The sequence below is a fragment of the Photobacterium sp. J15 genome (assembly GCF_963870815.1).
GTDB classification, from domain to species: Bacteria; Pseudomonadota; Gammaproteobacteria; order Enterobacterales; family Vibrionaceae; genus Photobacterium; species Photobacterium marinum.
The window spans coordinates 2,362,649-2,420,319 of sequence record NZ_CAWMUI010000001.1 but is presented as its reverse complement, the minus strand read 5'-3'; the positions used below and the strand labels follow the sequence as shown (position 1 = coordinate 2,420,319).

At 45.5% G+C, this 57,671-nt stretch carries 47 protein-coding genes, 2 tRNA genes and 1 pseudogene (1 of these 50 cut by a window edge); 28 read left to right on the top strand and 22 right to left on the bottom strand.

Annotated elements, in window-relative coordinates; genetic code table 11:
- Positions 1-60, top strand: the 3' end of a protein-coding gene (locus AACQ93_RS10980) for an A24 family peptidase (RefSeq protein WP_064604953.1). 405 nt of this gene lie to the left of the window's left edge; the window shows 60 of its 465 coding nt (coding positions 406-465); its start codon lies off the left edge, out of view; its stop codon occupies positions 58-60.
- Between the two features lie 90 nt (positions 61-150).
- Here the strand turns inward: AACQ93_RS10980 and AACQ93_RS10975 are convergent, their stop codons facing one another.
- Both AACQ93_RS10975 and AACQ93_RS10970 read right to left on the bottom strand, forming a co-directional pair.
- Positions 151-3,075 carry a hypothetical protein gene (locus AACQ93_RS10975; RefSeq protein ID WP_064604951.1) on the bottom strand — a complete coding sequence of 975 codons (2,925 nt, stop codon included), beginning with the start codon at positions 3,073-3,075 and terminating at the stop codon, positions 151-153.
- A 415-nt stretch (positions 3,076-3,490) separates the two neighbouring features.
- Positions 3,491-4,348 carry a LysR family transcriptional regulator gene (locus AACQ93_RS10970; protein WP_064604949.1) on the bottom strand — a complete coding sequence of 286 codons (858 nt, stop codon included), beginning with the start codon at positions 4,346-4,348 and terminating at the stop codon, positions 3,491-3,493.
- A 412-nt stretch (positions 4,349-4,760) separates the two neighbouring features.
- Here AACQ93_RS10970 and AACQ93_RS10965 point away from each other — a divergent pair, with 412 nt between their 5' ends.
- The 6 genes from AACQ93_RS10965 to AACQ93_RS10940 all read left to right on the top strand — a co-directional run bounded on the left by AACQ93_RS10965 (position 4,761) and on the right by AACQ93_RS10940 (position 10,377).
- Positions 4,761-5,264, top strand: coding sequence for an O-acetyl-ADP-ribose deacetylase (locus AACQ93_RS10965; protein ID WP_064604946.1), 504 nt, complete (start codon positions 4,761-4,763; stop codon positions 5,262-5,264).
- Between the two features lie 226 nt (positions 5,265-5,490).
- Positions 5,491-5,976 carry a hypothetical protein gene (locus tag AACQ93_RS10960; RefSeq protein ID WP_007466958.1) on the top strand — a complete coding sequence of 162 codons (486 nt, stop codon included), beginning with the start codon at positions 5,491-5,493 and terminating at the stop codon, positions 5,974-5,976.
- Positions 5,977-6,190: 214 nt separating this feature from the next.
- Positions 6,191-7,255 carry an endonuclease/exonuclease/phosphatase family protein gene (locus AACQ93_RS10955; RefSeq protein WP_064604944.1) on the top strand — a complete coding sequence of 355 codons (1,065 nt, stop codon included), beginning with the start codon at positions 6,191-6,193 and terminating at the stop codon, positions 7,253-7,255.
- A gap of 119 nt (positions 7,256-7,374) precedes the next feature.
- Positions 7,375-8,508: a bifunctional 2-methylcitrate synthase/citrate synthase gene (gene prpC / locus AACQ93_RS10950; RefSeq protein ID WP_064604942.1), complete on the top strand. Its 1,134-nt coding sequence runs from the start codon at positions 7,375-7,377 to the stop codon at positions 8,506-8,508.
- A 10-nt stretch (positions 8,509-8,518) separates the two neighbouring features.
- Positions 8,519-9,118 carry an alpha-ketoglutarate-dependent dioxygenase AlkB family protein gene (locus AACQ93_RS10945; protein WP_064604940.1) on the top strand — a complete coding sequence of 200 codons (600 nt, stop codon included), beginning with the start codon at positions 8,519-8,521 and terminating at the stop codon, positions 9,116-9,118.
- A 131-nt stretch (positions 9,119-9,249) separates the two neighbouring features.
- A complete protein-coding gene (locus tag AACQ93_RS10940; RefSeq protein WP_064604937.1) occupies positions 9,250-10,377 on the top strand; it encodes a DUF3541 domain-containing protein in 1,128 nt (375 codons plus the stop codon).
- Positions 10,378-10,512: 135 nt separating this feature from the next.
- Here AACQ93_RS10940 and amrA read toward each other — a convergent pair whose 3' ends face one another.
- Both amrA and amrB read right to left on the bottom strand, forming a co-directional pair.
- On the bottom strand, positions 10,513-11,109 hold the full coding sequence (gene amrA, locus AACQ93_RS10935; RefSeq protein WP_064604929.1) for an AmmeMemoRadiSam system protein A: 597 nt from the start codon (positions 11,107-11,109) through the stop codon (positions 10,513-10,515).
- Entirely contained in the window at positions 11,078-11,866 is a 789-nt protein-coding gene (gene amrB, locus AACQ93_RS10930) for an AmmeMemoRadiSam system protein B (RefSeq protein WP_064604927.1), read from the bottom strand. The genes amrA and amrB overlap by 32 nt, the downstream gene beginning before the upstream one ends.
- Positions 11,867-11,936: 70 nt before the next feature.
- Between amrB and amrS the strand changes: the two genes are divergently transcribed.
- The 3 genes from amrS (at position 11,937) to AACQ93_RS10915 (ending at position 15,407) form a co-directional block, all read left to right on the top strand.
- On the top strand, positions 11,937-13,016 hold the full coding sequence (gene amrS / locus AACQ93_RS10925) for an AmmeMemoRadiSam system radical SAM enzyme (protein WP_007466941.1): 1,080 nt from the start codon (positions 11,937-11,939) through the stop codon (positions 13,014-13,016).
- A gap of 104 nt (positions 13,017-13,120) precedes the next feature.
- A complete protein-coding gene (locus AACQ93_RS10920; protein WP_007466939.1) occupies positions 13,121-13,429 on the top strand; it encodes a glutaredoxin domain-containing protein in 309 nt (102 codons plus the stop codon).
- A 313-nt stretch (positions 13,430-13,742) separates the two neighbouring features.
- Positions 13,743-15,407, top strand: a complete 1,665-nt coding sequence (locus AACQ93_RS10915) for a tetratricopeptide repeat-containing response regulator (protein ID WP_064604925.1) — start codon at positions 13,743-13,745, stop codon at positions 15,405-15,407.
- Positions 15,408-15,491: 84 nt separating this feature from the next.
- Here the strand turns inward: AACQ93_RS10915 and brnQ are convergent, their stop codons facing one another.
- Complete coding sequence (brnQ, locus tag AACQ93_RS10910) at positions 15,492-16,793, bottom strand: branched-chain amino acid transport system II carrier protein (protein ID WP_064604923.1); 1,302 nt, start codon at positions 16,791-16,793, stop codon at positions 15,492-15,494.
- 713 nt (positions 16,794-17,506) lie between these two features.
- On the opposite strand from brnQ, the gene gloA2 reads away from it, so the two are divergent.
- The 10 genes from gloA2 (at position 17,507) to AACQ93_RS10860 (ending at position 23,572) form a co-directional block, all read left to right on the top strand.
- Complete coding sequence (gloA2, locus tag AACQ93_RS10905) at positions 17,507-17,890, top strand: SMU1112c/YaeR family gloxylase I-like metalloprotein (RefSeq protein WP_064604921.1); 384 nt, start codon at positions 17,507-17,509, stop codon at positions 17,888-17,890.
- A 110-nt stretch (positions 17,891-18,000) separates the two neighbouring features.
- The gene (locus tag AACQ93_RS10900; RefSeq protein ID WP_198160124.1) at positions 18,001-18,939 is read left to right on the top strand and encodes a sugar kinase; all 939 of its coding nucleotides are present in this window, start codon (positions 18,001-18,003) and stop codon (positions 18,937-18,939) included.
- Positions 18,940-18,952: 13 nt separating this feature from the next.
- Positions 18,953-19,585: a bifunctional 4-hydroxy-2-oxoglutarate aldolase/2-dehydro-3-deoxy-phosphogluconate aldolase gene (locus AACQ93_RS10895; RefSeq protein WP_007466927.1), complete on the top strand. Its 633-nt coding sequence runs from the start codon at positions 18,953-18,955 to the stop codon at positions 19,583-19,585.
- Positions 19,586-19,963: 378 nt separating this feature from the next.
- A tRNA-Cys gene (locus AACQ93_RS10890) sits at positions 19,964-20,037 on the top strand.
- Between the two features lie 54 nt (positions 20,038-20,091).
- Positions 20,092-20,178, top strand: a tRNA-Leu gene (locus tag AACQ93_RS10885).
- 177 nt (positions 20,179-20,355) lie between these two features.
- Positions 20,356-21,096: a 5-oxoprolinase subunit PxpA gene (locus AACQ93_RS10880; RefSeq protein ID WP_064604919.1), complete on the top strand. Its 741-nt coding sequence runs from the start codon at positions 20,356-20,358 to the stop codon at positions 21,094-21,096.
- Positions 21,093-21,800 (top strand): 5-oxoprolinase subunit PxpB, encoded by a 708-nt coding sequence (pxpB, locus tag AACQ93_RS10875; protein ID WP_064604917.1) that lies wholly within the window; start codon positions 21,093-21,095, stop codon positions 21,798-21,800. Before AACQ93_RS10880 ends, pxpB begins: the two co-directional genes overlap by 4 nt.
- 11 nt (positions 21,801-21,811) lie before the next feature.
- The gene (locus AACQ93_RS10870; protein ID WP_064606649.1) at positions 21,812-22,714 is read left to right on the top strand and encodes a 5-oxoprolinase subunit C family protein; all 903 of its coding nucleotides are present in this window, start codon (positions 21,812-21,814) and stop codon (positions 22,712-22,714) included.
- A 32-nt stretch (positions 22,715-22,746) separates the two neighbouring features.
- Entirely contained in the window at positions 22,747-23,337 is a 591-nt protein-coding gene (locus AACQ93_RS10865) for a gamma-glutamylcyclotransferase family protein (RefSeq protein WP_064604915.1), read from the top strand.
- Complete coding sequence (locus AACQ93_RS10860) at positions 23,321-23,572, top strand: hypothetical protein (protein ID WP_064604913.1); 252 nt, start codon at positions 23,321-23,323, stop codon at positions 23,570-23,572. Before AACQ93_RS10865 ends, AACQ93_RS10860 begins: the two co-directional genes overlap by 17 nt.
- A gap of 42 nt (positions 23,573-23,614) precedes the next feature.
- Here the strand turns inward: AACQ93_RS10860 and AACQ93_RS10855 are convergent, their stop codons facing one another.
- Positions 23,615-24,361, bottom strand: a complete 747-nt coding sequence (locus AACQ93_RS10855) for a DUF3108 domain-containing protein (RefSeq protein ID WP_064604911.1) — start codon at positions 24,359-24,361, stop codon at positions 23,615-23,617.
- A gap of 131 nt (positions 24,362-24,492) precedes the next feature.
- Complete coding sequence (locus tag AACQ93_RS10850; protein WP_064604909.1) at positions 24,493-26,040, bottom strand: long-chain-fatty-acid--CoA ligase; 1,548 nt, start codon at positions 26,038-26,040, stop codon at positions 24,493-24,495.
- A 312-nt stretch (positions 26,041-26,352) separates the two neighbouring features.
- Between AACQ93_RS10850 and AACQ93_RS10845 the strand changes: the two genes are divergently transcribed.
- Together AACQ93_RS10845 and AACQ93_RS10840 are read left to right on the top strand one after the other, a co-directional pair.
- On the top strand, positions 26,353-26,568 hold the full coding sequence (locus AACQ93_RS10845) for a hypothetical protein (protein ID WP_007466911.1): 216 nt from the start codon (positions 26,353-26,355) through the stop codon (positions 26,566-26,568).
- Positions 26,569-26,793: 225 nt separating this feature from the next.
- A complete protein-coding gene (locus AACQ93_RS10840) occupies positions 26,794-27,267 on the top strand; it encodes a DUF2947 domain-containing protein (protein ID WP_007466909.1) in 474 nt (157 codons plus the stop codon).
- A 112-nt stretch (positions 27,268-27,379) separates the two neighbouring features.
- Here the strand turns inward: AACQ93_RS10840 and AACQ93_RS10835 are convergent, their stop codons facing one another.
- The 5 genes from AACQ93_RS10835 to AACQ93_RS10815 all read right to left on the bottom strand — a co-directional run bounded on the left by AACQ93_RS10835 (position 27,380) and on the right by AACQ93_RS10815 (position 34,296).
- Positions 27,380-28,498, bottom strand: coding sequence for a diguanylate cyclase domain-containing protein (locus tag AACQ93_RS10835; RefSeq protein ID WP_064604907.1), 1,119 nt, complete (start codon positions 28,496-28,498; stop codon positions 27,380-27,382).
- Positions 28,491-29,141 carry a YfiR family protein gene (locus AACQ93_RS10830; RefSeq protein WP_064604905.1) on the bottom strand — a complete coding sequence of 217 codons (651 nt, stop codon included), beginning with the start codon at positions 29,139-29,141 and terminating at the stop codon, positions 28,491-28,493. Before AACQ93_RS10830 ends, AACQ93_RS10835 begins: the two co-directional genes overlap by 8 nt.
- Positions 29,138-31,207 (bottom strand): TonB-dependent receptor plug domain-containing protein, encoded by a 2,070-nt coding sequence (locus tag AACQ93_RS10825; RefSeq protein WP_232323308.1) that lies wholly within the window; start codon positions 31,205-31,207, stop codon positions 29,138-29,140. Before AACQ93_RS10825 ends, AACQ93_RS10830 begins: the two co-directional genes overlap by 4 nt.
- 413 nt (positions 31,208-31,620) lie before the next feature.
- The gene (locus AACQ93_RS10820; protein ID WP_198160123.1) at positions 31,621-32,451 is read right to left on the bottom strand and encodes a pirin family protein; all 831 of its coding nucleotides are present in this window, start codon (positions 32,449-32,451) and stop codon (positions 31,621-31,623) included.
- A 222-nt stretch (positions 32,452-32,673) separates the two neighbouring features.
- Positions 32,674-34,296 (bottom strand): VRR-NUC domain-containing protein, encoded by a 1,623-nt coding sequence (locus tag AACQ93_RS10815; RefSeq protein ID WP_064604900.1) that lies wholly within the window; start codon positions 34,294-34,296, stop codon positions 32,674-32,676.
- Between the two features lie 160 nt (positions 34,297-34,456).
- Here AACQ93_RS10815 and AACQ93_RS10810 point away from each other — a divergent pair, with 160 nt between their 5' ends.
- Together AACQ93_RS10810 and ydiJ are read left to right on the top strand one after the other, a co-directional pair.
- Complete coding sequence (locus tag AACQ93_RS10810) at positions 34,457-35,947, top strand: bifunctional NUDIX hydrolase/phosphatase PAP2 family protein (protein WP_084419107.1); 1,491 nt, start codon at positions 34,457-34,459, stop codon at positions 35,945-35,947.
- A 132-nt stretch (positions 35,948-36,079) separates the two neighbouring features.
- Positions 36,080-39,153, top strand: a pseudogene (ydiJ, locus tag AACQ93_RS10805) (D-2-hydroxyglutarate dehydrogenase YdiJ).
- 34 nt (positions 39,154-39,187) lie between these two features.
- Here ydiJ and AACQ93_RS10800 read toward each other — a convergent pair.
- Positions 39,188-40,072 (bottom strand): LysR family transcriptional regulator, encoded by an 885-nt coding sequence (locus AACQ93_RS10800; protein ID WP_064604898.1) that lies wholly within the window; start codon positions 40,070-40,072, stop codon positions 39,188-39,190.
- A gap of 175 nt (positions 40,073-40,247) precedes the next feature.
- Between AACQ93_RS10800 and AACQ93_RS10795 the strand changes: the two genes are divergently transcribed.
- Complete coding sequence (locus tag AACQ93_RS10795; protein WP_064604896.1) at positions 40,248-40,931, top strand: cation transporter; 684 nt, start codon at positions 40,248-40,250, stop codon at positions 40,929-40,931.
- A 114-nt stretch (positions 40,932-41,045) separates the two neighbouring features.
- Here AACQ93_RS10795 and AACQ93_RS10790 read toward each other — a convergent pair whose 3' ends face one another.
- On the bottom strand, positions 41,046-41,528 hold the full coding sequence (locus AACQ93_RS10790; protein WP_064604894.1) for a LabA-like NYN domain-containing protein: 483 nt from the start codon (positions 41,526-41,528) through the stop codon (positions 41,046-41,048).
- Between the two features lie 183 nt (positions 41,529-41,711).
- Between AACQ93_RS10790 and AACQ93_RS10785 the strand changes: the two genes are divergently transcribed.
- Positions 41,712-42,458: a YggN family protein gene (locus tag AACQ93_RS10785; RefSeq protein WP_232323307.1), complete on the top strand. Its 747-nt coding sequence runs from the start codon at positions 41,712-41,714 to the stop codon at positions 42,456-42,458.
- A 141-nt stretch (positions 42,459-42,599) separates the two neighbouring features.
- Positions 42,600-42,755, top strand: a complete 156-nt coding sequence (locus AACQ93_RS10780; RefSeq protein WP_007466886.1) for a hypothetical protein — start codon at positions 42,600-42,602, stop codon at positions 42,753-42,755.
- 86 nt (positions 42,756-42,841) lie between these two features.
- Here AACQ93_RS10780 and AACQ93_RS10775 read toward each other — a convergent pair whose 3' ends face one another.
- The 4 genes from AACQ93_RS10775 to AACQ93_RS10760 all read right to left on the bottom strand — a co-directional run bounded on the left by AACQ93_RS10775 (position 42,842) and on the right by AACQ93_RS10760 (position 49,794).
- Positions 42,842-45,178: a YgiQ family radical SAM protein gene (locus AACQ93_RS10775; RefSeq protein WP_064604892.1), complete on the bottom strand. Its 2,337-nt coding sequence runs from the start codon at positions 45,176-45,178 to the stop codon at positions 42,842-42,844.
- Positions 45,179-45,535: 357 nt separating this feature from the next.
- Positions 45,536-47,080 carry a methyl-accepting chemotaxis protein gene (locus AACQ93_RS10770; RefSeq protein WP_064604890.1) on the bottom strand — a complete coding sequence of 515 codons (1,545 nt, stop codon included), beginning with the start codon at positions 47,078-47,080 and terminating at the stop codon, positions 45,536-45,538.
- Between the two features lie 188 nt (positions 47,081-47,268).
- The gene (gene dcuC / locus AACQ93_RS10765) at positions 47,269-48,621 is read right to left on the bottom strand and encodes an anaerobic C4-dicarboxylate transporter DcuC (RefSeq protein ID WP_064604888.1); all 1,353 of its coding nucleotides are present in this window, start codon (positions 48,619-48,621) and stop codon (positions 47,269-47,271) included.
- 297 nt (positions 48,622-48,918) lie between these two features.
- Complete coding sequence (locus AACQ93_RS10760) at positions 48,919-49,794, bottom strand: LysR family transcriptional regulator (protein WP_064604886.1); 876 nt, start codon at positions 49,792-49,794, stop codon at positions 48,919-48,921.
- 104 nt (positions 49,795-49,898) lie between these two features.
- Between AACQ93_RS10760 and AACQ93_RS10755 the strand changes: the two genes are divergently transcribed.
- Positions 49,899-51,101, top strand: coding sequence for an MFS transporter (locus AACQ93_RS10755; protein WP_064604884.1), 1,203 nt, complete (start codon positions 49,899-49,901; stop codon positions 51,099-51,101).
- 25 nt (positions 51,102-51,126) lie between these two features.
- On the opposite strand, the gene AACQ93_RS10750 is transcribed toward AACQ93_RS10755, so the two are convergent.
- From AACQ93_RS10750 to glpA, 4 genes are all read right to left on the bottom strand, one after another.
- Positions 51,127-53,013, bottom strand: coding sequence for a methyl-accepting chemotaxis protein (locus AACQ93_RS10750; RefSeq protein ID WP_007466868.1), 1,887 nt, complete (start codon positions 53,011-53,013; stop codon positions 51,127-51,129).
- Between the two features lie 395 nt (positions 53,014-53,408).
- Positions 53,409-54,620 (bottom strand): anaerobic glycerol-3-phosphate dehydrogenase subunit GlpC, encoded by a 1,212-nt coding sequence (gene glpC / locus AACQ93_RS10745; protein WP_007466866.1) that lies wholly within the window; start codon positions 54,618-54,620, stop codon positions 53,409-53,411.
- Positions 54,617-55,951, bottom strand: a complete 1,335-nt coding sequence (gene glpB, locus AACQ93_RS10740) for a glycerol-3-phosphate dehydrogenase subunit GlpB (protein ID WP_064604882.1) — start codon at positions 55,949-55,951, stop codon at positions 54,617-54,619. The genes glpC and glpB overlap by 4 nt, the downstream gene beginning before the upstream one ends.
- Positions 55,948-57,645, bottom strand: a complete 1,698-nt coding sequence (glpA, locus tag AACQ93_RS10735; RefSeq protein WP_064604881.1) for an anaerobic glycerol-3-phosphate dehydrogenase subunit A — start codon at positions 57,643-57,645, stop codon at positions 55,948-55,950. The genes glpB and glpA overlap by 4 nt, the downstream gene beginning before the upstream one ends.
- Positions 57,646-57,671: the final 26 nt, after the last annotated feature.

Here is a 57,671-nt window from a genome sequence, read left to right as displayed (position 1 = left end):
CTGTCTTGTGGCTTAGGTATTGTGCTCACGGTTTTGAGCTCACCAATGACTTTCGGTTAAAAAGCCACCTATAGGAATTGCTATCGATCATATTGATATTGAGAAACGATAAATTGCGAGAGATGTCCCCGTCGTACGGGGACATCTTTTTTACTTCAGAGTGAACATTAAGGTTTCGGTAAAATCTTCAGATTTAGCATTGCCTGCTTTATCGTTAAATGACATAGAGGCGATCCCCCACGTTCCCGGTGCTGAGCCTACTGGAAGAACAAAGTTGTAATGATATTCCTGCCATTGTTGAGGGTTACCGACAAAGAACAATGTGTTGCTGTTGTTATGGTCGACAAAGTAATTATGCTCGATCCCCTGTGGATCCCTTAGTTTGAACGAAACTTTGTTCAAGCCAGATTTATCATCACGAGCCCAGTATGTCAGTTCAACTGCTGTTTCACCATTCGGTGCTGCCGGAGATGTTGGTATAGCTTGGATCCCGATACAAGGTGTTCCCGCTGCTACTTTACTACATCCGTCTAAACCGATTTCCGGGCTTTGTGTATCTTCATCTCGGTTAATATTAGTTAGTGTAACTTTCGGTGATGATGGATGAACCGGGTTATTGTCTTCAAAATCCATACGACTGCGGTTCAGTGACTTATCCGTCATAAACAATGAAGCAACCCGGTACTCACCACTTCTGAAGTACTCCGTCGTTTTGATATCAACTTGGCAATATCCGCGATCATCATTAGTAGGATGGTATGTACCAAACTCATTCATGGAATACACGTCAGAGTTTGCATTTGCGAATCGGGCAAAGCAGGCTTCACCGCTCTCACTCATTCCAACATTTTCTCTGACGTCCCATGCGGCCGTCATGGTTTGTACTGTATGACCATCGATGTTTTCTTTTTCACCAAGGGTTAGTCTCAGTGAATCAGCTAGATACTGTGGTGCTGTTGTATCTTCTTCTGGATTGTTGATAAAAAGTTGCCAGCCATAATCGGTCGATCTCTGATAGCGCTGGTTACCATGAGGATCGGTAATTTGGATTTGTGCCGGAGACCACCAACCATCTTTAGCTGATGCTGGTAGTGTAAATGTTGCACGCAGTTTATCCGAAGGTGTACCACGACCATCGACTGGGTAGAAGTGAATGTCTTTATATGTATCGCCTTGACTGAAGATACGGGTATAAGCTGAGGATGCTCCCTCAAGACATTGCTCATTTTTATCCTGATCGCAGCTGCCGTCAGTGGTATGAAGCTGAAGATCAATGGTGATCTCTTTTTCTTCATCGGCGTAGCCATCTACAGTTACTTCTACTTTTTTGATCTTGCCTGGGTAGACATAGTCAGGGTAGAGGTTGAGAACTTCGAATGTCAGATCTTTACGGATTCGTTGCAGGTAGACGACACCACTCATTAGTCGGTCACGAATGAACTCATATTTTTTAGGCGCGCGCGAACGAAGCTTATCCGGGTTATTCAGGAAGAAGGAGACACTCTCGGCAAGATCTTCATTCGGGTTTTTAAGCTGGGCGTAACCTGAAACGAAATTTGTCGTTTTTCGTGCAGACCAGCCATCACTGCTATCGACGGTTATGTTGGTGATACTCGGGTTGTAAGCACTGCCATGAGTGTGGCTTGAGCCTTTTTCATGGATATCATGGCTATATGGGTCTTGTGACAGATAATCTTCAGCACGGGTATTATCCACTCTGTACCATTCAGATAACTTGAGCCACTCTAGTTTGAGTTCAGTGTTTAGCACATAGTGCCAGATGAAGTGCGTTTTTTCGTGGATCACTAGGCGCTGCATATGTTCAAGGTTGGCATTGTTGAATGCTTTTTCCATGAACTCAATGTAACCTGCTGATGGCCATGCTACAGCTGGCGCGTCAGGATACAGTAGGTGATCGTGTCCGTTACGACGGCGAAGCAGGTATTTCAAGCCTTTCTCAGGAGTGTTTTTATCCCGGATGATGTGAAGGCCGGATGGCATTTCTTCAAATTGATTGATGATCAGAAGAATTTCTTTTGGTGTGAATGGCTGCCAAGATGAAGCGCTTCGATCTGCGGCACCGGTTACTGGCAGGGTATTGTAAAGGCTGGCGAAGGTAGCATCTGGTGCGTCCTGTGAGCCTGTATCTATAGTCACACCAAAACGGTTTTCCAGAATGAAGTTAGCAGCTCCACGGTCTTTACCCGCATTGGTCAGATAGTTAACTGCTGCATGGTGAAGACGCTTTGAGAAAAAACGACCGCGTTGCTTGTCCATTGTTACGATTTGTGGGTTAGCGTAACTGAAGGTATCTTCGCTAATCGTAACCAGGTCGCGATTCTCAGAAATAGTAATATCCCCCGATATGTGGGAGGAAGTCAAAATCCACTTTACCTCTTTTAACCCTGAAGGTTCGCAAGGCAGGCTGCCAGTTGTTACTTGGCCCTGACGACAATGCTCCTGAGGTAGTTGACGCATTGTTTCTAGCAAGCGGTAAGCATGTGCTTGAGTCCATGGTAAATCAGAGTTATCGAGAACGATCTTATAATCCCGATACAAAGTTTGCGCTGCTGCAATATTCGGAACGGCTTGTTGTTCATCATTAATAACGATGTTCAATGGACTATTAACTGCTGACGCATATTCCAACCCACTTACGCTTTGGCCATCATCCTCCCAGACATAATGAAACTTGCCATCTAGCTCTGGTGTTATTTCTTCTGACATATCAATGTTTACGTCAGTTGAATTTAGGGAAGGGATAACTACAGGAAGTTCGTTCTGTTTGTAGCCGTTAGCGTGTATTTTTACTGTATATTTCTCGTTTTTATCTAGATCACTAAGGCTGAATGAGCCATCACTGGCAAGTCGTTGACTACGTAACTCGTGACTATTAGACACAGTAACCATGGCTGTTTCTGGGGTTGTCAGTCCATTTACTTTACCTGAAATGGTCTTTTGTTTGGTTGCCTGTGATGATACGGATGTCTGTGCTGAATTTTCCTCCGCACCGCCACATCCTGCTAGAGCGACCGAAATGGCCATACCCAGTATCAGATGTTTCTTCGAAAACATTGAATTTTTCCTTGGTAACAAATAAAAGATGAATCATCTCTGTTGATAGAACAGCTTTTAGAAAGGTGTTTTTCTCACTTTCAAGAAATAGAGTGAGTAAGAAATGTATTCCATAGCAGTATAAGTTTTTAATGAAATGGCGCGCAGTTACGTTTTTTAATTCAAGTATAAATAACTGTTATGAGAGGACAAAGTTCACCCGTTAAGGGCAACATGACGGAAACTTTAAATGAAGAGGAAAAACATTTACCAAGTATGCCACTTGGTGCCTATTGTTACGATAGTAAAATGACCATAAATTGTCGATGCCGGTTTAGTTCATTATTTCTTGCTTTCAACGAAGAATATCCCCTCCGTATTATAGGGAAGGGGATTGTAATTACTTATCTAATTAGAGAAGTTTGTAGAAATAATATCAACATTGATGAATTTCTTCCAAGTGATTGATTATTTCATTTAAACCCATGTTATTTAAAATACCGTGACTTTTTGAATTACACCAGATGTACGATTTTTCCTCTATGTTTGTATTTATAATCTGAAGATTTTCAGTTGTTGTAAAACACTTTGGGGAAATTAATATTGTGTCAGGTTTGTTTAACTCACCTATCATAAACTCTTTAGAGTAAGAGAATAGCCACTTCTTAATATTGTTAGTTTTGCCACCATAGCTATTAATTATGTTTTTCGCTTGTTCTTGGTTTAAATTGCTGAATGCAATCACCCTTTTAGGGTTTATATTACCAAATGTAAGCTCATTATGTTTGCATGCAATTTGATAATGAGAAGACTTGAACAATAGTTCCACACCATGGTTTTCAGGTGTATTTCCTATACCAAGTATCAGATCAAAGTCTTTAATGTTAAGTTCTGAATAAGAGTGAAAATGGAAAATTGAAAAGTTAGCACTCTTAATCTTACTTAGCTTTTTTAGAAACTCATCCCTTATTTCATAGCAGAATGCGTAGTGTATCGCTATTTTGTAGCAATGCTGCTCTTTTGAGTTATCTATCTCATTGTAGAAGTCTTCAATAAGATTCAACCCTAATATGGCATATTTAAATAAAATTTGTCCTTCTGCAGTTAACTCAAACTCTCCTTTTCTATTAAATAGCTTTCCATCTATTTGTGACTCGATCTTTTTTATATGCTGTGAAACTGCTGGTTGACTCATATGTAACTTTTCTGCTGCCGCAGAGAAGCTCTTTAAGTTTGAGACGTGGTAAAATGTTCTTATGTGTTTCAGCTTAATGAGTTTTTTATAATCTATCAATACTACAATTCCCTATCGAAATATTAGTAAGAATTGAAATTATTGGCATGTGTTTTTTGCCTATATGCCAATTTATTTCTTCTGTTTTCATTCAGAGAATTTGTTTTATAATTATAGGTGTACAGGTCTCTTTGTTTACTTGGTAACACTCCTTTTGAATTAGTGATAATATGACCATAAATAATGATATTTGGCAAATTAGAGTTTTTAATGCAACTTTGATTAATCATTTAGGGATATCAAATAAAAACAGCCACATATCATCAGTGATATTAATAATTCAAATCTATTATGAATAAATAGGAAACAATAAGTTTCATATTTATTCATTATCTCGGCGGTAATTTATTCAATTCAATAGACTGTAGAAAACAAACAATTGAAGCTACAAGTGAAAAATTACGGAGGCAATATGTACCAGTTATCAGCAATTCAGGGAGACATCACTTCTCTTGATGTTGATGCAATCGTGAATGCCGCTAATAACTCTCTGCTTGGTGGCGGAGGTGTAGACGGCGCAATTCATCGTGCAGCAGGGCCGGAACTGTTAGCTGAGTGCAGAACATTGGGTGGTTGTGAAACTGGGGAGGCGAAGTTAACGGAAGGATATCGCCTGCCTGCAAAATACGTCATTCATACCGTTGGTCCAGTTTGGCACGGTGGGAATCACAATGAAGAAGCGTTGTTAGCTAGCTGTTATCGCCAGTCGTTAATGTTGGCAAAAAAGGCTGGTGTTAAGACTGTCGCTTTCCCTTGTATCAGCACTGGCATATATCATTTCCCGAAACACCTGGCTGCTGAAATTGCAGTTTCGACTGTCAAAGAAGTGCTTTCAAATGATGACCAAATAGAGCAAATAACCTTTGTTTGCTTTGGTTCGGACGATTATCAAACCTATATTCGTTTGCTTGAATAACAAGTGGATCTGGCTCAAGTATCAATAGTGAGCTTGAGCCAGTTTTTTACCCTTATGTGGCAGAAGCCGTCTACAGTTATTGTGTAGTTCATCCTTATCTGTTATCACCGACTTGAGTGTAGATGAAACTACATTTTTAACCGCTACTCCGAAGCCAGAATCATTGACAGGATGTCTGCATTCATGACTTTGGATTACACCAATAATCAGCATCAGGGAGAGTGCAATGTGGGCGACATTGGATTTTGAAGCATCCGGATTATCCGACCAGTCTTACCCGATTGAAGTAGGTTACTCCTTACCCGACGGTAGTGGCCACAGTCTGTTAATTAACCCTCTTACCGCAAGCGATGTTTGGCAATACTGGGATGATTATGCCGAACAGGAAATTCATCAAATCTCCCGTCAGGAATTACAACAGAATGGTCAGCAGGTTGTTGATGTCTGCCGCCATCTCAATTCGGTATTAGGACAGTTCGAATACGTCTTCTGTGACAGCCAGTGGGATTTATTCTGGCTTGGTCGTTTGTACCATGCTGCCAGGATGCGCCCATCTTTCATGCTGACAGAAATCGGGCATTGGCTGATGCAGGAAAACGGTATTGAGCGTGCGCGATTCCAACTGGCTCTGGAAGAGCAGGGTCCGGTAAAACACCGGGCTATGCATGATGCACAGCAGATCCGCTTGGCAATTACACAGTTGATGGGTTAAGCATGACCCAGTTGGACCGTTGGTAATTATTGTATTCAGAACCGCTGGTATAACCTGACATTCAATACGCGAAATTTAACCCACAATTCATTATATTACGTGCATCTTGTCTGAATGATTATGTCTGGCGGTTTTCTTGAAATCTGAATTATTTGCCCCTTCTAATCAGGCCGAGCTATCTAATATAGTACGGTTTGCCGTCTTTAATGTGTCTATGTCTGCACCTGAAGCAGGCAAAATCCTCAAGCAGACCGCCAGTTCGGATGATGCCCGTTTAACCCGTCTTGCCGCAATAATCCGTCATGTTCGCCCTGATGTGCTGATGTTGTGTGAATTTGATCATCCTGGTGACGGTGGAGATGATGGCGCGCTGGAAAATTTCTGTCGTAATTATCTGGAAAACCCAGAACAAAAACAGGATGCTATTTTCTATCCTTATCGCTATTGCCCGCCAACCAATACCGGTTTGCTGAGCCCTTGTGATTTGGATGGTGATGGTGAGCTGACTTTACCCGGTGATGGGCTGGGTTTTGGCGAACATCACGGTCACTTTGGATTTGTCATTCTTTCTTGTTATCCGATTGCTGAATCACAGATCCGCAGTTGGCAGCATTTGTTGTGGAAAGACTTTCCGAACAACCTCATCCCTGAAGACTATTATTCAGAACAAGCCAGAACAGTGCTCCGGCTTTCATCCAAAAATCATGTTGTGGTTCCTGTCGAGGTTGACCAACAGACGGTTCATTTAGTCTGTTGTCATCCGACGCCGCCGGTTTTTGATGGTGATGAAAAGCGTAATGCCAGACGAAATCATGATGAGCTTAAATTGATTGCTGAGATCATTGATGGCGCTCCACATCTTGTTGATGATAAAGGTCAGCCTGGCGGTTTGGATAGCCAGGCAAAGTTTGTAGTGATGGGCGATCTTAATGCTGACATGCAAGATGGTGACGGTATGAAGTCCGCCATTCGTGAACTGCTACTGCACCGCAAAATCAACCGTCTTGTCAGTGCCGGACCACAAACGCCGAAAAGTCTGGGGGGACGTTTCCATATTCCCTGGCAACAGCGAAGAGGCCGGGCGACGGAATGGACTCATATCTCTGGCTTACGGCTGGATTATGTTCTGCCTTCCGACGATTTGCAGGTAGAGAATGCAGGCGTTTTCTGGCCGGATAAGAAAGACCCGCTGCGATCCCTGATCACCGATGAGAAAGGGCGTTGCCGCCCTCAAGCCGGTTCTGACCATCGCTTGGTGTGGGTAGATATCAAGTTTTAGTTCGAATTAAAGTTTAGCTAAATCCATCACGCTAACTTGATGACTTAATCAATTGGTTCTGTTGGAGATCCTGACCTATCTTTATCCCGAAGGGAAAACAAACGGATAGGGAGCCAGTGATGCCAGATAAACAGAAAGAACTCGGCGGTGAAGGGTTGCGTGGTCAGATAGCAGGAACAACGGGCTTGTGTACTGTCGGTAAAACGGGAACCGGACTGACTTACCGTGGCTATGATATTTCGGACTTGGCAAAGCATGCCGAGTTTGAGGAAGTGGCTTACCTGCTTCTTAAAGGAAAATTACCGACACGTACAGAGCTGGCAAGCTATAAAGAGAAGCTGATTTCTTACCGTGGTTTACCCATGGCATTAAAAGTCGTGCTTGAACAGATCCCGGCTGATGCGCATCCGATGGATGTACTACGCACAGGGTGTTCAATGCTCGGTAACCTGGAGCAGGAACATGGTTTCGGGGAGGAGTATGATAAAGCCGACCGCCTGTTGGCACTGCTGCCTGCCATCATTTGTTACTGGTATCGCTACAGTCATGACGGTGTGCGAATAGAAACCTATTGCGATCAGGACAGTATCGGAGGTTATTTCCTTAAAATGCTGACCGGTGAAACACCTTCAGAACTTCATAAGCAAGTGATGCATTGCTCTCTGATCTTGTATGCCGAACATGAATTCAATGCTTCGACTTTTGCCGCCAGGGTGTGTGCTTCGACCTTATCAGATCTCTACTCCTGTATCACCGCTGCTATCGGAACATTGCGCGGTCCGCTTCATGGTGGGGCCAATGAGGCCGCAATGGCGATGATAGAAAATTGGCAGAGTGCAGATGAAGCAGAGGCCGGGATCATGGCGATGCTGGCAAATAAAGATAAAATCATGGGCTTCGGACACGCCATTTACAGGGAATCTGATCCTAGAAATGCACTGATAAAAAAATGGTCTGAGAAGCTGGCTCAGAAAGCCGATGATGCGGTGCTGTACGATATCTCAGTTCGGGTTGAGCAGGTAATGAAACGCGAAAAGAACCTGTTTTGTAACGCCGACTTTTTCCATGCGTCGGCTTATCATTTCATGAAAATACCGACCAAATTGTTCACACCGATTTTTGTTATGAGCCGGGTAACTGGCTGGGCTGCGCATGTGTTTGAACAGCGCGATCATAACAGAATCATCAGGCCAAGTGCCGAGTATAATGGTCCTGAACATCAGGACTGGTTGCCGATAGATGAGCGTCATTAGGTGACCGTTGATGACTGATTCCGTTAGTGGGACGGTTCAAGAAGGCTGGTTTGATATCCCGGATGGGCGGCTGTTTTGGTCGCCCCATTTTATTTTGCAAGCTGAGGCTCACAATTACTTCCAACGACTTTCGGAAGAGCTTAATTGGCGGCAGGAAACCATTCGGATGTTTGGCAGGGATGTTCTTCAGCCTCGTTTGCAGGCTTGGTGCGGGGACGCGGTTTATACCTATTCAGGGCTGACCATGGAGCCTCAATCATGGACGCCCACGTTGCTGGCTATTAAAGCGGCCTGTGAAAAGGTGAGTGAAGTTCGGTTTAATTCAGTATTAGCGAACCTGTACCGTGGCGGGCAGGATTATATGGGCTGGCATCGGGACAATGAGCCGGAGCTCGGGGTGCAACCTGTTATTGCATCGGTCAGTCTTGGAGAATCACGACGATTTATCCTTAAGCATATGGAGACTAAGCAAAAGCTGGAGTTTAATCTTGAGTCCGGTTCTCTATTAGTGATGGCCAGAAATACTCAGCAATGTTGGGTGCATTCAGTACCTAAAACGCGCAAGCCAAAAGCCGGACGGATCAACCTGACATTTCGACTTATTTTGTAACCTGTTTTCCACTAAAGAAAAATTAACAAAACTCTGACTTTTTATACGCCTCCGGTTGGTGGCATTTTTATGCCTGTAAGGCGTATAGTGTATGGAATTTATGGTTTAGTCAGTACAGAAGGGAGTACATGATGAAGTTATTGCAGGCAGGGTTTCCGTTAATCATCTCTTTATTGGTTAGTCCGGCATTTGCCGTTTCGACCTCAGCTAACGTCCCTTCAACTGAAAGCGCTTCTGCTGCTCCCAGATCAGCAGTACTGACTTCCTACCAGCAGGATGCCGAGTTAATCCGCCAGACATATGAAAGCCAGTTATTCACTCTGCCTGCTTTTAAGATGGGCCATTATGGATTGCGCATGTATCGTCAGACACAGGACGATAAGTATGAAGCGGCAATATGGTCTGACATGGCACGCGTTGCCAGCCGACTAAACCATTTCGCGACAGAAGTTCATACCCCTGAGCAGATTCAGGTATATACCGAAAAGCGCGCTCAGAAATACAGACAGAAAACCGATGATCGCAGCAAATTAAGGTACTCGGTTACTAAGTCAAAACCTGAGTATTTTTATCTTGGCGTTGATTTGCTGGGCTCAATGGCAAGAGCCGATGAATATGGCCTCAAACACCGTGATGACGAAAAGCTTCGTCAGATTATTCGCCGTTATGATTTTTCAGATTATGCTTCGGATCCGGACATGATCCGAGCCTGGGCGGCACAGCTGGCCAATCAGGTTTATTGGTTGCGACAACTTGGTGAGCAGGATGTGGTGGGTGAATTCATTAAGGCATTTCGTGCCACTTATCCGGATACACAGGATGCTTCTTTGAGTGATAAACAGCTCATGAATAAAATCTATGGCCTGACTCATATCATTTTTGCCGCTTCTGAGTATTACCAAAAGCCGGTTAATGAGCACGAGTTTAAATGGATTTACGACTATTACCGCGCCAATATTGATGCCATTTTAGAACGTACTAAAGAAGATGTGATTGCCGAAGTCGGGATTAATTTCCTGTTGGCCGGGTTAGATAATGATCCCGTGGTGGACAAAACACGTGCCGCAATTCAGAAGGCGATTGATCGCAAAGCGGGGATGGTGCCATCGGTTGATGGAGAAACCGAACTGCGCGATGGAGAGCACCGTAATGTCCTGTCTATTATGTTGCTTGACTGGCGAGGCGCGAAAGCAGTGCCGACAGTGAGTAAACAGCCACACATTTTCGATTCGATACCTTATGGTTTGATTGCGAAGTAGTTACGACGTCATTAGGCGATTAAGCTTGTAACAAAAAGCCCTTCCCTGAATAAACAGGGAAGGGCTTGTTATATCATTCGGCATCTTGATGGGGTTTATCTGCCAGGTTAAAGGTTAAAGGTTAAAGGTTAAAGGCTAAATCGCCTCGAAATATTTTCCTTCGATACTGGTAACTGTAAATGTTTTCACTGTCATACTTGATGACCAGTGATCCGGTTTCCAACCGGCTTTGATTTTTAGGTGACGGATAAAATCGTGCGGTTTCGGCAGTTGCTCCCATACCTGAGGCAAAAACAGCGCCTGGCCATAATTGTCTGAAAGAATGACTCCCACTTTGTTGTTGCTCAGGTAATCCAGTAACTCCTGTTCTGAACGTACTTCCAGTACTGCAGGTTCAGACAGAACAGAGACTTCGATCATCAGGTGATCCAGCTGTTCTTCTGTGAGCGGCATAAAACGCCGATCCTGGTACGCACTGGCGATGGCTTTATTGTGAACTTCTAACACTAATGGTGTGTGGGCATTAATTGATCCCAGGCATCCCTGCAATTCCCCGTGTACTGTTAGGGTTACAAAGCAAGCTCCTGGTTCAAGCAGTTTCTTCCCGTAAAGATCCAGCTGCGGTGATTTAGGGCCTTCTTCAGAGAAGTGACCTCGAATTGCCTCTCTGGCAATATCCAGCAGCTGGGTTAATTCCCCTTTATTCAGGTTCTGAGATAAGGTAACTGACATATCCGACAACTCTCTCCTTATCTCCGGCCGTATCTCCGGAGTTTTTCTGTTCTACACGTTTCAATTGGTAATCCCTTTCTTTGGCAAGCAGAAGCAGTGTATTGATACCGGTTGAGCCGCATGCTTGCTCAGGTTTCAGGGTCGGTTCAAAGTGTTCTATTAAAGAGCAGGTTTGTTGATCCAAAGTCTGAGCTTCGGTGTAAGAGTGGTAATGGCTGAGATCACTGCTGATAACAAGCAGGGTGTTTTCATCTTGCCACACTGAATTAATGATTCTGGCGACAGTTTTCGGGGATACGTCACTGGTCAGAATAGGTAGCAGAGTAAATTCGTTTAAACAGCGCTGCAAAAAAGGGAGCTGAACTTCCAGGCAGTGTTCAAAAGCATGTGCCTGATCTGAAACTTCAATATCATCTATTTTACCGAGTATTTCAACACTTTGTGTATCGATAGGAATCTGCCCTAATGGCGTGGCGAAATAATCAACACCGGGCAGGGCACACCCCTGGAAAAAATAGCGATGGCTGGGACCAATTAGAATGACACGTTTGATCCTGTCTGCTTGTTGTTTAAGGTAACTATAGGCACGGGAGGCGACTTCCCCCGAATAGATATAGCCGGCGTGCGGAACTATCAATGCGCGAATTTTTCCCGGTGATTCTGCTGCTGGGTTTAGCCAGTTATCAAGTTGAGATTGCAAGAATTCCGGGGACTTATCATAAAAGCTTCCCGCGACAGCTGGTGGACGAATGTTCATAGAAATCACACGCTTATTTCTGACAATACTATAGTTAGTATAGGTATTAATTAACCCGGCGAGAGGTTTTATGCAGCAGCCTCCAAGTGTGTTTAAAACGGAATACTGGCATCGTCTTGAGGATGGTAGGGTAATATGTGATCTCTGCCCTCGGCACTGCCGTTTGCGAGAAGGTAAGCGCGGGGCTTGCTTTATTCGTCAGGCACTTGACGGGGAAATTGTGCTGACAAGTTACGGCCGCTCAAGTGGTTTCTGCATTGATCCTATCGAGAAAAAGCCACTTAACCACTTCTATCCGGGGAGCTCGGTGCTTTCATTTGGTACTGCAGGGTGCAACCTGAGCTGTAAGTTCTGCCAGAACTGGAGCATCAGTAAATCCCGCGAAATTGACACCTTAGGTGAGGTGGCGTTGCCACAGCAGATAGCCAGTTCTGCGCAGCGGTATGGTTGCGAGAGTATTGCGTTTACTTATAACGACCCTGTGATATTTATGGAATACGCAGTAGATACGGCTCAGGCTTGTCATGAACTTGGTATCAACAGTGTGGCTGTAACTGCCGGATATATATGCGATAAACCAAGAGTCGAGTTTTTCCGTCATATGGACGCTGCCAATGTCGACTTAAAGGCGTTTACTGAACGCTTCTACCATAAGATTTGCAGCGGCCATTTAGCACCGGTGCTGGATACCTTGCTTTATTTAAAACATGAAACGGATGTCTGGTTTGAAATCACGACTTTGTTAATTCCAGATGAGAATGACAGTAATGCAGAGCTGGATGAACTGACTCGTTGGGTTTATGACAATCTTGGTCCGGATGTACCTATTCACTTTAGTGCCTTCCACCCAGACTTCAAAATGCTGGATAAGCCACGAACACCGCCCGAAACAGTTAAAAGAGCCAGGGATATAGCACTGAAAAACGGGCTGAACTATGCCTATGTTGGCAATATTTTTGATGAAAGCGGAGATAGTACATACTGTCCGTCTTGCCACAAAAAAGTGCTGTCCCGAGACTGGTATCAGTTGGGAGAACGATTCCTTACTGATGACGGAGCTTGCATGCATTGCGGCTATCAGATCGCCGGGCGTTTTAATGCCAGCAAAGTTGGCTTTGGTCGTAAAAGAATTCCGGTCAGGATTGCTTAATCTTCCATCGCCAGATTTGAGTATCCTGCTTGGGGGCTTGTATTGCAGTAGCGCTTTCCATTATCTTAGCGAGGATTTGAACCTGATTAAGTGAATATAATTTTATGTCTGACATGACCATCGAACAGCTTTCTGGCTACAAAAACCTGGTGATCACTCAACCTCATTGTCCTTTCTGTGTGAAAGCGAAGAAGATCCTTGATGATCGTGGTACAGAGTACACCACGTTAGTGCTGGGCAAAGATCTACCGAAAACCACCATGGTAGATTTCATTGAGCAAGTGACAGGCAATACTGTTCGTACTGTACCGCAGATTTTCCTGGACGGTCAGTATATTGGTGGCCATGACGATTTGGTTGCGTTTCTGGAGCGTCAGGTCGATGATTCTGAATTCAGCGACTTTGAGTTATAAGAAGCCTTTGCAACTATATAATTTGCTTAAAGTGTGATTTCACTCGAGTTGAAGAGATAAAAAGATGAGCCCTGGCTCATCTTTTTTTGTTTGTGTCAGGGTAAATTTGATATGAGCCTTGTTGTTTATTTCAGGCTGTTGATTTTACAGTGAAAGGAGGCCGTTTTCATCAGCTAAAGCCAAGCCTAATAAAGATGTATTTATCATATCTTATTGTTAATCATTGGCTTTTTACTATTCTGAATTATAAGACAATACAATAACTACAACATGGAACGGTTGTGCCTTGATGAGCCATTAAGGGGGGGCAAAGATGCTATCTGGAAAGAAGTTTTTGCTGATTGATGACTGCAATACCGCAATTTCATTGATGCGGTCGATGCTCAATATGTCAGGTATTTCAAATGATAATATTGACAGTACCATGGACAGCATGAAAGCCATCCGTCTTCTGGCGAATCATAGTTATGATATCGTCATTTGTGACTACAACATGCGCCATCATATTGATGGTGGGCTGATTTTCGATGAAGTGATCCAGCGGAAATTGCTCCCCAGTGATGGTGTGTTTATTTGTGTTACCGGGGATAACACTCAGCAGGTGGTTTCTCACTTTATTGAGTTGGAACCTGACGATTACCTCATAAAGCCCTTCAGTGCAGCCATTTTCATTGAACGTATTGAGATGGTAACAAGGCGTAAATCTGCGCTTTACCCCCTGCTATTGGCTCTTGATAACAAAGACTATCGAACTGCAATTGGTTTGTGTAAACGTTACAGGGATGAGCTGCCGAAATATAAAGGTTATATCGACCGGATTAACGGTGACTGTCTGTTGCGTTCTGAGCAGCATGAGGAAGCCCGGCAGTTTTATGAAGAAGCCTGTAAAAACAATGATCACTTATGGCCGAGGATTGGGTTTGGTCAGGCATTAAAAGGCCTCGGAAAGCTCAAAGAGGCTGAGGCGGTTTTCGAAGAGATCCTGGCAAAACACCCGAAACAACCATTAGCCAGGAAACATCTGGCGGGTTGTCTTATCGAAGGTGACCGCATCCCTGAAGCATTAGAGCAGTTTAAGCTTTTGCATAAAGTGAATTCAGCTAATCCTATGCGTGAGCTGATTATTGCCAACTTATATGCGGCATTACAGCAGCATGAAAAAGCGGCGATTGGCTATCAGCGGTTTACGGCTAAAGTAACTGGCACTAACCGCTACAGTAGTGGCGCTGCCGGTAATGTGGCCGTATCTCTGATGCTGGCCAGCCTCTATACCAGTAATAATGATGAACATACGGATTTGCTTAAAGAAGCCAGGCACAATCTGCATGAACACAACAGTAATATAGAAACCGAAAAAGAGAGATATGAAAGTGAAGTCAGCGGCTTGACCAGCGTCGCGATACTAGCGTGCCTTCATGGTGAAATTGAAGACTGCTTCAGTATCGTGAATCGTATAGACCTGCAGAAAAAGCCTGTTGATGATTATTACACAGCACTGAATGTTGCCCGCCTTTATGGCTTTTGTGGAATGCCGGACAAATATGAGCAGACGATGCAAACGGCCAGAAAGCTATGTGCCAGAGCTGATGATGCTATTTTGATTCAGTCCCAGGTTAAGTTGATGGAAGCATGTCATGCCGAGATTAACCACAGGTTGAAAGAGGGGAGTGCGCTGGTAGAAAAAGCGTTTGAACTACGAAGTAATAATCAGGCCAGAGAAGCAATTGAATACGCGTATCGTGCTTTTCATATGGTGCCTTACCATTACAAATTGTGCTTTTTGATCCTGGAGCTGACTGCGCTAGCAACTCCTTCTTTTTTAAAAGCCAGTGAAATCAAGGAAATTATTTCGTCCTGCAACTGGGTTTTTCAAAATGATACACGTCCTGACGGCGATCAGCTGGAAAGGGCAAAAGAGCTATATCGAGTAGCGCTGGCCAGAGTTGAAAAAATGGCAAAAGCACCGGCGATGGCCTGAATCTGTTACTGTCGAAGACAACAAAAAGCCGCAGCCTCTTAGAAAGAGGCTGCGGCTTTTTTTACTTATAGTAAGTGAATTAAATCAGTTAGCCATTTTTGCTTGTAGTGCAGACTTAACGCTTTGCAGTCGGCTTAGTGCCAGAACAATAACGCAAGGCAGGAACCAGCTGGCATGGGCATTATAAAGAGGCAGAGACTGCTCCAGGGTTGCGCTCATGCTTTCTGGCATCTGGCCCAGGATGCTTAGTGCGTCAATTCCACCGAAAACAAAAGCTGTGACGACCATAGCAACAAAGGTAAAAGATAACGAGCGTTTAGCCGGGAACACAAAGGCTGCCAGTACAAGGGCAATCGCAACTGGGCACAGAACCAGGATCGCTGGAAGGCTGACTTTCAAGATTTGCTCAAGGCCAAAGTTAGCGATAACACCAGTCAGAACCACTACGATAGTTGCCGTCATTGAAAATGGGGCACTGAAGCTTTGCTTGTAGTACTCGGCACACGCATTTGTCAGGCCGACTGTTGTTGTCAGACAAGCCATAACGATGATGGCGGCAAGCAACCATTGGCCGTAAGCACCAAACTCACCGGCAACATAACGCGTCAGGATTTCACCACCGTTAGCTGCATTGGCCGCAACTGGCGTTGATGTTGCACCGACATAACCCATCGCAAGGTAACAACCTGACATCAGTACGGCATAGATAACTGCAACTTTAAATGAAGTATTCGCTACATCTTTTGGTTCTGTGACGCCTTTGCTTCCGATTGCCTGGATGATTACCCAGCCAAAGCCAACTGCGGCGATTGCATCCATGGTCATGTAGCCTTGGATCAGGCCATTTGTCATCGCATTGTTTTGATAATCTGCCGTTGGTGCCTGTGGCATGCCCAGCGGTGAGAAGATAGCGGCACAAGCCAGAGCAAGCAGCATCAGGATAAGCATTGGTGTCATTACTTTGCCGATGTAATCGACCAGACGGCCCGGTTTAAATGCCAGCAGCAGAGTGACAGCCGAAAACACAATGGAAAACAGCATCAGGTGATCGCTGCTTGTAAAAGGCTTCACGCCCATTTCGTAAGCAACAGTAACTGCGCGAGGCATACCAAATGCCGGGCCGATAGCGGTAAACAGCAATACCCAGAAAGTGCTTCCCATCCAGTTTGGCAGCGGACGAGTCAGATTTTGGCTGCTGCTGATTCGGCCTAATACGATCAGCGTGAATGTCGGCAGACCTACTGCGGTGATCAGAAACCCAGCCATTGCTGGAAATAAATTGGTTCCTGCTTCCAGTCCCAAAGAAGGTGGAAAGATCAGATTACCAGCTCCAAGAAAGAGCGCGAATGTCATTAAGCCAGTGGCAAATAAATCTTGTTTTTTCACTGCACATGTCCTGTCTGTTATTTTCGGGACCGTCAGTTAGGCTGAAGAGAAGAAAGATGAAGGGAAAGCGTATCCTCCGTCAGCCTGGCTGACGGAAGTAATACCGCCAGCCTAGTTAATAATCACTAGAATAATGGCGATAATAATGTTTGTTGCGCGCGATACAGCACTCGTGAGCACTTCAGGCAAAGTAGCAAATTGTGAGTCTGTATAAGTTTGCATAAGTAAAACTTTAGTAATTTGTATTGGCAACGCAGTCAACATATAAGTAATTTAGTTGGTTGTAAATAGTTTTCTAGAGATAAATTTCATTATTTTCTGTAATAACATTATTTTTATTCTTATCAGTATTTCTGCCGTCGTCCTAAGCTGTATCATTTTTTAACTGTTTCTCGTACCTGCCTAATGCCTTCTTTTTATTTGAATTTAAACCAGTGGTGACAAAAAGCCGATTGAGCAATTAAAGACAATGCTTGCGACCTTTATTCCTGATTTTGAGCTGATGCCGGGCACGAAAAAGGGGGGATCAGGCAAGTCTGAGATGAATGCACTCGCACAATCGGAATTGGGTAAAACAGACGGTGGTTAATCCCCGTTTTGTGACGCTGATTAGAAAGGAAGCCAGAGACGGCTTCCTTTTTCTTTTGGTTGGTTGTTGCTGTGGTAAATTGCGGCTCTGATAAGTGAAGTCTTAAAAAAGAGAAGAAAATTACATGCTTAAAGGGATCCATCACGCAGCGATTATTTGTTCTGACTATCAGAAGTCGAAACACTTCTACGTCGATATTCTGGGGTTAGCGATCATCGCCGAAAATTATCGTGAAGCCCGAGATTCATTCAAGCTGGATTTGCAGTTACCTGACGGCAGTCAGGTTGAGTTGTTTTCATTTCCATCACCGCCGCCAAGGCCTAGTTTTCCAGAGGCTCTGGGCTTAAGGCATCTGGCATTTACTGTCTCGTCAGTTGAAGCTTTCGTTGAATACCTTCATACAAAGGGTGTGGCGGTTGAGCCGATTCGGGTAGATGAGTATACAGGAAAGAAATTCACTTTCTTTCAAGATCCTGACGGTTTGCCTCTGGAGCTTTATGAGGACTGACGCGCAGACTGGCCATAGGGCTGCAAAATAATTCTCTAAATGTTGCCGAAATGCAGACCTTTGTTGTGCTGTAAGACTTCCACCTTCCATTACGCTTTATATAAAACGAAATGATTCAGGGTGACAGCGTGAAGGTTGCTTTTTTTGGTGAGTGCATGATCGAGCTTAGCGGTCTGCCGTTGCAGCGCACCTTTGGGGGCGATACGTTGAATACTGCGTTATATCTGGCTCGACTTGGTCAAAACCGGGGGATTGAAGTCAGTTATGCAACGGCGTTAGGTATAGATCATATTAGTCACGAAATGTTGGAATCGTGGAAAGCGGAAAATATTGATACCAGCCTGGTTCGCCGGCTGGACGAAAAACTGCCGGGGTTGTATCTGGTGGAGACCGAGCCTAATGGTGACCGTCACATACATTACTGGCGCAACGACAGTGCCGCAAAGTTCTATTTTTCGGTCGATTATACTCCGCTGGAAAGCGCGATTGATCAACAAAAAATTGATGTGCTTTATATCAGTGGAATCAGTCTGGCAATACTGGCGGAAGAGTCAAAGGCAATTTTGATTACTCTGTTAGAGAAACATAAATCGAACGGCGGTAAACTGATATTTAATAATAATTTTCGCCCTCAGTTGTGGACAACGAGGCAAGCGAAATACTGGTACTCCCAGATTGTACCCTATACAGATATTGTCCTTAGCAGCGAAGAGGATGAGAGTCTGGTCTGGGGGGAACACGATGTTGCTTCTTTGTATCAGCAGGCAGGCTGTAATGAGGTTGTGATACAGCGGGGCAGAGCAGGTTGTAAAGTCTACTCTGGTCTGCAAAGCGCGCAACCTGAATGTTTTCAGATAACGGCAAACCAACCTGAAAGGGTGGTTGATATTTGTGCCTGTGGAGATGCATTTGCTGCCGGTTATCTGGCTGCAAGGCTGAAAGACGGTACAGAAGGTGCAGCAGCAGAATTGGGCCATCAACTGGCTTCTATTGTTATCCAGTATCCGGGAGCAATTATTCCTCCCGGAGCGATGAAAGCATTAACGTAAGGAACAAAAGGCAATGCCACAAACATTGTTAGAAAAATTAAAAAAATTCAAAGTTGTGCCTGTTATTCAGATTGATGATGTTGAGCAGGCGGTGCCATTGGCGAAAACACTGGTTGAGAATGGATTGCCTGTAGCTGAAGTCACATTCAGGACCGAAGCGGCTGAGGAAGCTATCCGCAAGATGCGTGAAGCCTATCCGGATATGTGTATCGGTGCCGGCACCGTGTTGAATTCCGGACAGGTAGATCGTGCAAAGGATGCCGGTGCAGAGTTTATTGTGGCACCAGGACTTAATCCAAATACAGTGCGTTATTGTCAGCAGCAAGGAATTGCGATGGTTCCGGGAGTGAACAATCCAAGCCAGATTGAGCAGGCAATGGAACTGGGACTTACCTTCCTTAAGTTTTTCCCGGCTGAGGCTTCCGGCGGTATCAATATGATCAAGGCGCTTTTGGCTCCTTACGTAGATGTTGAAATGATGCCGACAGGCGGTATCAGCAAGTCCAATGTCGGAGCTTATCTTGCGACAGATCGTGTCGCCTGTTGTGGCGGTACATGGATGGTGGCTCCAGCCCTCATTAATGCCGGTGACTGGGAAGAGATCGGTCGACTGGTCAGAGAAGCGGTAGAGCTGGTGAATCAGTAAATAGACTCGAAATCTAGGATTTAAACAGCTTCTGTTTGCAAAGCCATTGGGAAAATCTGATGGCTTTTTGCCTTGTGGGCTTAACGGCACAAAAACTTTCTCAGGCGTGAGAATTCAGGTTGTCATCAGATAAAGCAGAGTGAATAGACAAAATTGATGGAATTTATCAGTGACATTGGAGACTTATGTTTGTTATGTGCCCAATCTTAGAGAACTATAAAGAATAAAAAGTGTGCATTAAGTTATTATAAATAGACCTATTGCACATTAATCCAGCAAGTAATACTGATTAGTTTAATTTGCTGTTGACTCAGGCTGACCAATCCGTAGAATGCACCACGTACCGAGACAGAACAGTCTTTCTCAGGTAACATCAGAGGCGCGTTGGCAGAGTGGCTATGCAGCGGATTGCAAATCCGTGGACCTCGGTTCGACTCCGGGACGCGCCTCCATTCTACAAAGAATTTTTGATATTGATTATGTCAGTATCAACGCAAGAATTGCGTGCCCTGGTGGTGGAATTGGTAGACACAAGGGATTTAAAATCCCTCGACGTTCGCGTTGTGCCGGTTCAAGTCCGGCCCGGGGCACCATCTATTCGAAAGGCTTACCGAGAGGTAAGCCTTTTTTCGTTTCTGCTGTCAAAGCTCCTTTCAAAACAACTGAAAAATCAGTGTTTTCCGTATTTTCCGTTTTCCCTTCTCCTTGCCGGATTGGTTATCTCTGTGTAATGTTAAATTAATGTAACTATTTCATGGCAAGGACTGGCAATGAAATTGAATTGCGATATGGGAGAAAGCTTTGGTGCCTGGCAGATGGGGCACGATCAGGCTGTGATGCCATGGATTGATATGGCGAATATCGCCTGTGGCTTTCATGCATCAGATCCCAATGTCATGGCGCAGACTGTCTCATGGGCGCTTTCCCATCAGGTTGAAATAGGGGCTCATCCTGGTTACGACGATAAGCCCGGATTCGGTCGCCGTAGTATTCCTCATGCTATGACCGAAATTACTCAGCTGGTGGCTTATCAGGCTGGCGCATTAGATGCGATATGCCAGCTACAGGGTGGGCATATCCGCTATATCAAACCTCATGGCGCACTTTATAACGACATGATGTCGAGAGAAGACATTTTTGAAGCAACAGTTAAAGCTGTTGCCGGTTTGAATCAGCGTCGCCATATTGCACTTAAATTGATGATCCAGGCTCAGACCGATAACGACCTTTTCAGGCAAATAGCTGAGTATTACCGGGTCGGGCTTTTATATGAAGCATTTGCTGATCGTGCTTATGACGAGTCAGGATTCCTGGTTCCACGCACTCAGCCGGGAGCGGTTTATCAAGATGTTGAACAGATTAAAGAGCAGGTTATAAATTTAGCTGAGGGGCAGGTTACGACAATTCAGGGAAATAAGCTTAACCTTGCTGTCGATACGGTTTGTGTCCACGGTGATAATGAGCATTCGATACTGACTATCGAAGCGCTGCATAAGGTGCTTCATCCATGATCCGTGTCGAGCCCGTTTCTGAAACCAGCATGATTGTGTATTTGGGTGAGCAGATTGATACCAGCCTGACACCGCAGATAAACCTGCTGGCAAGGTATCTAAAGCAAGGTTTCGCGGAATCTCTTATTGAAGTCATTCCTTCATATACATCTCTTTTTATTCAATATCATCCTCGCCTTATTACTTATCAGGTTTTGTCTGATGCCATCATGCAGTTTGCATCTATGCTCGACAGTAAGAAGAGAAAACGTCGTACACGAGAGGGGAAATTGATCACCTTGCCGGTTTATTATGATCCTGATGTCGGCCCGGATTTATTGCATGTTGCCCGTGAACATAATCTGGAAATTGAACAGGTGATAGCCAGCCATGCACGGAAAACCTATATCGTCTGTGCGGTTGGTTTTGCGCCGGGATTTGCCTTTCTCGCCTCGGTTGAACCTGAAATTGCCACGCCTCGCCATACCGAGCCTAGGATGAGAATTCCCGCCGGTAGTGTTGGTATTGCCAATGAACAGACCGCGGTGTATCCGGCAGATTCGCCCGGTGGTTGGCAAATTATTGGTAATTGCCCGACACCCTTGTTTTCGCCTGAGAGTAAACCAATGTCGCCGTTTAACGTCGGTGACAGAGTGAAGTTTGAGGCTATATGCAGGCGGGAATTTGAAGATCTCGGAGGAAGCGTTTGGCCACACTGGAAGTAATACAGCCGGGAATGTTGAGCTTGATCCAGGATACAGGGCGATTGGGAGTCGGTGCGCAAGGGCTGAGCCAGGGAGGTGCTGTCGATCTGCATGCCTACTGTTGGGCTAATCACCTGTTAGGCAATGATATGAATTGTCCGCAGATTGAAATCACACTCGGGCAGGCCTGTTTCAAAGCACATGGCGACATGCTTTGTGCGATTACCGGTGCGGATATGAATCTGACGGTAGATGGCAAGCCTCAGGTTTGCTGGCAAAGCTTTTTACTTAGAAATGGGCAAGTACTGAAGTTTAACCTACCACGTTATGGTGTGCGTGCTTATCTGGCTGTTTATGGCGGATTTTCTGTTCCTGAAGTGTTAGGGAGTGCTTCAACGGTTGTCCGAAACGGTATCGGTGGAGTGGCACAGGGTACACCATTGCAGCAAGGAGACTGCTTGAAGGCGATAAATTTCAACGGTGATAAATCCAAGTCATTCTCAACACCGGCGCGGTTTATTCCGGACTATCAGCAAGGGCTTCAACTCAGAGTTATTGAGTCATGCCAGGCAGACAGTTTTTCAGATTCAGCTAAGCAATCCTTTTATAGCGGCACATATAAAGTCACCCAACAAACGGATCGAATGGGATGTCGACTTGAAGGTCCGGAAGTCACTGGCCACATTGATGGTGTTATTTCTGAGGGGATAGCCTATGGAGCCATCCAGATCCCGCCTAATGGTCAGCCTATAGTATTACTTAACGATCGGCAGACGTTAGGCGGTTATCCCAAACTAGGGTGTGTTGCCCGAATAGATATGTCGAGACTGGCACAGGCGAGACCAGGTCAGCACGTTCGTTTTCTAAAAGGTGATTTGCAGGAGTTACAAGAGGAATGGCTGACCTTTTCCCGCTTTTTTGCATTGCCGTTTTAGTTGCCTGAACGAAACCGTGAACAGGAGTAAGAATGTATATTTTTGGCTATGGAAGTCTTATTAACCATCAATCGCGTAAGCTGACAGGCCAAACAGGTGAGGCGTTACCGGCTAAGGTCAGTGGGTTGGTTCGTTCATGGGGAAAGGTTGATGGCACTTATAAAATCGCGCCTTTGGTTGCTGTTGAAGGGCATGGTGTTTGTAACGGTGTGCTTGTTCCAATACAGGGCATTGTTTTGAAGGATTTTGATCGCAGGGAAAAAGGCTATCGGCGTATTGAGCTGGATCCGACAAGCTTAATTGTTGAAGGCTGCGACATGCCAAATGTGCCTGTTTGGGCGTATGTTAGATCTGATGTTGAGCCACCCTGTCAGGTAAAACCAATAATGCAGACCTATGTTGATACTGTTCTAGCCGGTTGTTTCTCTATTTCACAGCAATTTGCCAAAACATTTGTTGAAACAACCAGTGGCTGGCATCATCCTCTGTTTGATGATCGTCAACAACCCAGATACGGGAATTATGTTGGTGTTTCTGAGAATAAGCAGGCATTGATTGACAGTTTAGTCACGGATATACGCCGTGACGTCAGTGGTATACAGAAAAATGGCAAAACCGAATAAGAAAGGGCCGACAAAGACGGTCGATATATTTTGTTGTGGGTGTAAAAGCCAGCTGTTTAAATATCGGAAAGGCGGCAAAGGGGCGTTGGTTAAGTGCTTTAAAGAAAGGATTAGTCGTGACTACACAAATGAGCCTTGCATTTGCCCTGAGTGTCAGGCTGTTTTTGCAAGAGAAACTCTGGTGAGAGGAACGCCTGCCTATAAGATTATTGGTGGTAAAGCTTATATGAAGTAGTCGTGTTTTGTTTTAGTTCAAAGGATCAGCGAATTAGCAAGCTTAATTGATTTTGGCCAGCTGGTTCGGGCACTTTATATTACTGTTGGTTAATAATGCTTGTAGGTTGAGAAGCTTACGTTTATACGTGGCTTTAACCAGCTGATAGTCGACGTCAGGGGCAAACCACATCACCAGCTTTCGGTCATGCTTGCGTACTTGTTCAACCCGAAACGCATTTAGTCGGCCAAAACGGGTTTTGATCTTTTCTTTTCCCTTTACTTCAAAAAAGTAATGGTCCACATCATCCGTGTCCTGCAACTTAAAGTTGAATGATGTTTTACCTTCGATAAGGTTGTGTCTTATCTGGCTGCCAACAGCATCTCCATCCATGATGGGAATGTCTGTACTGCTGAAATTAGCGGTTGCTCCGTTGTAATTGATTACTGAGCGGCTTCCTTCTTCACTGAAGGTTGCTGAGGCTGAGCCAGCCAGAAGCCCGGTGATTTGACGTGAAAATGATTGGGTCAGAAACGAGTTTCGCTTTTCTGACCAATAAACCCGGCTTTGTTGTTTTAGTTTGCTTTTGGCGACCACAATGTCGACTTTACTGTAGGAGTAAATGTCCACATTTTTATCTTGCCATCTGAGTGTTCGGGTCAGATACCCAATTTTTTGCTGGCTGAGATAGATATCGTACGTAAAGGCCTTGGTGCACTGGTGAAAAGCCGGTGACGGATTGGCGTAAATAGATGTTGAATAAAGTAAGGCACTGATAACAGAAACGATTGTTGTGAATAGATTTTTCACTGTGCCTCCGTACAGTCTCGCTCCATCATTATTACGTTAGCAGTGGTAAAGAGATCACGCAAAAGTCATTGCTATTGAGTGGGAACTGTCGACGTGATGGCAGGCTGCTGAGCAGCCTGCGTTACATGAACTTATTTCAGCAGTCGCTTGAGGATCTTTCCGGTTGCTGTCATTGGCAATGAATCAACAACCTCAACCTGGCGAGGGTACTTGAAGTCAGCCAGTCGTTCACGTCCCCAAGCAACAAATTCTTTCGGTGTTGTTTGGGCTTCATCTTTCATGATGATAAAGGCTTTCACTTCTTCACCGTAAGTTTTATGCGGGATACCGACAACCGCCACCATGTGAACATCCGGGTGGGTCATGAAGGTTTCTTCGATATCACGCGGATAGATGTTATAGCCGCCGCGAATGATCACTTCTTTCAGGCGGTCGACGACGAAAACATATCCGTCCTCATCCATTTTGACGATATCGCCGGTATGCAGCCAGCCATCCACAATGGTTTTTGCTGTTTCTTCTGGTTTGCGGTAGTAGCCTTTCATTACATTATGGCCACGGATCAACAGCTCACCTTCTTTGCCTCGTGACTGGGTCTTTCCTCTATCATCGACCACTTTCATTGTGACGCCGGGTAAAGGCTGGCCGATACTACCCGGTTTGCGTTCGTATTCAAGGTGATTAAATGCTGCCACCGGTGAAGACTCCGACAGGCCATAACCTTCAATTACTGGCACATTCAATTTTTCTTCAAACTGTTTCAGGATTTCAACTGGCATTGAGGCTCCACCTGAAATAGCCACTTTCAGGTTTGCGGCGATATCTTCAATAAAGTCACCGCCATGTTTTTCAGCAAACGCAAGCAGGCCGATGAACATAGTCGGTACGCCGGCTAAGTGAGTCACTTTATGCTGATGCATCTGTTGCAATACGGTTTTGGGTACAAAACGTGGGATCAGAACCAGAGCACTGCCAGCAAGAATCGAGGTGTTCATGATCAGCGACTGACCAAAAGTATGGAACAGAGGCAGGATAGCAATACTGACATCTGTACCTTTCTGATTAGTCAGAGCCTGACATGCCTGAGCGTTGCACAACATGTTACTCTGACTTAGCTCTGCGCCTTTCGCGCGGCCAGTTGTGCCGGAGGTGTAGAGTATTACACAGGTATCCTCTGCTTTACGGTAAATTGCATCAAAGTGATTTTCTTCAGTTTGTAACCACTGGTTAAAGCTATGGGCTTCCTGCGGAGCCGGAGATTCATTGCCTTCGGTTTCAATCAGGATGAAATGCTGGCAGCTTTCTGTGTCACTGAATCCCTGATAGCCGTATTCACCACATGGAAGGGCACTGTTGCCCTGATAGCAAATCAGAGCGACAGCATCGGAATCATCAAGATGATAGGCAACTTCAGGGCCTTTCAGCATGACATTGAGCGGAACAGTGACGGCCCCGACCTTCTGAATAGCATAGTAACCGATAACAAAATCAGGTGTATTGGGGCAGGAGATAGCCACTTTGTCATCTGGCTTGATGCCTAGTCTGACAAGTTGATTTGCCACGCGGTTAACCCTTTTATTCAGCTCACTGTAGCTGATGGTTTGATCGTGGAAGATGAGGGCTGTGTCATTACCGCGAAAAGTGGCATTACGTTCCAGGTTCGTAGCAAGGTTGTACATAGTATTCAGTTCTTATCTTTGTGATGAATGGCACCATGAATTGATAATAGCGAAGCCATTAATGTGGTTTTCACGATAAAAATATTAAAGTTTTTTTTCAATATAAATAATTATTTTTTAAAGGGAAATTATTGAGATTGTTGTACAGGGTAAAAGACAAACGAACACGTAAAAATTAACACACTGATTTTATGGTTAATTTAAAAAAGATGTTTGAAAGGTAATTGTGACTGTTTGATTGCGGAAATTTGACGATTTGCTTACTCACTCCTATTTTTTGTTACTGGGTTTAACTGAGAGAGGTCAACTGTAATGAAGAGAATGAATTCATCATACCGTCTACAGATCATCAAAGAAGTCGCAACCAGACGCCGCTTGTCAGAGCGCGGTGATCCGATGGCCTGCCACATATCTCAGTTACTCGATGAACGAAACCATAAGTTAGAGATCCCGGACAAGCAATTTAACGGCTGTCATTATGACGAGAATGTCGGCGGCTGGGTGAGTAATTTTTGGGATACTAAGTAATCCCAAAAGGTGACCGACAAAGTATCGACTGTTTGATTCAACTTCGGGCTTTACCCGGAAAGTGAAACAAGAGCCAACAGAAATAGTCTGCTACCGCTGTTGGCTCTTGCTTTGTTCTGATTTAAAACAGAGGGCCGTATAATTTTGATATCAACGGGTGCGAACACTGGAACAAAATGAACGACTGAGGTACATTGCCCCGTCAATGTTATATTAGGTCGACCAATGAACTACGTAGAGCTGGATAGTTATTCCCGCAAGTGGATTTTCACCCACGCATCCATGCCTGTCGAGGCAGCCGATTTAGAGCAGATTAAACCCCTGACTCAAGCCCGTTCCGCGCAGCTATGGCGTGAGCATATCAGTAGCCAGAGCCCTGACGCAGATCATTTTGAAAAGGGTGACTGGGCTTTTGATAAAAACATTTGGTCTGAAGCTGTTGACTGGCAGCAAGCCTGGGACTGTGATGAAAACGATCTTCCTTCAGAAATCTCTGAAATCATTGACTGGGAAGACAACACCACGGTTTATTTCTGTTACGAGAAATACAATATCATTGAAACCAAGTGGGGTGTTTTCAAACGTAATTGGAAGAACTTTTTGTTCTTTGATGATGGCCCGATGCTGATTGGCCGTAAGAAAAAGCAGGTACTTTGGTTTAGTTCAAACGGTACTTTTAAACACGCTAACCGCGGCTAAAGTTGTTGCAGAATACCCGCGTATTCCCATTTAACAGGCTCCGGTAGCAAAAGAAATTTCAGATAACGTCTTCCTCTCTGGAAGACGTTATTTTTGGTAATTTCCATCTGATTCAGTTGAATTGATTATATTCACTTATTTGTCCCTTTCCTGAAAGCTTGGCATCGTACATTGCTTCATCAGCCTGTTTGATGACTTCTTCTGCATCAAGCGCATTATCAGCCGATACATAGTAACAGCCAATGCTGGCATTAAGTTGCAGCTGCAGCTTTCCAATGTGCAGTGGTTCTCTGATTTTTGAAAGCAGCCTTGCGCTTGTTTGTCTGGCATCTTCTGAGCTTTTAATCGGATTCAGAACAGCCACGAATTCATCCCCGGCTAACCTGGCTATGATATCGCTGTCTCTCAGTGTGTGACGAAGTCGTTCTGCAATGACTTTAAGCGCCTTGTCTCCGGTTTGATGGTCATGGCTATCATTGACTGATTTAAAGTCGTCCAGATCAATGAAGAGGACTGCCATTTGTGAATGTGTGTTTTTTAACTGCGTAAGTTGCTGTGTTAATTCTGTATGCAATTTACTGCGGTTAGGTAAATCGGTCAGCATGTCATGAGTGGCAAGGTATTCCAGTTGTTCAATTTTCTCTTCTGATGATTTATCAGCCAGTAGCCATGAAAACATCAGATAGATGAAAACGCTGCTGAGAAGAAACAAGCCAATCATCAGAAGCAGGCTTAGCTTGAAATGATTAAACTGCATTTGTTTTAGTGCTATCAGCGAAACAGCAATCCTCAGTTGTCCAATTTGCTCTCCTTTCATATCAATAGGCACAAACATGTAGAGCATTTGGGAGCCAAACACATAACCTTGCTGAGCAAGCTTTGTCTCTTCATCTTTTGAAGGGAAGATAAAAGTGATCTTCTCATTTTTATATTGGCTGAATTTTTGCTGGTTGAGCGTGTTTAGCTCCACGCGGGCAATTAGAGGATCTGCTTTGAAAGCCGAGAGAATTTCCATTGCTTCGATACGGTCGTTAAACAGAATTGCGGCGTCCAGGTTTCGTCCGACGCCATTGGCCAGCACCTTAGTCCGACTTATTAGATGTTCTTGCTCAATGCTTAAATACACCTGATGAGTGATGAATTTAATCGTGATAAAGGCAAGCATGATGAAACTCATTACAGCGATGGTGAGCCGCATATTCAGCGGCAGGCGGTTGGCCCATTTAGTCATGAATGCCTCCTTTCTGAACGTCATGATGCAGAGAGATTCTTAGCAATTGTGAACTGACAGTCAGGCGTCCCCTTTCTACATTATCAAGCCCGATCACCGGTTTTACCTGATTGTTTATCGATCTCAGTTCGATCATTCCTCCCTGTTTAGTAAAGCCTTTGTTACTGCTTACTGTCAGTACTTTTTCATACTGAGGGATTCGTTGCAGTTTGCGCATTTTTCGCTCTGTGAGGTATAGGATCTCACAATGGTTGCTTGCTTCACTTAGGTTCTTCAGTGAGATAAAGCTAGATGCATATCCGGGAATGCCTTTGTTTTGAACTAAGTTCTCTAGCGTAACTGTGACGCTGTCTCTGCCTAGGCAGCAAAAGCGAATGTCTGTCAGTTTGTCCGGCCAGTGCACAAAGTTTGCAAAGTGATGGATATAGACCGCTTTAATTTTATAGTCTGCAAAATTGGCGGAATCGGGTAATGCGGCTTCTGTTTTTGCAATAGTGAAGATAAATAAGCAGCTAACAAGTTGAGTCACCAATATCCGTAGTCGCCCCCGAGATCGAAAAGCCTCAGACTTACCGTCAACAAAACGTTTATGACTGAACTGATTATGATCCAACATTGCCAGGTACTGAAACATCATTCTCATAAGAAGTCCCATGATGCTCGAAGGTAAGCCGTTTCTTCAATTTTGGCTTTTCCTGGTTGATCTTCATATTGTTCTTTACCAAGAGCATCAATAATCAGCTCAACTTTTGGCCAGTCGGGTTTTTCCTGCCATGCAAGCCGAACATCAAATGTGCTGACAGATGGGGCATCAAAAGGTTTGTGGCCATTTTTGAATGTCACACCGGAGTTTACTGCGCTCTTGTATCGGTACCATAAATCCAGTTGCCATGCTTGTGTGATATCCCATTGAGAGAACACTGAAACAAAATGGTTTGGTTGATATTTATATTTTGCCGGATAGCCCCCGAATGTATCGGTGTCGCAGTACTTCAGGCCTTGGCAGTCAGGTTCGGTATTGATGAAGCTGTAGCTTGTTTGTATACGTAAATTGCTCAGTGGCTGCCAGTGGAAAGCCGTTTCAAATCCGACACTTTCTGCGTTCAGTTGATTCGTGTAATGAGAAGACTGAACAAACAGTCCGCCAGGTACGGTTACACCATCTCGACAGGAGCCGAAGGAGCAATAAAGGTAAGGCTCATCAAGCATCCTTAAGTGTTTATAGCGGCTGTAAAAGACAGTGCTGTCGATACTCAGTGATGGTGAATGTGTGTAACGATGGCCCAAATCCCAGGTAATAACAGATTCATTTTCCATTTCTTCATTCCCGAAAGTGAATTTAAGCACCGGGAATCGGCCCATTTGAGTTGGCGAGATGGGCTGAGTGGTGTCTGTAAAAATGTAATGATCTGTTACTGAATCAACCACAGAAGGTGTAACGACCGCACGGCCGACACCTGTCCACCATTGATGTTGGGGTGAATAGGAATAAAGAACCCTTGCCTGAGGTTGCAGTTCGGTACTGTGATTCAGGGTGAAGTGTTCTATCTTGGTACCCAAGGTTGTCGAAATAGTGTCACTAAGTGTGGATTCCAGTTGCAAATAGGCATTGTAGATGGTGTCAGTGCCCTTTGGTTCTCTGGTTACACGCCCCCATAAAGGAAGTGTGTCATTTTTGCCTGTTGGATAAGAAGCATTATGCCTGTGAACCAAACGGATACCTGCTCCTGAAGTCAGCTCATGTGTTGAGTGGAAGCGATTTCTGAGCAGTCCCTCAAAATCCAGAGTATAAAACTCACCGTTTGATGAGGGCTCAGCACTGGAGTTGGTATCAGCCCACAGGCTGACTTCATAATCGGTTTGATTAAGTTGTTTAGTGACATCCAGACTGATGTAACCACCGCGGGAATAATCATCAAATTGTCCCGGTTGCAGGTAGAAATAATTTAATTTCTTATTCAGGCCAACGGATAACCAGTCATGGGATGATTTATTATGGTAGCCGCCGGATTCGAAAATAATTTGTGTGTCAGAGTTGAAGTAGTCGACCCTGATTCCACCGCGATAGTTTTCCCACTGGTCGTCGTTAAAAAAGTAGTAGTCTGACTTCTGGCCCTTGGCGAAGACTCTTGCTGTTGTTGTTTCTGACAGTGTCATGCCATAACGGTAATTGATTTCTCGGTAATTGTGCTCACCAGCACTGATTTCAAGATAATTGCCAAGTGTATCCCGGCTGTGCTTCGTGATGATATTGACCACGCCGTTTGCAGCATTACCACCCCACATAGTGCCGGCAGTTCCCCGCATAATTTCAATACGTTCGATATCTTCAAGGACTGTATCGACGGTATCCCAAAAAGTGCCGGACATCAGTGGGCTGAAAACGGTACGACCATCGATCATCACTAATAGTTTGTTAAACAGAACTTCATTCAGCCCCCGTAATGAAACCTGCCAGTTAAACTCACTGATTTTTGTCACTTGTACACCGGGTGCCAATGCGAGGGCCTCGGCAATAGAGCGTACGCCGCTACGTCGGATCTGTTCATCGCTGATGACATAAACTGCACCGGGAACTGATGACAATGACTGCTCTTTTTTAGCTGCGGTAGTTACCGTGATTTGCGTTGCAGACAGATCTTCAAGGCTCATCGCCATTAAAGTATCAAGGTCATTAGATTTCACTGATGCTGAAAATAATAAAGGCATCAAGGTGAAATATGTCATTAGGCTTTGGATTAGGCCGGAATTTAATTTAACTTGTTCTTTCAAAACGTTTTATCGGGAATGTTGTAATCTGTATTGATATAGAGCAATAGTAACAACAATCCTAAAAAAGTGAATTATTTCATTGGCTTGGAATTGATGTCTATTTTTGTTGTTTTTATTTGTGGGTGGAATTATTTGTGTTCAGTTTTGTTTTTAGGGAATGGGGTGCTTAGAGTATTTTTCTCACTATTGATTAAGCTTATACAAATAGAGGTGTGAACCGGAAATGTATTTATTAAATCAATAAAAAAGGGTCAAATTTAACCTCAGATAAGAGCGGGCAGAAAATGGTCAATTGCTTTAGGGAATAGAATTATTTCGAATAAAAAAAATATTTCAATAAACAGGCATCATTAATGTCTTAATGATGCCATTAGTTGTCTGATTTTTTGGGTACCTACCGCCATGTTGCTACTGGAAGAATGAACGGAGCTGCCAGATGAAATGAAAGGTTGGTGTAGTGGTTCACCTAGTGTGACAAAGATTCTGGCTCCAAGGTTGCCGGTTCGTATCTCCAGTGGCAGCGAAGAGGCTTCGAGTACGCCCATTTGCCGAGGATGAAGTTGACTGCCGCTGACATAGACATTACCGGAGCGAACATAAATAAAGCCAGATGTCAGATTGTTCTCAGGTTGAAAAGACCAGACGCCATAGGGCGCAATCATGATATCGAGGTAAGTCAAAGGAATACTGTGTCTTATGGGACTTGTTTCTTTTTTGAAATCACCGACAAGTATCTTAGTTGTTGCATCTTCTTCTTCAACTAAAGGAAGCTTATCTGCGGAAATGTTACTGCTTATAGCATCGGACATTTCGGTTTCACCCGCAGGGAGGGCTGTCCACAGACTGAATGATTCGACATAGCCGTTATTGGGGGTCATGGTGTCTTTGTGAATGACTCCGTTACCTGATGTCATCACATGGATATCACCACTTGCTAGCGTCACCCGGCTACCAGCTGAATCAAGATGACGTAGCTTCCCGGTGACAGGGTAACTTATGGCTTCGATGCCTGAGTGGCCGTGGTAATCAAGACCAGTATTCAGCACAACTTCTTTAGCTTCAAAGTGATCCCATAGTACAAAGGGGTCAATTTCACTGATGTTATCGTCTGTAATGAAGGCCGTAATGGTACCTGCTTTTTGGCCGTAGCGGACTTTTGTTATCTTTCTTGTGTTTTTCATGAGCCAATACCAGATTAAAAGAGCGAGCAAGATGAAAATTTATAAGTTTGACTTTTTTAATTGAGAAATGATTTCAAATATATTCATATTGATTAAATCTTAGACCTTTGATGATAATTTTCTCAAGGTGAAATCACCTTAAAATTAGTGAAATTTAAAGGGATTAATAATTGGAAATTATTAGTTTTAAGATGCAATCTCATATTCGGAATGCTTAAATCGTCAATCTTTATGCCAGGTAATGAAATCAATACATGCGGGTATGTCTGATTGGTTAAACATCTTCAACCAGCGAGCCTGGTTACTTTGAAGTTTATCGCCTGGTCCCTTCACCTCAACCCATTGGTATTGATTGTCTTTGAACATAATAAGATCAGGAAAGCCTGAGCGATTATTCCTGGGATCAAATAGCATACGTTTAAATAAGCGGGATAGGGTAGAGCAAGGAATGCTATTTACCGTTAATTCGATGATGTCTTTGCTCAGAATATGCCAGTTAACCCAGTCGTTACTCAGGCCTTCCTTCTGATTATAGATTTCCAGCCAGTTACACCATGAGCCTGAGGATATGTGTTCAAGGCGCTCTGCTATCATCTCCGCTCGCTGAGTTCTGAATTCCGGAGTGAACATATCCCGTGGTGAGCGTTGGTATGGGTTCAGAAATGCTCCCGGAATGGGAGAGAAAATGATATCCCAGAAAGCCAGACCAAACAGACCGCAAATCAGGCTGTTTTCAAGATAAAAAACAGTCCACCCTTGCACGGTATAATAGTCAGCGACTGCCAGTTCAACGCGTTGTTCGGTGTGAGGTAAAACCAAGTGGTTTTCGTTAAATGAAGTTTTTTCCGCAGGAGAGAAAGGGCGTTTTAGTTGACGACTTAGCTTCTTTTCTAACGTCAGGGCGACTTCACTTTCTTCTTCAGTTAGCGGAGTGTTCTTCAATTTAAGCGTTAGTTTCAGCGCTTCGTCCTGAATACCGAGCTTATCCAGGATACGGATTTGACGCTCACGAGATGGGGGTAATTCACTTTGTCTGAAAAGTGTCAGTGCTTCCTCTTGCATGCCAAAACGTTCAAGGTCTCTGGCAACATGATTGATGAGCTTCTGACGCTTCCGCTCCAGTGGCGGCCACTCAAAGCGGGTGGGAATATTACTTACCATATTAACAATGGCATCATGGTTTTTCTGTTCTTTCGCATTCCAGTAGTCATCCGCCAGCGAGGTCAGAACAAGCCAGCTCTCAATTTGTTCTCGTGACTGGAATAAACGCGTTTCTTTATCAACCGGGTAGGACTCGAACTGATGAAGCCCGAGGTCAGAAAGGACAAACTGGCTCAAATCCTGGTGGCTGTTACCAAAGAAAAGCAGCAGAAAAATCTCTAGGTTCTGCTGGTGGCAGATGTAGAAGATAGTTTGTCCGAATTCTTCGAGCTTCGGAGATAGCTGATAGAGTTTCTCCAGTAACGCCGCTTTATGGGCGGACTTGTGTTTGTTAAGAGCGGGAAACAGTGTGAGCAGTTCCGGCTTAGTAAAAAGAGGTGCTATGTGTTCTGTGCACCAGTCTGGGTTATTGATTTCAATGAAACCCGCTTTTGCCAGTTCTCTGGCAGGCTGAGTCAGTTCACCAATTTCAGGGTAGTGGAGTTTGTCTTTTCTGTAATAAAGGCCTTTTCTCGAAAGCAGGCGTACATAAAGCATCCTGGCTGGTGGGGATAGCTGCCTGAAAGCTTTAAGCCAATTTGTTTCATTTTGGTTGAGGAGATCAAGGTAGTGCTGTTCAACTGAATTAACCAGTCGTTGGAAGTTATGGAGGTAGTAATCTGAAGCGAGTTCGGATGGTTGCATATTGTTGTCTTAATCGAATAACTCAACACTAAGGACAAATCATTATTCTTATAACCCATGAAATTTTTGGAAAAAAGTTATATTCATAATAATTCTCAATCGCTAACCCTGCGCGATATTGATATCATAACAGTAACGTCTTGATTGTATAAGGTTTGTTGTGTTGACTCAGTTAAATGTCTTCATTCGATTATCAGTGCTGCTTCTGTTGGTAAGCGTAGCATTGCCTGCATGGGCAACAGGTTTACTAGCAGATAATGATGCAAAAAGCTCACGGGATATCGTCGGTGCTGTTTGCATTATTCGGCATGATAATCAAATGATTATGTTGTCTGAAGTCATCACCAAAAAGTTTGCGTTGCCCGGCGGTTATATTGAGCGAGGGGATTCTCCGAAAGAGGCAGCCATAAGAGAAGTGCTGGAAGAAACCGGTATAGATGTAGAAGTTGCAGAACTGCTTCAGTATCGCGAGCGTGCTGCAATATTCAGTTGTGTTGCTAAAACACCAATTCTGGTCTCTTCATTTAAGGATCGGACTGGTTACCCGATCGTTGCATCCTGGTTTGCCAAAGATTATTCCGTTGAAGTAAAACGCGTCTACCTTGCGAACCCGAATGATATTGCGCAAAAGGATTATCGTTATCCGGATGATGCACCTCTGCTGAATTCATGGCTGGAAAGAACCCCGAACAGCGAAATTGAAATTTATCGTGACCTGTTGGAACAGGTTAACCCTATGCATAAGTTGGAGTTAAGCTGGATTCAGCAGCTACAATCGACTGTAAGGGCAATGCCGGATGCTTCCCGAGCGATTTTGGAAGCCATTGTCTATTTGGGTAATTTACCCGGCGAACCGATCTTTATTGCTTTACTCATTATCTTTGTTGCCGGATTCTTTGGTCCTCATGCCTTACTTCAGCTGGCTGTATTATTGTTTGTTGCTATTTTTACAGCTAATGCGCTTAAGCTTGGTTTTGCATCACCGCGACCGTCTGACATTATGCCTGAATTGCAGCAAGCCAATGCTTACGGTTATGGTTTCCCAAGTATGCATACTTTGTTGGCGACCATATTATGGGGCATGTGTTGGCAATTGCTTTCCCTGCGTATCGGCAGAACATTTAGGTGGCTATCACTGCCACTATTCCTGTCTCTTGTTGTTTTAATGGCTCTGGCCCGTGTCTGGTATGGTGTTCACTTTATCAGCGACACGTTAGCCAGTGTATTGCTGGGAATTGTAATGGTGGCGATGATGATTCTCTGGCATGGAGCATCATCTTTTTCCCTGCACCGTTGTATCTCAGATAAATGGTTCTGGTTCTATTTAACAATGCTGGTGGGTATTACAGCTGCGCTGACCTTCACACCTTCTTTTGCTTATCTTTTTGCTTTGTTGCTGGGGATCTTTTTGGCCGTTGACTGGTTGCCAAAACATGAAGTCGCTATCGGGCTGTTACCGAAGGCTCTGACAACAGCCTCGATACTGGTTGGTATTATACTGATTAACTTTTGTGTGAAATGGCTGGCAGCGCAGGCATCAGTGAGCCTGATTGTGTTGAGTATTCGTTGTTGTGGTTTTGCGTTTGCCGGACTGTGGCTTGTTGCCGGATCATCAATTTTGTCAGAAAAAATAGCGGCTAAATTTTCTTAAATGTCATAAGGCTGCTTTATTGCTCTTCGTCACACTTTGTTTCATATACTTTGTGAGGTAAAGTGGATGAAAACGATCTTATAAGAGGCCAGTAGTCGTAGGATACGGCAGCAATACTGGACAAGGAGAGCAATGTTACCTGCACTGACACATCAGCACAGTATTGACGATGTCGTACTGTCTTTTCTGACTGAACTTGAAAACGCCGGTTTCAGCGGCGATATTGAGCAGACTTACGCCAGCCGTTTGGCTGTTGCTACCGATAACAGTGTTTATCAGCAATTACCGCAGGCGGTGGTTCTGCCAAGATCGGTCGACGATCTTATTCTGATAGGCAAAATGGGTAAGAACCCGGCCTATAAATCAGTCACTTTCTCGGCCCGTGGGGGGGGACTGGCACCAATGGTCAGTCGCTGACACCGGGTATTGTGGTTGATTTGTCCCGCCATATGAATCAAATCCTTGAAGTGAACCCGGAGCAGGGGTGGGTCAGGGTTCAGACTGGTGTCGTAAAGGATCAACTGAATGATGCCTTGCGTCCGCATGGCTTTTTTTTCTCACCGGATCTGTCGACCAGTAACCGTGCAACCATTGGTGGCATGATTAATACCGATGCTTCCGGACAAGGCTCGCTTAAATACGGTAAAACGTCTGATCACGTGTTGTCACTGAAAGCCGTCCTTGCTGATGGTTCATTGTTGGATACTGAGCCCTTATCCCAGGCGGCTATTGCCGATATTCCTGATAACAGCGAACTGGCTACCGGTGCACTCAAAGTTGCTTCTCAAGTTTGCCGTGATAAACGTCAGCAGATCCTCGATAAATTCCCTCCGTTAAACCGTTTTCTGACTGGTTATGACCTGAAGAATGTTTATGATGAAGAGCTGAAAGAGTTCGATATCACTCGCTTGCTATGTGGCTCTGAAGGATCTTTGGCTTTTATTGCCGAAGCCAAACTCAATATTACCCCGATCCCGAAATCTCGTACCCTGGTTAACATTAAATACGACAGTTTCGATTCTGCGCTACGCAATGCTCCAATGATGGTGGAAGCTAAGGCACTGTCAGTCGAGACGGTTGACTCGCGGGTATTGAATCTCGCTAAGCAGGATATTGTCTGGCATACCGTCAGTGATTTATTGACCGATGTTCCCGGTAAAGAACTGCTGGGGATCAATATGGTGGAATACGCCAGCAATGACTCTGAAGAAAATCGGTCTCAGGTTGATGCTCTGTGTCAGCAACTGGATAAGTTGATGGAGCAGAGCGAAAGTGGAGTTATCGGCTATCAGGTTTGTGATGATCTTGCCAGCATCCAGAAAATTTACGCCATGCGTAAGAAAGCGGTAGGTTTGCTGGGGGCCGCGAAAGGCAGTAAGAAGCCGGTCGCATTTGCAGAAGACACCTGTGTGCCACCTGAAAATCTGGCGGATTTCATCGCTGAGTTTCGTCAGCTACTTGATGATAAACAACTTGATTATGGTATGTTCGGTCATGTTGATGCTGGGGTACTGCATGTTCGCCCTGCGCTGGATATGTGCGATCCGAACCAGGAACGCCTGATGAAGGAAATTTCTGATCAGGTGGTGGCGTTGGTGGCTAAATACGGCGGCTTGATGTGGGGTGAGCACGGTAAGGGTTATCGCTCTGAGTACGGTCCGGCGTTTTTCGGTGATGAGTTGTTTACTGAGCTGAGGCGTATTAAGGCGGCTTTTGATCCGGATAACCGGATGAACCCTGGTAAAATCTGTACGCCGCTGGAAAGTGATGCTGACCTTGTGAAAGTCGATAGTGTAAAGCGTGGCTTTTATGACCGTCAGATCCCGCTAGAGGTGCGAGATAGCTTTAAACAGGCGATGGAATGTAACGGTAACGGCTTGTGCTTCAACTACGACACCAGCTCGCCGATGTGTCCGTCAATGAAGATCACAGCTGATCGTCGCCATTCACCGAAAGGCCGTGCCGGACTTGTTCGTGAATGGCTGAGACAGTTAGCAGAGCTGGGGATTGATCCAACCAAGCTTGAAACAGAGTTGATGACAAAGGCACCGACCATTAAGCAGATCATTGATCGTTTCCGTAATACTTTCGGCAAAGGGCGAAATGAGTACGATTTTTCTCATGAAGTAATGGATGCGATGAATGGTTGTTTGGCTTGTAAAGCCTGTGCCAGCCAGTGTCCTATCAAAGTTGATGTTCCAAGCTTCCGGGCGCGTTTTCTGAACCTGTATTACAGTCGCTATCAGCGTCCGGCCAAAGATTACCTGGTGGCTTATGTTGAAAATTACCTGCCGTTGATGGCAAAGGCACCGGTCACATTCAATGCCCTTATGAGACCAGAATGGTCGAAAAAGCTGACGGAAAAAACTATCGGCTATGTTGATATGCCGAGTCTGTCTGTTCCTACCCTGAAAGAAGGTCTGGACGGTCACCATTCGACACGCTTTGATTTGCACTGGCTGCAGGCATTGTCTGAACGTGAACGCCAGGACTATGTGCTGATTGTCCAGGATCCGTTTACCAGTTTCTATGATGCAGAAGTGGTCAGGGATTTTGTTTTCCTGATTGAGAAGTTGGGTAAGAAACCTATGTTGGTGCCGTTTAAGCCTAATGGTAAGGCGCAGCATATTAAAGGTTTCCTACGTCAGTTTTCCCGAACCGCACAGAACACTGCAGATTTCCTGAATCAGCTGGCTGATCTGGACATACCTATGGTGGGCGTGGATCCTGCTTTGGTTCTTTGTTACCGCGATGAATACAACGAGATTCTGGGGGATAGCCGAGGTGATTTTCAGGTGCTGACAGCACATGAATGGTTGTTGCCATTGCTGGATGAATTCCCGTCTTACCCGCTGCGTAAAGAAGATATTTGGTATTTGTTTGCGCACTGTACGGAGAAAACCCGATTACCTAATGCTGAAGCGGAATGGGGAACCATTTTTGCCCGTTTCGGCGCTAATTTACAGCCTGTTTCAGTCGGGTGCTGTGGTATGGCGGGTACTTTCGGGCATGAAAAAGATAAGCTGGAATGGTCGAAGAATATCTACGGTCTTAGCTGGCAGCCAAATCTTGAGCAACTTGATACCGAGCGTTGTATGGCGACAGGTTATTCATGTCGGAGTCAGGTGAAACGCCTGGAGCATATCAAGATGAAACATCCGGTTCAGGTGTTGCTGCGTATAGTTAACAACTTACCAACTTGCTAATTTATCCTGAAATAAGAGCTAACTACTAGCGTAGCTAGTGGTTAGCTTTAAGCAAGTATTCCTCAAGCTGTTCCGAAAGCCACTGAAGGATTTCCCCGCGTCGTGATTCTACCGGGCTTATTTCGCCGTAAGTCTGCCAGTTCATGGCCTTGTTATGTTTCAGCACTTTTATCGTCCCTTTGCGCAGGTATTGATTGATTAGCAGGGCTGGAACATAAGACCAGCCTGTACCATCCAGTACGGCATCTCTCAGGTGCTCAAAGAACGGTAGGGCGATAAATTTGCTGGTATGGGGATTCACTGGCTTCAGGCCATTTTCATCGATATAAGCCAGTACAACTTCTGTATAAAGCGCCAGATCTGTGCTTAACACTTTTCGCAACCGGCTCAACGGATGATCTTTGTGTGCAACAGACATCATCCGGATTTGTCCCAGTTCCAGGTGGTTGGAATGGGTCAGTTGCTGATCAGGAGGAAGGAGACAATAAGCCACATCGATGATGTTTTGCTGTACCATCTCTTCCAGCTCCGGTGGCGGCGCAACATAAATTGAGATGCTGGTGCCGGGAAATTTTTCATTAAGCTGCTGAACCAGCTTTCTCCACAAGGATTCGGGTAAAGCATCATCTCTCGCGATTCGCAGGGCCGATTCGACGCCGTCGTTATGGTGCTGGCACTTAGATTTAATTTCATCGGCGATCATTAGTAAACGCTCACAATCATTGGCAATGGCTTCACCGATATCTGTCAATTGAACCGTGTTACCGCTGCGTTTAAGCAGGCTAACACCAAGTTCGTCTTCAAAAGCGCTGATAGCTGCGCTTACAGTTGTGCGGCTTTTATCGAGCTTACGAGCGGCTTCGGCAATGGAACCGCACTGACTGGTATGAATAAACATTTCTATCTGGCTGACTTTCATTGTTAAGCCCTTGTATTTGAAATGAACATGAAGTTAGGGTTCGTTTTTGATCTTTTCAGCGACGAAAAAATTAGCGCTCAGTGATTGTAGCAATAAAAAAATATTAGGTAACATAAACTTAATTACATAAGTGAAGTGTGTCCGACGAAAATAACGTCGGTTGGTTGAGGTGTTTATGTCTTGTAATGTGCAGCTTGAACGTCGCCTGCTGCAGTTTTCGACCATGTCCTCTTTCTTATTTGCCATCATGGGCATTGGGTTAGGACTGTGGATGGGCTCTCTGGTCATCGTATTTGACGGTGCTTATTCATTTATCAGCCTTGCGTTAACCGTGGTTTCGCTTTTAGCCGCTGCTTATATCCGTAAACCTGAAGTGGCAAACTCTTCTCACACGGTTGCGAAAATCGAGCCCGCAGTCATTGCCTTTAAAGGTATGGTAATTACTGGAATGTGTTGTATTTCGTTCCATTCGGCTGTGGTTGCGATTATTAACGGCGGGCGGGAAGTTGATACCGGGTTGGCTTTGCTGTTTGGTGTGATTAACGTAGTCGGTTGTACTGCAACCTATCTGGTGCTTAAAAGCAAAGGCCAGCAAGCTCGTTCGGCGCTGGTGGAAGCCGAGTCAAAGCAGTGGGTAATGGATACTGTGATTAGCGGGGCGGTGATGTGTGGTTTTATTATCGCTACGGTTATGACTTGGGCAGGCTATGGCGAGTATGCTGCTTATGCGGATCCCGTGATGGTTGTGGTTGCGTCTGTGTATTTTGTGATTGTGCCGCTGAAAATGGTTTATGACGCGGTGAATGAACTTAGGGGGTTATCCCGAACTCAATATGACGAAGTCTCAGAATTGAGTTAATGCTTAAAACCGTTCACATATCGAAGTGAAGATTCAGGCGGGAAGGTGTAAACCTTCCCGCTTTTTTATTGGCTTGTTCTCGTTTATAAATTGCCAAGATAAGCCGCTAAAGTTTTATTTGTGGCAAAGCAGCAGAGTTTGTTCGATTTCACGGAAAAATGACGCGGTATTAATCAGCGATCCTGCGGTCAGCCCCGGCACACCGTAAATCTCAACTTGGGTGTTGTATTTGGTCTGGACTTTATCGACAAGCAGATCAAAATCACCGTCACCGGAAAGCAGAATAATACGGTCAACATCCGGAGCATGTTCGATTACATCCAGAGTGATACCTACATCCCAGTCACCTTTTGCCGAGCCGTCGCTGCGCTGGATAAAAGGTTTCAGTTTAACTTCAAAGCCGATACCGCGCAGGATGTTTTGAAACTGACGTTGCTTTTCGTCACCGCGATGGATGGCATAGGCGTAGGCTGCGACAACTTCCCGGTCTTGCGTGGCTTCAGCCCAGAAAGCGTTGTAATCGAAATTGCAGCCATAGGTATCTTTGACTGTGTAATAGATGTTTTGAACATCAACAAAAATAGCGACTTTTTCCACAATAACTCGTAGCAAATGAATGACGATGCACAGAGTGCCTATTCACGGAAGAAAACTCAAGTCACAAAGGCCTACAAACATAGATTATGTTTGAACTTTGAAGAATTATTGTGGACTTGTAGAGCGGCCTGAAACGTGTGACAGTATCAACGAGTCAGATATTGAGATTTGCAGAGAAGAATTATGCTGATGAAAAAAGTGCTGGTGGCAGGATTATTACTTAGCTCGGCAAGCGTATATGCGCAAAGTTGTCCGGTTGATGTTCAGAATGAAATTCACATCGATGGTGAGCAGGTATCTGTTTATCAGGAAGGGCAGCCAAAAATGCTGATAGATGAAAATAACCAGGTCTATATCAATGGTAAAAAGGTAGATTTGGATGCAATGCAGCAGAGAGCCGTAGCGGCCTACAGCCATGGGGTGAAAGAATATTTGCCCAAGATGGCTGATATTGCCAATGACGGAGTAGGTATTGCAGGGGATATTCTGAACGAAGTGTCATCGAGCTTTGATTCAAAAGCTTCTTTTGCCAAGGTTGAGGCGCTGATTGATGAATACGGTCAGAAAGCACATGACAAGTTTTATCAGAATGGCGAATTCGTCATGCCTGCCGATATGTTCCAGACAGTTGATACAGACTGGAAACAGGAGTTCGATCAGGCGATGAAACACGTTAGTGTCGAGTCGATGTCAGGTTTGTTTGCTGCTTTATCGCAGGAGATGAAAGACGGCGAGATTAACTTCACTGAGCTTCAGAAAAAGTTCTCTGAAATGAAAGCCAGGATTGAAGAGAAAGTTCGAGCCCGTTCTGGTGAAGTCTCTGAGAAAGCAAATGAATTGTGTGATTCAATTCAGGGGCTTGCTCAAGAGGAAAAAGAGCTACATCGCACCATTCCTGAACTGAAAAACTACCAGATGTTTGAAATCTGATAGGCCAGATCTGTGTTCGGTTTGGCATAGATTAAACGATTCAGGAAAATAATGTTGCCTCACTTGATGTTAGAGACAAACCTGACTTGTAATATGTGTTAAAGTGCATCGGTGGATAAGTGAGATAACCGAGGTAGGACAATGTTGAAGCTTGCCGTTATTTTGGTGCTATTGATGCTGGGTATTTTGGCAACGAAATACCTTGATGAGAAATCGCAGCAGAAACTGTTAGTTGGCCTAGGTATCATTGTCGGCTGTGCGGTGGCTTTCCTTATGGCAACAGAGCTGATGCGCTAGCCAGATAAAAAAACACAGAATACTGAATAAAACAAAGCCCGCATTCTTGCGGGCTTTGTTTTTATCGGATGGCTAGTACAGGGGAATTACCTTGCCTTGGCACGACTACGGTTTGGTTTTCCGTTTCCGCCCTGACGAGGCTTCGAGCCAGCCGGCTTACCATTGCTGCCATTGCGGTTTGGACGACCGGTATTATTACCGTTACCGTTGCGGTTACCAGCAGGTTTACCGTTATGGCCATTGCCGTGTTTCGCGCCTGGTTTGCCTTTGTTATTGCCGCCGTTTCGGTTGCCAGACTGACGTTTGCCATCAGTGCGGATATCCGGCTGTTTGGCATGCTTGGTTGCAAAGCGTTTGGCACCATGACGACCGGAACCACGACGTTGTGCCGGTGTCAGTTCAGCTTCGCTGCCTTCAGCCGGTATCAGACAACCCGGACGATCACCGATCAGGTGCTTTTTGCCCATGTTGACCAGCGCTTCTCGAAGCAACGGCCAGTTCGCCGGATCGTGATAGCGAAGAAGAGCTTTGTGCAGGCGACGCTGACGCTCACCTTTGGCAACAAACAAATCCTCACGCTTCTTGTATTTAACACGTTTCAGCGGATTAGTTTCTGAATGGTACATCGCGGTTGCGTTACACATAGGCGACGGGTAGAAGTTCTGCACCTGATCGCATTGGAAATCATTTTCCTTCAGCCATAGCGCCAGATTCAGCATGTCCTCATCTGTTGAGCCTGGGTGCGCTGAAATGAAGTAAGGGATCAGGTACTGTTTCTTACCGGCCTCTTTGCTGTATTTCTCGAACAGCTCTTTAAAGCGGTCGTAAGTGCCCATACCCGGTTTCATCATCAGATCCAGTGTACCTTTCTCTGTGTGCTCCGGTGCGATCTTCAGGTATCCGCCAACGTGGTGGGTAACCAGTTCACGGATGTATTCCGGCGATTCGATAGCCAGGTCATAACGAACACCGGAAGCAATCATGATCTTTTTGATACCGTCAACCTTGCGGGCTTTGCGGTACAGATCAATGGTGTGCTTGTGGTCGGTGTTCAGCTTCCTACAGATCTCCGGGAAGATACAGGAAGGACGACGACAGTTAGCTTCCGCTCGCGGATCAGAACAACCCAGTCGATACATGTTAGCTGTCGGGCCACCAAGGTCAGAAATCGTGCCGGTAAAGCCCGGAACCTTGTCGCGGATATCTTCCAGCTCGTTCAGGATCGATTCTTGTGAGCGGTTCTGAATAATGCGGCCTTCGTGCTCGGTGATAGAACAGAATGAGCAACCGCCGAAACAGCCACGCATAATGTTCACACTGGTTTTGATCATGTCGTATGCCGGGATCTTGGCCTTACCGTATGAAGGGTGTGGCACGCGGGCATAAGGAAGACCGAATACGAAGTCCATCTCTTCAGTTGTCAGCGGGATTGGCGGCTTGTTAATCCAAAGATCACGGTCACCGTGTTTCTGGATTAGCGCACGGGCTGAATGCGGGTTAGCCTCCAGGTGCATTACTCGGCTGGCATGAGCATAAAGAATACGGTCATTACGCAGCTTTTCGTATGACGGCAGACGCACAGCCGTGTATTCAGAATCATGGCGTGATGGCTGAATCTGAATTGGTTTCGCTTCCGGTTTCTTCTGCGCTTTATTGGTTTCACAGTTGGATTCGGTTGCGTAAGGGTTTGGCATCTGCATTGCCTTGCCCGGCTTTTCGATACGGCTTGAATCGATTTCCTGATAGCCTTCAGGAACTTCTTTCATGATTACTGCAGTACCGGCAATACTGGTCATGTTTGCGATGTCTTCGCCGTTTGCCAGGCGATGAGCGACTTCAACCAAAGCACGTTCGGCGTTACCGAACAGCAGAATATCGCCCTTGGCATCAAACAGGACTGAGCGGCGCACTTTATCTGACCAGTAGTCATAGTGAGCCAAGCGACGCAGGCTGGCCTCAATACCGCCAAGTACGATAGGGGTGTCTTTATAAGCTTCGCGGCAGCGCTGTGAGTAAACAAGCACGGCACGGTCAGGACGCTTACCGCCTTCGTTATTTGGCGTATAGGCATCATCATGGCGAAGCTTGCGATCAGCCGTATAGCGGTTGATCATTGAATCCATGTTACCGGCAGTAATACCGAAGAACAGGTTCGGTTTCCCCAGCTCCATGAAGGCGTCTTTGTTGTTCCATTCCGGCTGGGCAATAATACCGACCCTGAACCCCTGTGATTCCAGCAGGCGGCCAATGATAGCCATACCAAAGCTTGGGTGGTCAACGTAGGCATCACCGGTAACGATGATGATGTCACAGCTATCCCAGCCTAGCGCATCCATTTCCTTACGAGTAGTCGGCAGGAAGGGTGCGGTGCCGTAGCATTCTGCCCAGTATTTCGGGTATTCATTAATCTTTTGTAAAGTCATTTGCTTACAGTTGCTTGCTTACTTTAAGGGGCATAAAAGGGGCAGTTCGCTTTGCGCGATTGTTATTAATCTTTGGTGCCCCAGCCGATAACATTCCGCATATTAGATGCGTTATGCCTGAATGAGTTTATAGCCAGTATTAATCATGGTTCGCAGCTCTGTATCTTCATCGGTCAGAAGCCGAATAAAACAGGGAGAGACCATCATCTCTGTATTGTTGCCGAAGTTGACACACACAGAGGGCTACAAAAAGGGCATGAGTTTACCATGTTCAGGCTGTAATACATCAATTTCTCTTGCCGAATACATGAATGTTAGTTGTTATTGAAGGATTTGTGCTGCCGAGACAAGCCATTTCTATCCAAAGGATTTTGCGAGTCCTTTTAACAGTGAAATCTTTTCCTGCATTTGATGCGAAGACTGTTCCAATCGTTCTATTTGAGCAAGGTTGTTTGTTGATGAATCGGAAATGTGATGAACATTCTGGCTGATATCGGCTGATACTGTTCCTTGTTGTTCGGCTGCTGTTGCTATTTGGGTTGCGATATCAGAGATTTCATCAACCATAGTAATGACTTTATGTATGTTGCCGGCAGTAGTTTCGGTGTTTTCGACACATAAACGGGTTCTTTCAATGCTTTCAGTTGTCCGTGTCTGCCACTCGCTGAGGCTGGCATGAATGCTTTCGATGCTGGTCTGAATTTTCTCGGTCGCTCCGTGGGTGCGCTGAGAAAGGGCGCGAACTTCATCGGCAACAACGGCAAAGCCACGTCCCTGCTCTCCGGCCCGGGCTGCTTCAATTGCAGCGTTGAGCGCCAGCAAGTTAGTTTGCTCGGCAATGCCTTGAATTTCACTCATCATGGTTTCGATTTGTTCCGAAATTTTCACTAAAGCTTGTGCTGTTTCTGCGGTTTTTTGTGTTTCAAGCGCCAGCTCATCCATCGCGTTTTGAGTGACATTCAACGCTTCAGAGGTTCTTGCGCATTGCTCTTGAGCGGCATATGCCTTATCGGCTGTCAGCTGGGTATTTTGCGCGATTTCACCGGATACGGCCGACAGCTCTGCGACGGCAGTCGCTATCATTTGGGTTTCCTGATCCTGTTGAGTAATCGCATCTTTGGAAGTGAGTGATATTTGATGCAAGTTTTCGGATACATTAACCAAAGCGACAGAGGCATCATCAACACGGCCCAGTACTGTTTTCAGTCTGGCGTCGTTAAGCTGAAGGTGGAAATCAGCAATGGATGCTTTTGAATCGCCACTGTAAATAATTCGGGTAAGGCTATCGTATTCTTGGGTTAGCTGTTCGAAAAACAACGGGGTAGAAAACAGCTCTTTGCGGTAAAGCAAAACCAATAGCGTGACAGGAAACAGGGAGCTGATAGCAGCGTATTCAGCCATGAAGTAATGAGCCATTGCGATGGTGACCGTTGTTATCAATGCTGCAAGTCCAAGCTTTTGCCAAACAGACAAGTGAAAGGAGTAGGGATTGTTTTTGTTGTTAAGCTGCAGGTAAACCCTGGTGGCGTTGTTGACCATTTGCTGGCTGGGCTTTCTTCGGACAGATTGGTAACCGCAAACCCGGTTATTTTCGTAGAGTGGTGTGACATAGGCATCGACCCAGTAGAAGCTGCCGTCTTTACAACGATTTTTTACCACCCCTCGCCACGGTTTTTCGTCTTTCAGATGTTGCCAGAGGTCGGCAAAGGCTTCGGGTGGCATATCCGGATGACGGATGATATTGTGGTTATGGCTGACCAGTTCTTCTTCCGAGTAACCACTGACATTAATGAACTCTTCATTGGCATAAGTGATAATACCTTTCAGGTTCGTAGTGGTTACCAGTTGGGCATTTTGTTCCAACACGACTTCTTTGTCAGTCACATAGCGATTCTTTCGCATTGAAAATCCCTCTTCATTACATCAATTTATGGCTTGACGACAGAGGCGGTATAAGGTGCTCTACAAGTCATTGTTCGGTTTGGTTTTCCTGCAACAATACGGTATAAACGCCGTTCACTAATAAATCTAGATGCATATAAAAGAAAAGCCCACATTTAGTGGGCTTTTGTCGGGATATGGTCGAGTTTTTATGCCGGAACCATGATTTGTGTAGCAACAATAACAATTACTACACCAACGAAGACCGGTACAGATGTACGTTTAACGACGTCAAATGGAGACAGTTTTGCCATACCTGATACCGCAACAACCACGCCAGATACCGGAGAAACGGTACGGCCAAGGTTAGATGCCTGAAGCATTGGAACAACCAGGTAAGCCGGGTTGATGCCCATTTTCGCAGCAAGGCTTGGGATCAGCTCTACGAATGCGTAGAAAGGTGCGTTACCTGAACCTGTAGTGATTGCTGCAATAGTGGTAATTGCAACCAGCAGGATCATCAGGAAGATACCACCTGCACCGGCAACCTCTGCCAAGTGAAGTAGGTTGTCGATAAAGCCGACAGCTTTCAGACCCTGAGCAAATACACCTGCGGCAATCAACAGCATAACAACGCTTGAGAAGGCTTCAGCCATGCCCTGGTAAGCGGCGTTCAGACCTTCAAACACGACATTGGCTTTACGGTGGCGGATAAGTTCGATGATAGCAGCCAGGAACATGCAGATAACCAGAATGGTTACGATGTGCAGTTCAGGCAGAAGCTTACCGCTGAACAGCAGAACGCCGATAATTGGTGTGAAAGGCAGAATGCAGAAGAACTTAGGTGCATCGACTTTCAGTTCACTGACATCTAGTTTTTCATGAACAACACCTTCTTTGTCATCCAGGTAGCGCTGCCAGAAGAAGTGCGCGGTTGCCATACCGATAATGGCGATAATTGAGATTGGCAGGGTAGTTTTGAATGCAAAGTCGATCAGTTCCATGTTGGCTGATTCTGCTGCAATGATTACGTCGCCTGAAGTCGGTGACAGAATAATCGCTGCCGGTGATGCACAAATTGCGGCTGCCGCGCCACGGCTGATACCCATGTTAACCATTACCGGGAACAGGGTTGCCATCAGCAATACACCAAGGCCAGTTGCAGAAGCAACAGCCAGTGACATCAGGCAAGCAACAAAGTAAGCCGCAACCATCAGTACATATGGTGATTTGATGAACTGCAATGGTTTTGAGGCCATTTTAACAACCATGTCGTTGGCACCGATCTTGGTCATATAAGTGGCAAAACCACACAGGATCATGATCATCATACCAAGACCACCGGCACGGTAGCCCAGCAGGTATTTGATGTATTCGAAAACGTCAGTAGCCGCGTTACCCGTTGAGGTAACACCGGTTGGCAGAACGTCTTTACCTAATGCAGCAGTGATAGCGAGCAGAATAATACCGCCGGTCAGTAGCACTCCAGTTGCTGTGTATCCTTTAAAAATGTAACGGCCTACACCCACAGCGACCAGAAGACCAATAAGTAGTTCCAACATGGAAAAGTCCTCTAAACCATAAAAATAAGACAAATAAAGTCGAAATGTGCACCAGATCAAAATACTTTGTTACACATTATTTCTGGAGAAATTTACCGTAAAAACACGTATTTAACGACATTAAATGGTTGTGTTTATGATCTGAAACAGTATTTTTATTTGATGGTTATAGGGCTGATATCATTGTGATAAATTTGATTTTCCGGATTGTTTTTGCAGTGTTAAATCATAACTTTGGGAGATGCTTCCAACGAATGCATTATGGTCAAATACAATGCTCTTTTAACGTCAGAAATATCAATTATTTGTGGTGCTTTTGAGAAACTCCATAAAGGCTCGATCAGCGATAGAGAGGTAACCGTTTTTACGCCAGGCAATAGCGATTTCCAGGTCGATTCTGTCTGTGAAAGGAACGGCAACCACGTCTTTTTCGTGCTCAGTTACCATTTCAAGCAGGGCTGTGATTGCAAAGTCATTACGGACAATTTTCAGAATCATCTGAAGCAGGTTGGTTTCAAAGGCTATATGTGGTTCGAAGCCATATTGCAGGCAGACACTGTCAATGAACTCTCGGTGGAAATAGCCTTCTTTGAACATCACCAGTTCATGCTTAAAAAACTCACTGAAGGTGATCGATTCTTGTTGTGCCAGCTCACTGTCTTTGCTGACAACGGCCACCATTTGCGAGCGGAGAAGGTGCTCTGTTTCGAGTTGTTCGGGCACATCAGAATTATGGATGATGCCGAGGTCTAATTCGCCGTTGAGCAACATTCTACGGATAGATTGGGTGCCAGCTTCAACAATAGTCAGTTTGAGGTTCGGATAGCGACTTTTGAAGCCCATCAGGATTTCCGGGAAATAGTATGATCCCAGCATACTTGGCAGACCGAGCCGGACTTCACCTTTCTCCAGTCCTTTTAGTTCGGCCATTGCAATATTGGCATCTTTCACCTGTTGAAGTATTAATCGGGCATGAGTCAGCAAAGTCTCACCTTCATGGGTCAGCACCACTTTGCGTTCATTGCGGTAAAACAAGGGTAATTCCAGCTGTCCTTCCAGTTTTTTGATTGCAACGCTGAGTGCTGGCTGGGCGATATTCAGCCGCTCGGCGGCACGAGTAAAGTTAGCTGTTTCGGCGAGTGTGACAAAGTAGGTGAGTTGGCGAATATCCATGGCTATAAACTTTGTTTATCGTAGTTATACTTTTAATATATTTTCATTATTAAGGGTGGATTGCTACCGTTTTAATAGATTTTTAACGTTTGGCAGTTACAACCATGATTGATATCAAAACGCCCGAATACAAGCGTGCGAGCTTTGCCCTGGCTGTAGGGTCTTTTCTGATATTTTGTAATTTGTATCTCTTCCAGCCGATGTTGCCGTTGATGGCTGATGAGTTCTCGGCAAGTGCGACTCAGGTTAACTGGTTGCTGGCAGCGGGGACACTGGCATTAGCTGTCATGCTGGTGCCCTGGGCGGTGAGTTCTGAAGTGGTTGGGCGTCGACGGATCATGTTGGTCAGTCTGTTTTTATTGCCTGTCATTGGTATGCTGATGTTGTTCGCCGAAGGTTTGTTGATGCTTAGCCTGACAAGAGCTGCGATGGGGGCTGCTCTGGCTGGTTTTGCTGCGGTGGCCGTTGCTTATATGGCGGAGGAGTTTACATCAAGGGCTTTAATGTTGGCGGTTGGCAGTTATATCAGTGCAAATTCTCTCGGTGGAATTGCCGGTCGTTTGGTTGGTGGGTTTCTCTCTGATCATTGGGGATGGCATGTCGCAGTGGTAGCAATGTCGATTTTCAGTTTAGCCGGAGCCATTTTGGTTTGCTGGTTGTTGCCAAAACAAAAGAATTTCAAACCCAGAAAAGGGCAGCTTAATGTCCACCTGATTAGTGTTATAGAGCATTTGAGAATACCTGTTCTCAGGTATGCCATGCTGATTGGCGGAGTAAACTTTGCCCTGTTTGTTAACCTCTATTCGGTAATGGGATTCCGCCTCGTCGCTGAGCCGTATTCAGTACCTGTCAGCTGGGCTTCAATGATCTTCTTGTGCTACCTCAGTGGTACGGTTACGGCCCGGCTTAGTGGTCAGTGGAGTTTAAAACACAGCCCGGTGACAGGCATGATCCTTGGTACAACAATTAGCTTACTCGGTATGTGGGTTGCGGCAGCCGACAGTATTGCGGCGATGCTGGCTGGTCTGATGCTTATTAGTTCCGGCTCGTTCTTCTCTCATTCATTGGCTTATGCCTGGGTAAGCCAGAAGGCTGTTAGAGCTAAAGCCACTGCTACGGCACTCTATTTGGTTCATTATTATGTCGGTGGCAGCTTAGGTGGTTTTTATCTGATTGCCTGCTGGCAATATGCGGCATGGTCGGGTGTACTGGTTGGTGGCTCAGTTCTGTATGGATTGATTTATTTTCTTTGCTTCATTCTGAGTAAAGAAAAAGCCGCAGCAGAAATAACAGCAACCACGGCTTAACGGAGAGAAGAGGTGGATGGTCGAATCAGAATTTGAACTGGCCGACTACTTCGTCAAGTTGCTGCGCCATTTTCGACACATTCTGGCTTGCTTTAGATGATTGACTGACCGCAGTGGCGGTATTCATGGCCAGCTCTGAAATTTGGGTGATGTTCTTATCAATTTCGGCCGACACCATAGCCTGTTGCTCCGAGGCTGAGGCTATTTGAATGTTCTTGTCAGAGATCTCTGTAATGGCGGCAACAATGCGGTTAACGGCGTCAGTCGCCTGATTGGTCTGACTGACAGTAACCTCCGTCTGCTTCTGACTTTTCTGCATGATATCGACGCTTTCAGCCACGCCATGATGCAATTTGTCTATGGTGTTCTCTATCTCTTGGGTCGAACTGTGGGTGCGCTGAGCCAACTGGCGAACTTCGTCTGCAACAACAGCAAATCCCCGGCCATGTTCACCGGCTCGTGCAGCTTCAATTGCCGCATTGAGTGCCAGCAGGTTGGTTTGCTCAGTGATTTCACGAATAACGCCGATCACTTTGTTAATATTGGCACTTTCGACTTCTAAGCGTTCTATTAATGACTGTGAGCTGGCGATGTCTGTTGCCAGTGCTTTAATAGATTGACCTGCTTGCTGACTGATTTGCAGACTTTGGCCAGCTTCTTCTTTTACGCGTTCCGCGGCATTGGCGGCATCATTGATGTTGCTGGCGATTTCATTACTGGTCGCCAACAATTCGTTGATAGCCGCTGCAACACTGGATGATTCACTTTGTTGCTCTTCGGCGTTTGTCAGACTGTTGGCCGATGCAGCGGTTGATTCTTTGGCTGCACCGGACAGCGATTGAGATATATCTGCGATACCAGAGATGATGGACTGGAGTTTTGAGGTGAATTTATCAAAGGAGTGGCTTAACTGAGCCAGTTCGTCATTGCCGGTGTCGTTCATCCGGACTGTCAGATCGCCGTTACCTTCCGCTATGTCTTTCATCATACGGTTGACGTTACTCAGGCGACGGGTGATTTGATGGCTGATAAACAGCAATACAATACTCATAATGACAGTGATGAAGGCGCCGACAATACCCAGCGTTAAGCGCTCTCTGGCCTGTAGTGTACTGATTTCATTTAGTATGGTCCGTTCCAGTTGATTGAGATCTTGCTCTAAGGTTCTGACTGCTTTGCGAAGCTCGCCATATAAACCATCGGTATAACTGAAACCAATCGTCGCGTAACCTTCCACTAATTCGTCAAACATGATTTGGTACATGGTTAGGTTTCGCCTTAGTGATCTGAGTTCTGCTCTGCTGTAGGGCTTGTCTTTGATGGTTTGCTGCAGCGTATCAAGATTATTGTTGAAGTAAGTCTGGTGTTCCGGGTTTTTGGTGATGATGAAGTCTTTTTCATTGCGTCTCAGAGTGAGCAACATGCGGTAAAGCTGTTCATCTCCGGTCATCAGGATGGCTTCTTCGGCTGTGTTGGCGGCATTGGCTATATTGCCTCGTAAGCCTTCATCCATATTCAGACCAATCAGGATAGCCTGATCGGTAATCACATTAAATTGCGTGGAATACTGGTCTAGTGCAGCTAAGGCGTGATTAAAACCGGCTTCATGCTGCGGGTTATATTTTCCTAATGTGTCTTTGACTCGGTTGAGCCTGTTGGTAAGTGTGCTCTGGTCCTGGTTGAATTTCTTGATGTAGGTCGCATCAAGTCGGGTAAGGAAGTCTTTTTCATGACGCCTGAGTTTAAGCAGATCAGTTTTGCTTTGAGCTGTTTGTTGAGCGGCTGTTTGTAATTCTTCGACTTTGGTGAAAGAGAGCTTTTCGAACAGGGCAAAGCCGGCCATAGCGGCAATAAGAAGAAAGCTGATGAGGTACAGCTTTGCTTTAATCGTTTGAAAGGAAAGTATGCGCATTAAGTGACTCCCGTAGGTGTTGTAAACGTTGCCAACGAATAACGATTGCCATAGGGGGTATTAATCCGAACGAACGTTTTATGTTTTCGGTAAACGGTTCGTCGTTCGGTAATAGCTACTGCGCACTTCAGCTACTGGATAATCATCCTGATTATGTTTCCCTGGCTGGGCCGTCAGAATTAAACCTAGTTAAATTAGCTGTACAAAGATGACGGAATTTCTTCTGGCACATTGATAACTATAGGATCTCATTCATTAAATGAGTAACTTGATTCTCATTAATTTTATAAATTGAAGAGAATCCAGGATTAACAGAGAAATGTATTAATGGAATGATGAGAGCGGAGAAGAGGCATAAAAGAAGAGGGCCTGTAGGCCCCCTTGATGCTGTCTTGTTACTCGATAGCCATTGCCAGCAATGAAATCGGGTGGATGGTTTCGAGATCTGTGTTTTCTTCAATTTGCCATTTACAGGTTTCACAGTCTGTAATGGCAAAGTCAGCATTAGACTGACGGATTTGTTTAAACAGGCTCTCACCGATAGCCATTGAAGTATCGTAGTTTTCGGTTTTGAAACCGTATGTACCAGCAAGGCCGCAGCACTGGCTGTCCAGTACTTCTACTTCAAGTCCCGGAATCATCTTCAGCAGCTCAATGGTATACAGACTGCCGCCGGTGCGCTCAAGGTGACACGGTGTATGATAAACAATCTTCTTGTTGATAGGCTTCATCTTTGGCTTTCTGCCGTTCATGAAAGCTTTTAGCAGGAAGCGGGTAACATATTCAATTTTATCGGCAACCTGGCTGTTATCGACTTTCAGTACGCTCGGGTATTCTTCACGCAGAGTGAAAGAGCAGGTTGAAGATGTAGACACAATTGGAGCGTCATATTTCTCGATCGCTTCAGCGAATTTTTTGACATTCAAGCGGGCATTTTTCTTTGCTTTATCGAAGAAACCATTGGCAATCAAAGGTACGCCACAGCATTTTTCTTTATCAAGCAACTGAACGCCGATACTCATCGAGTTCATTACTTTCACGAAGTCTTTACCAAGCTGCGGGTTGTTGTAATTTACGTAACAACCGTGGAAGTAGTGAACCTGTTGCGGATACAGTGCCTGGCTGGTGCAGTTTTGTTTGTACCAGCGGCGGAATGTTCCGTGGGAATATTTCGGTAAGGTTTTATGGTCATGCACACCAATGGTTTTGTGCATGATTTTTTTTACCGGTTTTAAGGCGGTAACAGCATTAACAATCGGTGCAAACGGTGTTGCTGTTGTACCCATCAGATCGGTATGGCTCAGAACAAAATCACGGATTGTTTTAATGTTCATCGGCATTTTGGCATGCTCAGAGCGTGCCGCTGCAATCATGTCACCGATTTTTACTCCGGAAGGACAAGCGGTTTCACAGCGCTTGCAGTTGGTACATAGCTTCAGGGTTTCATCATAGAAATCCGGGCTCTTGATTCGAAGACGCTCGCCATCCGGGCCACATTGCTTTGGTCCAGGGTATTGCGGGTTAGCTTTTGCTACCGGGCAGTAAACGGTGCAAACAGTGCACTTGATACATTGATCAAAGCTTGTGTCTTTTTTTGGAAGGCTCATGCGAAAGTCCTTTCTTGTTGTTCGTTTTCCTGGGTCTGATGCCGTTGCTGTTTCGCGATTATTTGCTCGGCGACATAGTGGCCGGTGCTGATTGCCACGCCGCTGCCACAACCTTCATAGACCGGATCATAATGGGCGAGTAGGGCGCCCGCGCAATAGAGATTGCTGATGGTCTGATTGGCAATGGATGGCTGTAGCTGCTCGTTGCAACGAACGCCCATTTTCATAAATTGATGACTTTGCTTGGCAAAGAATTCGTCCTGATACCAGTCATCACGGTTTGCTGGCGTCGCCATATCAAGGCCAAAGACCGGCTCTTGTACCTGATGACGTTCTGCTGCCATTCCACGGCTAAAGAAGCTGCCGGTTGCGATCAGGAAGTGATCGGCGGTCAGCGGCATATCATGGTGATGGCGAGTGTAGATGCGGGTAAGTTTTCCGTCTTCGATATCACCGCGCAGTACTTCATCACCGGAAAGGATCAGTCCGCCAAGCATCTGGAAGTGCGATTTCATCGCTTCTTCAAGGCGGATACCAAGCAGTGACGGCGGCATGGTCGGAATTTCACAAATCTTAAATCCGGTCAGGCCTTCAAGTAGCTTGATAGTCGCAGCACCATCCCCGTTACCAAAGATTGAAGGCAATACCACTAAATCGGCTTTGCCGACTTTTTGGATTAGCCCTTTAGCAAAGGCATGAAGTTTGGTTTCATCACGCAATACGCGGGAAATATCGATAGAACGGAATTCACAAGGATTACGTTGCATGTTTTCGAAATTCGGCAGCTCTACGGCGGCCGTTATTATTTCAACGTCCTTGAATTGTGGCAGTTTTGCCAGGTTATCAGCAGCCAACTGAGGTTGAAAATCACGGAAGCCGTCAATAGTGACCAGAGCAATTTTGCTAAGGCCGGCAGCCAGTTCATTTTGCGGGAACTGATGAACAGTCTGCTGAGACAGCCAGGTTGAGCGGAATGTACCCATCGGGGTGATACGGAAGTGGTTTGAGCCATCTTCCTGAGCCGTCAGGTAAACACCGCGTTTTTCCATCGTACCCTGGTACCAGGCAATTGCTTTTCGGGCGGCGTCTTCACCCAGTTTGCTGTAGGGATGCTCCGGGCTCTGTTGTTTCAGGGCTTCGAAAGCGGCAAACGGGTCAGATACCGGCTGGCCGTCAGGCAGATGGCTAAGAATATCAATGGAGCCGGATGAGAAGTGCAGGGCACTTTGGCCTGCTGCAATTACAGCAGTTTTTAGTCCGGCTTCAGCACAGCGGATTGCACAACTCAGGCCGGCAACACCACCGCCAATAATCAAGCTATCGAATTTCATTGTGCAACCTCTTCTGTTTTTTCTTCTGTGTTGAGTGGTTTTTCTGTTACTTGTTCTTCTGTAGTTTGTTCTGTTGCGACGGTTTGTTCTGGCAAATCACTGACGCCGAACAAGCCTTCGTAAATCCAGTAAGTAAATTCACCTTCGCGCATTGCATCGCCCCAGAAGACCGGCTTGATGCCTTTCCAGCGTTCTTCAAGGAAGTCGCTTAGCAGGTGGCTGGCCTGAGTTCCGGATGTCTGGCCGTATTCGGAGAACAGACCTGCGGCACGGTAAGAACAAAGCTCGCCCTGACATGGTCCCATGCCGACACGGGTACGGCGGCGTAGGTCAACCAGGTTGTGGACGTCCAGCTCTTTAATGGCATACTCAACTTCGCCGCAAGTTACCATTTCACATTCACAGATGACGGCCTGGCTTTTCTTGTCGTTCTTAAGGAACTTCTCTGCTCGTCCGCCGTGGCGGTAGTAAGCAGACTGGTAAACAGGTTTTGCCAGGCTGGCGGTATGTTTGGTTTTCTCCGTTGCCTGCTCTGAACCCGGCAGCGGTTTTTCATGGGTGATACAAGGCTGGGTGTTACCCAGTTTCTTGGCGACCAGATCAGTTGCCCACTCGGCCATCATGCGGTAGGTCATCAGTTTACCGCCGGTGATGGTGACAAAGCCGTCCATTCCGTCACGCTCAGCGTGATCAAGTAGGACAATACCGCGGCTGATGTTTCGGCCACTGGTGTCTCCGTCTACGGCTACCAGCGGACGAACACCGGCATAAGCACGTAGCACGCGGGTGTTAGCCATGATTGGAGCCAGCTTGGTGCCTTCTTCAAGCAGGATATCGATTTCTTTGCTGGTGACACGTAGATCGTCGATCTTGTCGTAGTCAATTCGTTCAGAAGTGGTGCCGATCAGGGAAATGGTGTCACCCGGTACCAGGATGTCTGCATCAGACGGTTTACGGCAGCGGTTAATTACCAGATTGTTGATTCGGTAATCGAGGATCAGCAGGGATCCTTTTGCCGGGAACATCTTGATATTCAGATCGCCGTACTCACAAATCTGCTGACCCCAGATCCCGGCGGCGTTGACTACCTGTTTTGCTCGAATCTCAAAATCTTCACCGGTTTTCAGGTTCAGGCATTTGACACCACGAACTGTGTGTCCGTCACGGATAAGGCCGGTAACCATGGTGTGGTTGAACAGGCGGGCACCGTGTTCGACCGCATCCAGCACATTAGATGAAGACAGGCGGAACGGATCCAGTGTGCCGTCTGGTACTTTTACTGCACCAATCAGGTCAGGGTTACAGTTCGGCTCAAGTCGAAGTGCTTCCTGTGGGGTTAATTGCTCAACATCGATATCTGCTTTCTGACAAGCGGTAATAAAGTCTTTCTGAAAATTGAGATCGTCATCAGGTAGAGATATAAAGAGGCCCTGTGTATCTTCAACGCAGTGGCGGGCAATTTTTTTCAGGATACGGTTTTCCTGAATACATTCTTCAGCTGACTCCTGATCAGTTACCGCATAGCGGGCACCAGAGTGGAGCAGGCCGTGGTTGCGTCCGGTTGTCCCTGACGCCAAATCATCCCTTTCAACCAGAATGCATGGAATGCCTCGTAGTGCACAGTCGCGCATAATGCCAGTACCCGTGGCACCACCGCCGATAATCACAACATCTGTTTCAAACCAACTTTTCATGTTCGTTTTCGCTTATCGTTATTGGT

Bases quoted from the DNA above. Each gene is read 5' to 3' on its own strand.
- dcuC (WP_064604888.1), bottom strand. From the start codon at position 48,621: ATGTTGGAACTACTTATTGGTCTTCTGGTCGCTGTGGGTGTAGGCCGT.
- AACQ93_RS10825 (WP_232323308.1), bottom strand. From the start codon at position 31,207: ATGCCTTTATTATTTTCAGCATCAGTGAAATCTAATGACCTTGATACT.
- AACQ93_RS10760 (WP_064604886.1), bottom strand. From the start codon at position 49,794: ATGGATATTCGCCAACTCACCTACTTTGTCACACTCGCCGAAACAGCT.
- AACQ93_RS10965 (WP_064604946.1), top strand. From the start codon at position 4,761: ATGTACCAGTTATCAGCAATTCAGGGAGACATCACTTCTCTTGATGTT.
- AACQ93_RS10945 (WP_064604940.1), top strand. From the start codon at position 8,519: ATGACTGATTCCGTTAGTGGGACGGTTCAAGAAGGCTGGTTTGATATC.
- AACQ93_RS10955 (WP_064604944.1), top strand. From the start codon at position 6,191: ATGTCTGCACCTGAAGCAGGCAAAATCCTCAAGCAGACCGCCAGTTCG.
- AACQ93_RS10880 (WP_064604919.1), top strand. From the start codon at position 20,356: ATGAAATTGAATTGCGATATGGGAGAAAGCTTTGGTGCCTGGCAGATG.
- AACQ93_RS10835 (WP_064604907.1), bottom strand. From the start codon at position 28,498: ATGACTAAATGGGCCAACCGCCTGCCGCTGAATATGCGGCTCACCATC.
- AACQ93_RS10900 (WP_198160124.1), top strand. From the start codon at position 18,001: ATGATTCAGGGTGACAGCGTGAAGGTTGCTTTTTTTGGTGAGTGCATG.
- AACQ93_RS10795 (WP_064604896.1), top strand. From the start codon at position 40,248: ATGTCTTGTAATGTGCAGCTTGAACGTCGCCTGCTGCAGTTTTCGACC.
- prpC (WP_064604942.1), top strand. From the start codon at position 7,375: ATGCCAGATAAACAGAAAGAACTCGGCGGTGAAGGGTTGCGTGGTCAG.
- AACQ93_RS10755 (WP_064604884.1), top strand. From the start codon at position 49,899: ATGATTGATATCAAAACGCCCGAATACAAGCGTGCGAGCTTTGCCCTG.
- glpA (WP_064604881.1), bottom strand. From the start codon at position 57,645: ATGAAAAGTTGGTTTGAAACAGATGTTGTGATTATCGGCGGTGGTGCC.
- AACQ93_RS10785 (WP_232323307.1), top strand. From the start codon at position 41,712: ATGCTGATGAAAAAAGTGCTGGTGGCAGGATTATTACTTAGCTCGGCA.
- AACQ93_RS10800 (WP_064604898.1), bottom strand. From the start codon at position 40,072: ATGAAAGTCAGCCAGATAGAAATGTTTATTCATACCAGTCAGTGCGGT.
- AACQ93_RS10775 (WP_064604892.1), bottom strand. From the start codon at position 45,178: ATGACTTTACAAAAGATTAATGAATACCCGAAATACTGGGCAGAATGC.
- AACQ93_RS10830 (WP_064604905.1), bottom strand. From the start codon at position 29,141: ATGAGAATGATGTTTCAGTACCTGGCAATGTTGGATCATAATCAGTTC.
- AACQ93_RS10920 (WP_007466939.1), top strand. From the start codon at position 13,121: ATGTCTGACATGACCATCGAACAGCTTTCTGGCTACAAAAACCTGGTG.
- glpB (WP_064604882.1), bottom strand. From the start codon at position 55,951: ATGAAATTCGATAGCTTGATTATTGGCGGTGGTGTTGCCGGCCTGAGT.
- AACQ93_RS10860 (WP_064604913.1), top strand. From the start codon at position 23,321: ATGGCAAAACCGAATAAGAAAGGGCCGACAAAGACGGTCGATATATTT.
- AACQ93_RS10940 (WP_064604937.1), top strand. From the start codon at position 9,250: ATGAAGTTATTGCAGGCAGGGTTTCCGTTAATCATCTCTTTATTGGTT.
- AACQ93_RS10820 (WP_198160123.1), bottom strand. From the start codon at position 32,451: ATGAAAAACACAAGAAAGATAACAAAAGTCCGCTACGGCCAAAAAGCA.
- AACQ93_RS10865 (WP_064604915.1), top strand. From the start codon at position 22,747: ATGTATATTTTTGGCTATGGAAGTCTTATTAACCATCAATCGCGTAAG.
- AACQ93_RS10960 (WP_007466958.1), top strand. From the start codon at position 5,491: ATGTGGGCGACATTGGATTTTGAAGCATCCGGATTATCCGACCAGTCT.
- AACQ93_RS10750 (WP_007466868.1), bottom strand. From the start codon at position 53,013: ATGCGCATACTTTCCTTTCAAACGATTAAAGCAAAGCTGTACCTCATC.
- AACQ93_RS10845 (WP_007466911.1), top strand. From the start codon at position 26,353: ATGAAGAGAATGAATTCATCATACCGTCTACAGATCATCAAAGAAGTC.
- AACQ93_RS10780 (WP_007466886.1), top strand. From the start codon at position 42,600: ATGTTGAAGCTTGCCGTTATTTTGGTGCTATTGATGCTGGGTATTTTG.
- amrA (WP_064604929.1), bottom strand. From the start codon at position 11,109: ATGTCAGTTACCTTATCTCAGAACCTGAATAAAGGGGAATTAACCCAG.
- AACQ93_RS10840 (WP_007466909.1), top strand. From the start codon at position 26,794: ATGAACTACGTAGAGCTGGATAGTTATTCCCGCAAGTGGATTTTCACC.
- AACQ93_RS10850 (WP_064604909.1), bottom strand. From the start codon at position 26,040: ATGTACAACCTTGCTACGAACCTGGAACGTAATGCCACTTTTCGCGGT.
- AACQ93_RS10815 (WP_064604900.1), bottom strand. From the start codon at position 34,296: ATGCAACCATCCGAACTCGCTTCAGATTACTACCTCCATAACTTCCAA.
- AACQ93_RS10915 (WP_064604925.1), top strand. From the start codon at position 13,743: ATGCTATCTGGAAAGAAGTTTTTGCTGATTGATGACTGCAATACCGCA.
- pxpB (WP_064604917.1), top strand. From the start codon at position 21,093: ATGATCCGTGTCGAGCCCGTTTCTGAAACCAGCATGATTGTGTATTTG.
- AACQ93_RS10895 (WP_007466927.1), top strand. From the start codon at position 18,953: ATGCCACAAACATTGTTAGAAAAATTAAAAAAATTCAAAGTTGTGCCT.
- gloA2 (WP_064604921.1), top strand. From the start codon at position 17,507: ATGCTTAAAGGGATCCATCACGCAGCGATTATTTGTTCTGACTATCAG.
- AACQ93_RS10870 (WP_064606649.1), top strand. From the start codon at position 21,812: ATGTTGAGCTTGATCCAGGATACAGGGCGATTGGGAGTCGGTGCGCAA.
- AACQ93_RS10770 (WP_064604890.1), bottom strand. From the start codon at position 47,080: ATGCGAAAGAATCGCTATGTGACTGACAAAGAAGTCGTGTTGGAACAA.
- glpC (WP_007466866.1), bottom strand. From the start codon at position 54,620: ATGAGCCTTCCAAAAAAAGACACAAGCTTTGATCAATGTATCAAGTGC.
- amrS (WP_007466941.1), top strand. From the start codon at position 11,937: ATGCAGCAGCCTCCAAGTGTGTTTAAAACGGAATACTGGCATCGTCTT.
- AACQ93_RS10975 (WP_064604951.1), bottom strand. From the start codon at position 3,075: ATGTTTTCGAAGAAACATCTGATACTGGGTATGGCCATTTCGGTCGCT.
- amrB (WP_064604927.1), bottom strand. From the start codon at position 11,866: ATGAACATTCGTCCACCAGCTGTCGCGGGAAGCTTTTATGATAAGTCC.